This is a genomic window from Ascidiaceihabitans sp., from assembly GCF_039986515.1.
Taxonomy (GTDB): Bacteria; Pseudomonadota; Alphaproteobacteria; order Rhodobacterales; family Rhodobacteraceae; genus Ascidiaceihabitans.
Genome location: NZ_JBDWQO010000003.1, coordinates 55,862 through 113,532, shown reverse-complemented (window position 1 = coordinate 113,532; position 57,671 = coordinate 55,862). Strand labels below are relative to the sequence as shown.

Here is a 57,671-nt window from a genome sequence, read left to right as displayed (position 1 = left end):
GTGCGCACTGTGGTGGAAGACGAGGAATTGGAAAACTACCAGTCCGAATTCACCGTTGAGCAAGCCAAGCAGTACATGGCCGATCCTGAAGTGGGCCAAGAATTCATCGAAGAAGTGCCCCCCGTTGAAATGGGCCGCATCGCCGCGCAATCTGCAAAGCAGGTGATCTTGCAAAAGGTCCGCGAAGCCGAGCGTGACAAGCAGTTCGAAGAATTCAAAGACCGCATCGGCACCATCATCAACTGCGTGGTCAAGCGCGAGGAATACGGCAACGTCATCGTCGACATGAACCCCGGCGAAGGTATCCTGCGCCGCAACGAGAAAATCGGCCGCGAATCCTACCGCCCGAACGATCGTATTCGCGTGTTCATCAAAGACGTGCGTCGCGAACAGCGTGGGCCGCAAATCTTCCTGTCGCGGACGGCACCCGAATTCATGGCCGAACTGTTCAAGATGGAAGTGCCGGAAATCTACGACGGTATCATCGACATCAAGGCCGTTGCCCGTGACCCCGGTTCACGCGCGAAGATTGCTGTGATTTCCTATGACGGGTCCATCGACCCAGTGGGCGCTTGCGTTGGTATGCGCGGCAGCCGCGTGCAGGCCGTTGTGAACGAATTGCAGGGCGAAAAGATCGACATCATTCCTTGGAACGATGATCAGCCTACTTTCTTGGTCAATGCGTTGCAGCCTGCTGAGGTCTCCAAGGTTGTTCTGGACGAAGAAGCTGGCAAGATCGAAGTTGTTGTGCCTGAGGAACAGCTGTCTCTCGCGATTGGGCGTCGTGGCCAGAACGTGCGTCTTGCATCGCAACTGACGGGCCTTGATATCGACATTATGACAGAGGCCGAAGAATCAGCGCGCCGTCAGAAAGAATTCGAACTGCGCACCAAGCTGTTCATGGACAACTTGGATCTGGACGAATTCTTTGCGCAACTGCTGGTCGCGGAAGGCTTTACCAACCTTGAAGAAGTCGCATACGTCGAAGTGGACGAACTTTTGGTCATCGATGGCGTCGACGAAGGTACGGCTGGCGAATTGCAAGCCCGTGCGCGTGACGTGATCGAAGCGCAAAACAAAGCGGCACTTGATGCGGCCCGTGCGCTGGGCGTTGAAGACAGCTTGGTTGAATTCGATGGGCTGACACCCCAGATGATTGAAGCGCTTGCGAAAGACGACGTGAAAACGCTGGAAGATTTCGCGACATGCGCGGACTGGGAACTGGCTGGCGGTTGGACCACCGAAAAAGGCGAACGCATCAAAGACGATGGTGTTCTGGAGCCCTTCGGCGTTGATCTGGAAGAAGCACAGGCGATGATTATGATTGCACGTGTGTCTTTGGGTTGGGTTGATCCGGCTGAATTGGAAGCAATGGCAGAAGACGACGAAGACGGCGAAGCAACCTCTGAGGAAGCTGAGGCCTGATTTCAGGCCTCAGGGTTCACACATGAGTCGCGGTGGCGCCTCCAAGGATCGGTCCGACGGTCCAGATCGCAAGTGCATTGCCACAGGCGAAGTGCAGCCCAAGTACGGGCTGGTCCGCTTTGTCGTGGGGCCTGAAGATATGATTTATCCGGATGTGTCGGGTAAATTACCGGGGCGTGGCATTTATGTGGCTGCGGATCGTGATGCCCTTGAGGTGGCAGTGAAGAAAAAGCTGTTCGCTCGTGGTGCCAAACAGCAGGTGAAGCTGCCGGATGATTTGGTGGCCGAAGTCGAAAAGCAACTTGCACGGCGCGTTGTTGATTTGATCGCGATGTCGCGCAAGGCCGGATCGGCTGTTGCGGGATACGAAAAGGTGAAAGCCTGGCTTCAATCGGAAGAGGCTGAAGTGTTGATCCAAGCCTCTGACGGATCGGGTCGGGGGAAGACAAAGTTAAGTACGCCACACTATGGCAGCTACATCGGATGGCTGACGGCGGACGAATTGGGTTTGGCGTTTGGACGTCAAACTGTGATACATGGGGCGCTCGCCTCTGGTGGACTCACGAAACGTGTAGTAGAGGAAGCCCAGAGATTGCGAGGCGTACGCGCAAAAGAGGATGGCAAGGGCCATTCGGAAGGATAGACGAGCTAGATGAGCGATACTGACGGTAAGAAAACATTGGGTCTACGCGGCGCTGGCGCCGGGCGTCCTGGCAACGTGAAACAAAGTTTCAGCCACGGGCGGACCAAGAACGTCGTTGTCGAGACGAAACGCAAGCGCGTTGTCGTCCCCAAACCGGGTGGTCAAAAGCCAACGGGTCCGGGTGCCGGTCCTGTCGGTGATCCCTCCCGCCGCCCTGCAGGCATTTCGGATGCTGAAATGGACCGTCGCCTGAAGGCGGTTCAGGCTGCCAAGGCCCGCGAAGTCGAAGAGGCCGCGGCCCGTGAAGCCGAAGAAAAGGCGCGTGCGGAAGACCGTGAACGCCGCCGTGCGGAAATCGAGGCCAAAGAGCGTGAAGAAAAAGAACGCGAAGAAAGCCTGAAAGCGAAAGCCGAAGAAGAAGAGCGTAAAAAGCGCGAAGCCGAGGCTGCGGCCCAAGCGGCTGCCGCCCCTGCGCCTTCCGAAGCCCAACCGCAACGCGCAGCGCCCAACCGTGGCGGTCCTGCCCCTGCGGCCACCCCGCGCAAAAATGAACGCGAACAGCAGCAACGCCCCAAAGGCCGCGGCGACGACAACCGTCGCTCTGGCAAGCTGACATTGTCCCAAGCGACAGGCGGCGGCGACAACCGTCACCGTTCCATGGCGGCGATGAAGCGCAAGCAAGAACGTGCCCGTCAAAAAGCCATGGGTGGTTCGGTCGAGCGTGAAAAGGTCTTGCGCAAAGTTGATCTGCCCGAAGCCATCGTGGTGTCCGAACTGGCCGCCCGTATGACGGAACGTGTTGGTGACGTTGTGAAATCCCTTATGCAAATGGGCATGATGGTGACGCAAAACGAAACCATTGATGCCGATACAGCCGAGCTGATCATCGAAGAATTTGGTCACACCGTGAACCGCGTTTCTGACGCGGACGTGGAAGATGTGATCAACGTCATCGAAGACAAAGACGAAGATCTGAAAGCGCGTCCTCCGGTCGTGACGATCATGGGTCACGTTGACCACGGCAAGACGTCCTTGTTGGATGCTATCCGAAAAGCCAAAGTTGTTTCCGGCGAAGCAGGTGGCATCACCCAGCACATCGGCGCCTATCAGGTCACAACCGATGGCGGCCAAGTGCTGTCGTTCCTCGACACGCCGGGTCACGCGGCCTTTACGTCTATGCGTTCGCGCGGTGCTCAGGTCACGGATATCGTGATCCTGGTTGTGGCCGCCGATGACGCCGTGATGCCGCAAACGATTGAGGCGATTAACCACGCCAAAGCGGCCAACGTGCCGATGATCGTGGCCATCAACAAGATCGACAAACACGAAGCCAATCCAAACAAAGTCCGCACGGATTTGTTGCAGCATGAAGTGATCGTGGAAAAAATGTCTGGCGAAGTCCAAGACGTCGAAGTTTCGGCGGCGACGGGCCAAGGCCTGGACGAGTTGTTGGAAGCCATCGCGCTACAGTCCGAATTGCTGGAACTGAAGGCCAACCCTGATCGTGCTGCGCAAGGCGCTGTGATCGAGGCGAAGCTGGACGTGGGCCGTGGCCCTGTTGCCACTGTTCTGATCCAGACCGGTACATTGCGTCAGGGCGACATCTTCGTCGTTGGTGAGCAATACGGTAAGGTTCGTGCGCTGATCAACGACAAAGGCGAACGCATCAAAGAGGCTGGCCCGTCCATGCCTGTTGAGGTGCTTGGCCTGAACGGCACACCCGAAGCGGGCGACGTTTTGAACGTAACCGACACGGATGCGCAAGCGCGTGAAATCGCCGAATACCGCGAAAAAGCGGCCAAAGACAAACGCGCAGCAGCGGGTGCGGCAACGACCCTCGAACAGCTTATGGCAAACGCCAAAGCCGACGAGAACGTCAGTGAATTGCCAATCCTGTTGAAAGCGGATGTTCAGGGGTCTGCCGAAGCGATCGTGCAAGCCATGGAGAAAATCGGCAACGACGAAGTCCGGGTGCGCGTCTTGCACTCAGGCGTTGGCGCGATCACCGAAACCGACGTTGGTTTGGCGGAAGCTTCCGGTGCGCCGATCATGGGCTTCAACGTGCGTGCGAACACCTCTGCGCGGAACACTGCGAACCAAAAAGGCGTCGAAATTCGTTACTATTCGGTCATTTATGACCTTGTGGACGACGTCAAAGCGGCGGCATCGGGCTTGCTCAGCAACGAGATCAAAGAAAACTTCATTGGTTACGCAACCATCAAAGAGGTCTTCAAGGTCACGGGTGTTGGCAAGGTCGCAGGCTGCTTGGTCACCGAAGGTACGGCCCGCCGTTCCGCAGGTGTGCGTTTGCTGCGCGACAACGTGGTTATCCACGAAGGTACGCTGAAAACGCTCAAGCGCTTCAAAGACGAAGTGGCCGATGTGCCATCGGGTCAGGAATGCGGTATGGCGTTTGAGAAATACGAAGATATTCGCCCTGACGATGTCATCGAAATCTTCGAGCGCGAAGAGATCACGCGCACGTTGGACTAACAGTCCAACACAAAGAATTGAGAAAGGGGAGGGTGTTGCACCTTCCCCTTTTTCGTTTTCAGGAGCTTAGATAAATCGAACGTTGCTAAGGTGTGTGCTATTAACTGTATGAGAGTATATCTGAATGAAATCACTGTTAGAGCTTCCTGATATCGAAAGCTTCAAGCGACGCCTGCAATCACTTGCGAGTCTAGATGCGATCGTATGCCCAGAATGGGAATTTAGATATTTTTCCTATGACGCCAACTGGGCGCAAGGAGAAGAAATGGGCTCAATTAGGAATGGTTCGGGAGACGAAGTTTTCGCGCTTTTTTCTATACACGGGTGCTTTATCAAGGAATATTGTCGCGCTAAGTCAATAAAGAGTAATGCCTATGAATCCGTAGCTGTTGAGTTTCTAGAAGCTACTAATGAGACAGCGTTTTCGCCAAATAGAGTTACCAATTGTTATTGGAAAACCAAAGCATCTGATCGTTGGTCTATGAGCGGGAGTAGTGAAACCAGTGACTCAAACCTAGGTGAATTGCTCTCATTGGTGGATGGCAACGCTGAAACCTATCTAATTTTTGCGAAAGATTATTTTGAAAAAACACTACCTCTCGGCGCTGTCTCTCAAGTCTTGAAGTTTGCCAACTTGACTACTCCAATTTTGGATAGCCTAGAGTTTGATGGGCAATTTCATGATCTATCAAAGGAACTTGAACAGATAGGCTACCCGACAGCATTTGATTAGAACGTAGGTGAAATCGAAAAAGGGGAGGGTGTTGCACCTTCTCCTTTTTCGTTGTGGAACAGTAAAAACTGGGAGTTTGGGTGTGAGTGCGAGAAACAAAACGTCTCTGAAGCCAACGCTTGTTGTCACAGCTGTATATCAGTTGTGGGCAGGCGGCACTTCAAGCGCGATGGGATCCGATGGTTACATCGTTTGGCCACCTTTGGCCGCAATCAAAGCCTATTTTGTCCGTTCAATGCTTTGATGGATGCTTAAGTGACCCGTGGGTCAGATGAACCAACACCTGGGGTCAGCAATGCGAAGAGGGGTTCGATCAGGTTCCTGATCCAACAGGCCGCCCTACGAAAACCTGCTGACCGACCCGTACCAAAACACGGCCATTTTCCAAGGTGCGCACGAAAGTGCCTTGTACAGAAACGCAGCTGCCCATTGTGATTGTCCGTAGCATGTCATCATCCCTTGATAAGACTTTACGCCATCACTTTGGGCGGTAATTCGTTAACAAGTGTTAAAGCTTCCGTACGGTTATCATAACCAATCGCGTAAAATTGGAATGAGCGGAATGTCGGCTGCTGGCATCGGATAATTCCGCAAATCCTTTGCACGGACCCATTTTAGAGCCTGATTTTCGCGGCTTTGTGGTGTGCCTTCCCATTTTCGGCAAGCAAACAGAGGCATCAAAAGATGAAAATTATCGTAAGTGTGGCTGGCAAAAGTTAATGGCGCCAAACAACTTTCCCAAGTGTTGATGCCCAATTCCTCTTCCAGCTCTCGTATCAACGCAACTTCGGGTGTTTCGCCTGCTTCGACCTTGCCACCGGGGAACTCCCACAGCCCTGCCATCGATTTGCCCTCGGGCCGTTGCGCAAGCAAAACGCGTCCATCGACGTCGATCAAAGCAACAGCAGATACCAAAACTGTTTTGATGCTCATGATCGGTAGTCCGCGTTGATTTCGATATAGCCATGCGTCAGATCACACGTCCAGACCGTTGCCGATCCGTCGCCCATGCCGATGTCCACAGTTACCTTGATGTCTTGTTCTTTCATCAAAGCCGCAGCATCTGCTTCAACGTAGTCAGGGCTGACCCACCCTTTGTCAGCCACCAAAATATCACCGAACCAGATTGATAGGGTGTCGCGATCCGCTGGTGCACCTGATTTGCCAACGGCCATGACAACACGGCCCCAATTGGGATCTTCGCCTGCAATTGCAGTTTTCACCAAAGGCGAATTGGCGATGGCCATGGCATGTGTGTGTGCGTCTTTGTCAGAAGTTGCCCCTGTGACTGCGATCTCGACGAACTTGGTTGCCCCTTCGCCGTCTTTCACGACTTGATGCGCAAGGTCTTGCATCACGGCGTGCAGGGCTTCGGCAAAGTCGCCGTTCCCCGTGGCGTCCACCCTTGACGCGCCAGTCGCGGCCATCAGCAAGCTGTCAGAGGTTGAGGTGTCACTGTCTACGGTGATGCAGTTGAAGGTCTTGTCCGACAGGCCAGCCACCAGCGTTTGCAGCTTTCCCTGATCATAAGCGGCATCGGTGAAGACGTAGACCAGCATCGTCGCCATGTCGGGCGCGATCATACCAGAGCCTTTGGCGATGCCGGCGATATTCACTGTTTCCCCGTCAATCGTAACAGAGGCTTTTGCCCCTTTGGCAAACGTATCAGTTGTCATGATCGCCTGCGCCGCAGCTTCGATAGCTGTTTCGCTCAGAGATGAATTCAGTGCATCCAGCTTGGCGACAACGCGGTCATGCGGCAACGCCTCGCCGATCACGCCTGTAGAAGATGTGAACACGCGGCCTTCGGGGGTGCCTGTGGCATGCGCAACGGCCTGTGTGATCGCTTGTACCGACGCGACCCCGTGTTTGCCCGTGAACGCATTTGCATTGCCAGAGTTCACTAAAATCGCAGCGCTTTGATCCGGTGCGCCGCCCAGCTTGGCTTGGCAATCCAGCACAGGTGCTGCGCGGGTGGAAGACCGTGTGAAGACCCCGGCAATCGTGGTGCCGGGATCAAGCACAGCAAGCATCACATCGGTCCGGCCTGCGTATCGCACGCCTGCTTCAACAGTCGCAAAGCGTGCGCCCTTGATGGCGTGCAGGTCGGGAAAGGATACAGGCGCCAGCGGGGAGGTTTTGGTGATGTTTGCCATGGTTACGGGTTAAGAAGCTCTAGGTCTTTCAAGATTGTGGGGTCAATGCCGTCCGCGCCAGAGCGGTCAACGTCTGCGGCTTTTTCCATTTCGGCAATGACGTTTTCCAGCTTGGTGCGGCGCACTTCGGCCAGCAGCTCTTCGCGAACGTCCTTGAATTTCGGGGCATCTTTGGTGCGGGTTTCGTTCAACTGAATAACGTGCCAGCCAAACTGCGTTTCGACGGGATCCGAAATCGCGCCGGATTCCAATCCGACTACGGCTGCTTCAAAGGATGGCACCATAGCGCCTTTTCCAAACCAGCCCAACGACCCACCATTCGGACCGGACGGGCCTGTGGATTTTTCGCGCGCCGTTGATGCAAAATCAGCGCCGCCTTCAAGATCAGCCTTGATAGTGTCTGCTTCTTCCTTGGTTTCGACCAGAATATGCGAGGCATTGTATTCGGTTTCGGGCGCATCTGAGCTGTAGGTGCTGTCGTACAACGCCTGAATGTCTTCGACAGGAATATCTTCCGCCAAAATCTGTTCAACCTTCTCACCTGCGATCAGTGAACGGGTTTCGTTTTCGATAGATTTGGTGACGCGGGCGGGCAGTGTGCCGTCAAATGAATCCTTCAATACGGTTTGCTGCACAAGCTGGTCCAGAATGCCCTGAAACAAAACCGCGTCCGGCAATTGCTGGTATTGCTCGGGCAGGGAATTGCGGGCAACGATCATGTGCCCCACGGTGATGTCGGTGCCATTTACGGTTGCAACAACGGTGTCGGCGTCCTGGGCCTGAGCAGGCAAAGCTAGGGTCCAAGCGACCCCCAAAGCGGCGACAAATTTGAGACGGTTCTGCATGTTTCAGTCCTTGGGCTTTTGTCGCGGCGTTGCGCAACATTGACACTGTATAATACGGCCCTTACATCGCCATATGGGCTTTGTCCGGGACGTTTCTCTCAACTAGTATCTATGGGTTGCGTGCGGGTCGGGCAAGCCGTTGCAGGCAAACGTAACAAACTGGTCGCTGGAGAACGCATGCTGGGTTTCGGAACACTCACGAAAAAGATCTTTGGCACGCCCAATGATCGCAAAGTCAAAGCTGTGCGTCCCTTGGTCGAAAAGATCAACGCCCTTGAGCCTGAATACGAAAAACTGAGCGACCAAGGGCTGAAGGATAAAACCGAAAGCCTGGCAAAACGCGCCATGGGCGGTGAAAGCCTGGACGATTTGTTGCCCGAAGCATTTGCGAACTGTCGTGAGGGCGCGCGTCGCGCATTGGGTCTGCGGGCTTTTGATGTGCAGTTGATGGGTGGCATCTTTTTGCACCAAGGCAACGTCGCCGAAATGAAGACGGGTGAAGGCAAGACCCTTGTGGCGACGTTCCCTGCCTATCTGAATGCATTGACCGGCAAGGGCGTGCACGTTGTTACCGTGAACGATTATCTGGTGAAACGTGACGCAGAATGGATGGCCAAAGTCTACAATGCCTTGGGTCTGACCTGTGGTTTTGTGTACTCTGATCAACCCGACGACGAAAAACGTGCAGCCTATGCGTGCGACGTAACCTATGCGACCAACAACGAGTTGGGCTTTGATTACCTGCGCGACAACATGAAGTCCGAACTGGATCAGATTTTCCAAAAGCAGCACAACTTTGCCATCGTCGATGAAGTTGACAGTATTTTGATCGATGAAGCGCGAACACCGCTGATTATTTCCGGTCCTGCCGACGATCGGTCCGAGCTGTACAAAACCATCGACGCGGTGATCCCTTCGCTGACCGAAGAACACTACACCCTTGATGAAAAAACCCGCAATGTGACCTTTACAGACGAAGGCAACGAGTTCCTTGAAGAACAATTGCGTGTGCGTGGTTTGTTGGAAGAAGGGGCGACCTTGTATGACCCCGAAAGCACCACAATCGTGCACCACGTCAACCAAGGCTTGCGAGCCCATGTTTTGTTCACGCGCGACAAAGACTACATCGTGCGCGATGGCGATGTGGTTTTGATTGATGAATTTACAGGCCGCATGATGGCGGGGCGCCGCTTGTCTGACGGTTTGCATCAAGCGATCGAAGCCAAAGAAGATTTGGACATCAAGCCCGAAAACGTGACGCTGGCGTCTGTGACATTCCAAAACTACTTCCGCCTGTACAATACCCTGTCTGGCATGACGGGCACGGCGGCGACCGAAGCCGCTGAATTCGCGGAAATCTACGGCCTTGGTGTTGTCGAAGTGCCCACAAACCGCGAAATCGCACGTGTTGACGAAGACGATCAGGTCTTTCGCACAGGCGCGGAAAAGTATGAGGCAATGGTCAAAGAGATCAAAAAGGCCCATGAAAACAAGCAGCCCGTTCTGGTCGGGACCACATCCATCGAAAAGTCGGAAATGTTCAGCCAGGCGCTGACGGCAGAAGGCATTGCACATAACGTCTTGAACGCGCGCCAGCATGAACAAGAAGCGCAAATTATCGGGGATGCGGGCAAGTTGGGTGCCGTAACGATCGCCACGAACATGGCGGGCCGCGGCACCGATATTCAACTTGGCGGCAACGTCGAAATGAAAGTGATGGAAGCGCTGGCGGCGGACCCTGAAGGTGATCCCGAAGCGCTACGTGCAAAAATCGAAGCTGAACACGAAGATGAAAAGAAGGCCGTTCTGGCTGCGGGTGGTTTGTTCGTTCTGGCCTCAGAACGTCACGAAAGCCGCCGCATCGACAACCAGTTACGGGGTCGTGCCGGGCGTCAGGGTGATCCGGGCCGCACGTCCTTCTATCTGTCTTTGGAAGACGATTTGATGCGTATTTTCGGGTCCGAGCGTTTGGACAAGGTTCTTAAAACGCTGGGTCTGGAAGAGGGCGAAGCGATTGTGCACCCGTGGGTCAACAAGTCGCTGGAACGTGCGCAAGCCAAGGTCGAAGGCCGTAACTTTGACATCCGCAAACAACTTTTGAAGTTTGACGATGTGATGAACGACCAGCGTAAAGTCGTCTTTGCGCAACGTCGCGACATCATGGAATCCCAAGATTTGTCTGAAATCACCGGCGATATGCGCGAGCAGGTTATCGATGATCTGATCGACATTCACATGCCAGCAGGTTCTTACGCTGACCAATGGAACGCACAGGGCTTTTATGCAGACGCCTTGGAACAGCTGGGCCTTGATGTGTCGCTGATTGAATGGATGGAAGAAGAGGGCGTAGACGACGAACAAATCCGCGAACGCCTGATCGAAGCCGCGGACGCATTGATGGCCGAAAAAGTCGCACAGTTCGGTGAAGACAATATGCGATCCATCGAGAAGCAATTGTTGCTCCAATCTATCGACGGAAAATGGCGTGAACACTTGTTGACGTTGGAACATTTGCGATCCGTTGTTGGGTTCCGCAGCTACGCGCAGCGCGACCCTTTGAACGAATACAAAAACGAATCGTTCCAATTGTTTGAAACGATGCTGGATGGGTTGCGGTCTGACGTGACACAGAAGCTTTCGAAAATTCGTTTGATGACGGAAGATGAACAGCGTGCGATGGCGGAAGAAATGGCGGCCCAACAAGCCGCCTCTGCGGCTTTGGCCACGCCAAATGCAGATGTGCTGCCAACACCGACAGCCGAAGCTGTTGCGGCTGGGTTTGATGAGAATGACCCAACCACTTGGGGCAATCCGGGGCGCAATGAACCATGCCCCTGTGGGTCGGGCCTGAAATTCAAACACTGCCACGGCCGTCTGACCTAAATCTGGCCTGCCTTTATCTTGCCTAAATGAGTCCTTGGATCGGTCATAACCCGGTCCAAGTTTGATGTGATGTTGCTTCTGACCCAATCCGCCAGAAGGGATAGAACGATGTTAAAAGCAAGAGGAATTGCGACTGCCGCCGGTACACTGGCCTGCGCCGTTGGCATTGGCTTTATCATGCAAAATGGTGACACCGCGAAAGAACGCTACGGCGCACAAACGCCGATTTTGGACACAGAAACGGTTCAAGCAGATGTTATTTCTGCCGTCGTGAATGCGGATCTCGTCTTGGAAGTGCAAGATATCACGCTGACGTCTGCCCAAACGGCGCCGTTGCCAGAAACCGGCGATGTGACGTCCATTGGAACTGACACAGGTCTTCAATTGGCGGCGGCAAATGATGCTTTGGAAGCCCCTGCGCAACCCGATGTGGTGCCTTTGCCCAGCTGCGATATTGTTGCATCCGCCCAAGCGGCACCGGGGGCCATGATTGAACTATCTTTAAACGCGCCGTGTTTGCCAAATGAACGTGTGAACGTTCACCATCAGGGTTTGGTGTTTACACAAACAACCAGAAACGACGGCAGTTTGACCTTTAGTCTGCCTGCGTTAGCCCAAGACGCCACAGTTATTTTTGCATTTTCAGACGGGGACGGTGCCGTGACATCGGCATTGGTAGATGATCTGGATATGTACAATCGCACGGCGTTGCAGTGGCGCGGCGATGCTGGTTTCCAAATCCATGCCCGTGAATTCGGGGCAGCTTATGGCGAAGACGGCCATGTTTGGGTCGGTGCACCCACCGCACAGGGGGATTTGACGCGATTGGGCGATGCCACGGTTGCGGAGCCTTTCATGGCAGAGATTTACAGTTTCCCGCGCATGTCCAGCACGTCTGAAGGGACAGTTGACCTTAGCGTTGAAGCGGAAGTGACACGCGCCAATTGCGGTTTAGAAATCGAAGCGCAGTCGCTGGAAGTTTCGTCGACCGGGATCAAAACTCAGGATTTGACCCTTGCAGTGCCAGATTGTGACGCCTTAGGTGACTTTCTGGTGTTGAATAATCTGGTCCAAGACCTGAAAGTCGCCAGCAACTAAAGCTGTGCAACTCTAGGAGCCGAAATGGCCTTGAAACGTGCGGCGATCTTCGCCGCGCTTTTCTTTTTGCTGGGTCAGACGATCGCCTTTGCCCAAGATGTGACCCTGACATCGCCTGATGGAAGCGTTGAAATCAGCGGTACTTTGCTTGGTTTTGACGGGGAATTTTATCGCGTCGATTCCGTCTATGGCGAATTGACGGTCGACGGATCCGGGGTGCTATGTGACGGCCCCGCGTGCCCGAACTTGCAAGATTTTGTCGCACAGGTTTCGATTTCTGGATCAGCGACGATGGGATCTGTTCTGATGCCTGCGCTGCTGGAAGGGTTCGCTTTGCGTGGAGGCTATGTCACCCAGCGCGAGACGTTGAATTCCGAACAATACGTGTACCGCTTGATATCCGAAGACAGCGACAAGCTTGTCGCAGAGTTTCACTTTCGCCTGACAACAACGGATGACGGTTTCTTTGACCTGTTGGGCAACGAGGCGGACATCGTCATGGCGTTGCGCGAAATCCGTCCCGAAGAACGCAAGTTGGCCCGCGAGGCCGGTATGGGTGACATGACACGGGCCAATCGCAGCCGTGTTTTGGCTTTGGATGCCATGGTGCCTGTTGTGTCGCCCAGCAATCCGGTGCGCAGTGTTTCCCCGCTGGATTTGGCGCGTATATTGGCGGGCCGTATCGACAATTGGAAAGATCTGGGCGGCCCGGACGCGCCGATTGATTTGCACTTGCCTGCCTTTGAAACCGGTTTGGGGCAGGCCATCGAAGACGAAATCATGGGGCCAGCAAAGCTTGAATTTGCCGAAAATATTGTGCGTCATGACCGTGGTGCCGATCTGGCGCTGGCTGTGCAGAACAGTCCGTTTGCCATAGGCGTTGCCAGCTATGCGGAGGTCGGAAATACGCAACCAGTGACTTTGACAGGTGCGTGTGGTTTCGCGTTGCGTGCGGCGCGGCGCACGATAAAGACCGAAGATTACCCTTTGACCGCCCCGATGTTTTTGTATCTGCCGGCGCGTCGGTTGCCCAAAATTGGTCGTGATTTTTTGGCTTTCACGCGTGGTCCATCTGCTCAGATTATGATCCGCCGCGCGGGTTTTGTAGATCAGGCCCCCGAAGAAATTGCGATTAATGATCAAGGCAGCCGTTTTGCCAATGCGATTTCTGTGGCAGGACCGGAGACGTCATTAGAAGAACTTCAACGCATGACGCGCACTTTGGATGGGATGGCGCGTCTTACCACGTCTTTCCGTTTTGAATCTGGGTCTATCCGTTTGGATGCGCAATCAAGGTCCAATGTGCAACAATTGGCCCGTGCGTTGGAAGTTGGGCGCTATGATGCGCGACAGGTTACATTTGTCGGTTTCAGTGACGGGGACGGCCCTGCGTCCGCCAATCGCGATATTGCGTTAAAGCGGGCCGATGCGGTGCGCAGAGCAGTGAAGCAGGCGGCGGAAACGGCCAACTTTGACCGGGTGGTACTGGATGTGGATGCATTTGGTGAAGCATTGCCCATGGCGTGCGATGACAGCGCGTGGGGCCGTCAGGCCAACAGACGTGTTGAGGTCTGGGTGCGTTAAGTGTGATGTTTCGGAATTCGACTTTTTAGGGGGCGCTGTGCGCCTCCCGCGGGGTTACTTTGGAAAAAGACGCTTAAAGGTAGCCCTCTGATTTGAAGCTGATTTCTGCTGATTTCCCGATGATCAGATGGTCGTGCAAAGTTATGCTTAAGGCGGTGCACGCTGTTTGAATCTTTTCCGTCATAATCAAATCTGAATCTGACGGCGTTGGGTCCCCCGAGGGATGATTGTGGACCAGGATGAGTGCACTCGCGTTAAGTTCCAACGCGCGTTTGGCAATTTCCCGAGGGTAGACGGGCACATGATCAACGGTGCCTTTTGCTTGGGCTTCATCGGCGATCAACGTGTTTTTGCGGTCCAGATAGAGCACCCGAAACTGTTCAGTCTCGCGGTGTGCCATAGCCGTATGACAATAGTCCAACAAAGCATCCCAAGAGGACAACACCGGCCGGTTCATGATTTTTGCGCGGGCCATCCGTTGTGCAGCGGCTTCTATGATTTTAAGCTCTGTGACCACGATGTCTGTGACGCCTGCGATCCGCAGCAGGCGTTCTGGCGAGGCGGTGATCACGCGGTTGAAGTCGCCAAAGGTTTTCATCAGCTCTTTGGTCAGTGGTTTGATATCGGCGCGCGGTATCGCGCGAAATAGCACCAGTTCCAGCATTTCATGGTCTTGCACTGCTTTATTGCCCGCTGAAGCAAACCTGTCGCGCAGTGCTTTGCGTTCTTCGGATACCAAAACCGCAGGCCGCATGCAGGGCCATTGCACCGGTGTGGCTTCATCAAGGTCAAAAATATTGCTGGCCTCGTGAAAGGCATGAATTGATTCTGTCATAGGGGTAGCGTTGCAAATTGCCCTTACCGGACTGTTAACGGCAATAAAAAAGGCGGGACAAAGCCCGCCTTTTGATACTGCTGCTGGTTTCCAGATCAGCCCTTCATGCTGTCCCAAAAACTTTTGACCGACGAAAAGAAGCTGCTGCTTTCGGGGTTATTTTCCGACGATAGCTCATCGAATTCTTTCAGCAGTTCTTTCTGTTTCGCCGTCAGGTTCACGGGTGTCTCAACGGCGAGTTCGATGAACATGTCGCCTGCTGCGCCGCCGCGTAGGGCGGGCATGCCTTTGGACCGCAGGCGCATTTGGCGCCCGGATTGCGATCCTGCAGGGATTTGCACACGTCCACGGCCACCGTCGATGGTGGGCACTTCGATGCTACCGCCCAAGGCAGCTGTGCTCATGGAGACGGGCACACGACAGAACAGGCTGTTGCCGTCACGTTCAAACAACTCGTGCGTTTTGACGTCGATGAAGATGTAGAGATCACCGGACGGCCCGCCGCGCATGCCGGCTTCGCCTTCGCCCGCAAGACGAATGCGTGTACCGGTTTCGACGCCTGCAGGGATGTTCACAGACAAGGAACGATCTTTTTCGACGCGCCCTGCGCCGGAACAGCTTTTGCAGGGGTTGTTGATGATCTGACCCAAACCGGAACAGGTTGGGCATGTGCGTTCAACGGTAAAGAACCCCTGTTGGGCACGGACTTTGCCCATTCCCGAACATGTGGGGCAGGTTGAGGGTTCCGCGCCGCCTTCTGCGCCGGACCCGTTGCATGGTTCACACGCCACCGACGTTGGAACATTTAGCGTTTTTTGCATGCCTGCAAAGGCGTCTTCCAACGATATGGTTAGGTTGTAGCGCAAGTCAGAGCCGCGTGCCGCGCGACGTCCGCCGCCTTGCCCGCCACGTCCGCCTGCGAAATCGCCAAACAAGTCGTCGAAAATATCCGAGAACGCGCTGCCAAAGTCGCCTTGCCCCTGACCGCCGCCAAAGCCGCCGCCGGGTCGTCCGCCACCGCCCATTCCACCTTCAAAGGCGGCGTGGCCATAGCGGTCGTAGGCGGCTTTTTTGTCGCCGTCTTTCAGAACTTCGTAAGCTTCATTTGCTTCTTTGAACTGGTCTTCTGCTTTGGGATTGTCCGCGTTGCGGTCGGGGTGCAGTTCTTTGGCTTTCTTGCGATAGCCTTTTTTGATTTCGTCGGCTGAGGCGCCTTTGGCGACGCCAAGCACTTCATAATAGTCACGTTTTGCCATGGATCTGGTTCCTCTCTGGAACGAACAAGCCGGCCCGGTGAACGGACCGGCTTGAAATTGGGGTCACGACGGGGCGCTTACGCGCGTTTGTCGTCGTCCAGATCTTCGAATTCCGCGTCGAGGATGTCGTCGTCTCCGTCGCGTGGTTCGTCGGCGGCTGCCGGCTCTTCTTCGCCAGCTTCCGCTGCAGAAGCTTTGTAGATCGCTTCGCCCAGTTTCATGGCCGATTCGGTCACGTTCTGGATGCCAGATTTGATCTTGTCGGCGTTGTCCGTTTCCAGATCGTCATTAAGCGCAGCAATGGCCAATTCGATCGCTTCGATCGTCGTTGGGTCCACCTTGTCTTTGTGCTCTTCCATGGATTTCTCCGTGGAGTGGATCAGGCTTTCGGCTTGGTTCTTCGCCTCGATCAGTTCCTTACGCTCTTTGTCCGCATCCGCGTTCTCTTCCGCGTCTTTGACCATGGCTTCGATGTCCGCATCGGACAAACCGCCAGAGGCCTGGATCGTGATCTTCTGTTCCTTCATCGTGCCTTTGTCCATCGCGCCCACGGACACGATGCCGTTTGCGTCGATATCAAACGTCACTTCGATCTGCGGCATTCCACGTGGGGCAGGTGGGATCGATTCAAGGTTGAAAGCACCGAGGATCTTGTTGTCGGACGCCATTTCGCGCTCACCTTGGAACACCCGGATCGTCACAGCATTCTGGTTGTCTTCTGCGGTTGAGAAGATTTGCGATTTCTTCGTCGGGATCGTTGTGTTGCGGTCGATCAAGCGTGTGAACACGCCGCCGAGGGTTTCGATGCCCAAGGACAGAGGTGTCACGTCCAACAGAACCACGTCTTTCACGTCGCCTTGCAGAACACCGGCTTGGATCGCGGCACCCATGGCCACAACTTCGTCGGGGTTCACGCCTTTGTGGGGCTCTTTGCCGAAGAACTTTGTCACTTCATCGATCACTTTAGGCATACGTGTCATACCGCCGACCAAGACCACTTCGTCGATGTCGGATGCGGACAGGCCTGCATCTTTCAACGCTGCGGCGCAGGGTTTCATGGACGCTTTGATCAGATCGTTCACAAGGCTTTCCAGCTTCGCACGCGTCAGTTTCATGACCATGTGCAACGGCTGGCCTGTGGAGCCCATGGAGATAAACGGCTGGTTGATTTCGGTCTGGTTGGCGGAAGACAATTCGATCTTCGCCTTTTCAGCCGCTTCTTTCAAACGCTGCAACGCCATCTTGTCTTGTGTCAGATCAACAGAATGCTCTTTTTTGAACTCGTCCGCGAGGTAGTTGACGATGCGCATGTCAAAGTCTTCACCGCCCAAGAACGTGTCGCCGTTGGTGGATTTCACTTCAAACAGGCCATCGTCGATTTCAAGGATGGTCACGTCGAATGTACCGCCGCCAAGGTCATAGACCGCGATGGTTTGTGTGTTCTCTTTGTCGAGGCCGTAAGCCAGCGCCGCTGCTGTTGGTTCGTTGATAATCCGCAGCACTTCGAGGCCCGCGATTTTGCCGGCGTCTTTTGTCGCTTGGCGCTGCGCGTCGTTGAAGTAGGCAGGAACCGTGATCACGGCTTGGGTCACGTCTTCGCCAAGGTAGCTTTCCGCTGTCTCTTTCATCTTACCCAAGATGAAGGCAGAGATTTGCGACGGCGAATACTTTTCACCCTTCGCTTCGACCCATGCGTCGCCGTTGCCGCCATCAATCACGTTGAAGGGCAGGTTCTTTTTGTCTTTCGCCAGATGCGCGTCATCGTTGCGGCGACCGATCAGGCGTTTGACGCCGAAGATTGTGTTGTCTGGGTTTGTCACCGCCTGGCGTTTTGCGGGCTGGCCCACAAGACGTTCGTTGTCGGTGAAAGCCACGATGGATGGTGTTGTGCGCGCGCCTTCTGCGTTTTCAACAACGCGAGGCTGGCTGCCGTCCATGATGGCGATGCAGGAGTTAGTTGTTCCGAGGTCAATACCAATAACTTTGGCCATGTTTTTCGATCCCTTATTTAGCGTTCAAGGCGATGACACGAGACGCAGGCCCGTTACGGCACCCTTGTCCCGAATGATAAGCATGAAACAGGTCGTCTCATGCGGTTCGGAGCGTATATAAGGAGCGTACACTAGCCCTGCAAGCGTTGCGGACAGGTGAATCTGGGGAATTTTGCAATTTGAGGCGGATATGACGGTTCTTAGGCTGCGCGGCTTTGACATCCGTAAACAGTACCTTAACACACAGGCACAAAATGAGGTCTTGCAGGCCGTGCGCGCCGTTGCCGAAACGGCACCTGTTTTCTCGCCCATGACCCCTTATGGAAAACCGATGACTGTGCGCATGACGTCGGCAGGCAAATACGGTTGGTTTTCGGATGCGTCCGGGTATCGCTATGTTCGGACACATCCTTCGGGTACGCCTTGGCCGGACATTCCACCTAAAATTTTAGATATTTGGCGGGCGGTGTCTGGTGTGGACCGGATGCCTGACTGCTGCTTGGTCAACTTCTATGGCGAAGGTGCCCGCATGGGTCTGCATCAAGATAAGGACGAGGCCGACTTTCGCTGGCCGGTTGTGTCTGTGTCTTTGGGGGACGACGGACTGTTCCGCATCGGCAACCAAACCCGGGGCGGCAAAACGGAATCGGTCTGGTTGCAATCGGGGGACGTGGTGGTCATGGGCGGCGCCGCGCGATTGACCTATCACGGCGTCGACCGGATCAAATTTGGCACATCCACGTTACTTCCCAAAGGAGGGCGCATCAATCTGACACTGCGTGTGGTTGATTGAGAGACCGTTGTCCTTTAATCTTTCCCCAGAACATGGAGATTTTATGTCCCGGTAAAGTGGGAAAGTCTTTGCGCTTTCCGATGCACACCTTCAAAGCGATTTGCATACCTTGCTTGATGCGGCGTTTGTTGTGTGCGTTCGACCATTCCAGACACCACTGAAAGATCAAACCGATGACACGGGACTATTCCCAATTCATGCCTCAAGCCAAACAAACAGAGGTAGCACTTTCCACGCTGGACACCCTTGGGTGGCAGCCGTTCTTTTCGCAGCAATTGTCCATTGACAATATGACCAACACCCCGCCTGTGCGCGTGACCGAGGTGCACCGCACAGTGATGCGTGTGATCGGGCAGGGGATCGACAAGACGATTCCGTCCGTGGCCGACGCAACTGTGGGGGATTGGCTGCTTTTAAGTGCAGATGGCACGTATTCCGACACTGTTTTGAACCGCAAAAGCCTGATGAAACGGCGTGCACCGGGATCAGATCGCGCTGTGCAATACATTGCGGCCAACATCGATACCGCGTTTATTGTGACCTCGTGCAATCAGGACTTCAATGTCGCGCGATTGGAACGCTACATCGCCGTTGCGTTTGAGGCCGAGATTGATCCGGTGATCGTTCTGACAAAGCGTGATCTGGTTGCGGACACCACGGATTTCGAAGCCCAGGCACGGTCCATTTCCGATCTGGTGCCTGTCATTGCAATTGATGCCCGATCCGATGAGCCAAAAGCAAAGCTTGCGGAGTGGTGTAAACCGCGGCGGACCGTTGCCTTTTTGGGATCATCTGGCGTCGGCAAGTCGACCTTGGCGAATACGATGGCGGATCGCGATATCATTGCCACGCAAGGGATTCGTGCGGCTGATGATAAAGGACGCCACACAACAACGTCCCGCCAATTGCATCTGGTGCCGGGGGGCTTTGCCGTTCTTGACACGCCGGGCATGCGCGAATTGCAAATGACGGATGTTACGGCAGGGATCGAAGATCTGTTTTCGGATCTGCAAGAGCTTTCCACGCAGTGCAAGTTTCGCGACTGTGCACATGAAACGGAACCGGGATGCGCGGTGCGTGCGGCCATGGACGCAGGCGACATCGATGAGGCGCGGATGCGACGGTGGAAAAAGCTTGTGGCTGAAGACGCCTACAACTCGGCCACACTGATCCAGCGCCGCGCCCGCGACAAAGCCTTCGGCAAGCTGGTGCGTGGGGTTGTGAAAGAGAAAAAGCGCTAAGCCGTTTTAAAACAAACCTCGTATCGCCCCATTTGGTGGCGGTACGGTGGTTCATGGTTTTTGCCGCTTAGGGTCTTAATGAGCAACAGCCTGAAACAGTTTCATCCCCTTCAGGGCTTGCGAAACCTGTATAGCCTTTCAGCAATATTTCGATTTTTAGGCCAAATGCGTTTTCCGTGTTGGGGTAGGTACATGCAGCAGGCGTCAGCTTGGCGTTGAAGTCGACTTGAAGTCCCGGACGCGCCGAGGTTTCCGTCATTGTGATCTTGCCGTCATACCCAAGTTTGTCGTCGCTTTTGGTAAATTGCACATCACCACGGGTTTCGGGTGTGTTCCATGCGCTTGACTTGTCGTCGCTTAGATCAATGTTCCAGCTTGGCTCTGCGCCGAAGCAGGCCAGCGTTAGGGGCATGTCGTCTTCTACTTTAAGCATGCTGCTCATGGTGACCCAGCCTGTCGTGTCGCGCACATTGACCTGACCCCAAATGCCATCTGCACTGACGGAAACAACTTCGATGGATTTTGCATCAAACACATATCCCGCCAAGATATCCGAAGTGTCATCTTGGGCTGCAAAGATTGGCAGCAAATCACCATCCGGTATCCCGATCACAGAATACCGGGCTGGAAAATCATAGGCACTTACGACGGTTGCCCAAAAGCCAAGCAGCAAAACGGATATAAATTTCATCGGCGTGATCCCCAACTGATAGACGCGTGGCGACGTGTGTAAAATTCGCCCATGAGGCCGAGCATAACCAGAACGACTCCGACCCAAAACCCATATTCCCATGTGCTGTAGCGCGGATTGTAGTTGATAAACGTAAAGCCGCGCGATTGATCGATGGCATGAAACAGCGGGTTCCAGTCAAACATCGCCAGCATGAAGCCCGGAAGGGTGTTTGCAACGAACATCTTGCCAGACGCAATCATGTTCGCCCTTTGGTAAATGGTTGAAAAAATGGACACGGCCGTGGGAAACCATGGCTTGACAGCAAGCAAGACCAGCCCCAAAGCCACCCCTGTAAACCATGCCAGCAACAGCATCCCGAAGGCGCTAGCCGGGTCTTCAATAACCACTGGTGTGAAGGCCACATGGTACACAAACAAAATGCAAAACAGCGAAAGCACTTGCACGTAAAGCGCGCCAAGGGCGGCAGACAGAATGGCGATGATGGTGTTCATGGGGGCGTGTTGCATCATCGGGCTTGCGGGCCCTTCTGATCCAACCACAGCACCAAGGGACTTAGAGTGCGTCAGATACAGGAAAATTCCCGTCATGATATACAGTAGAAAGTCGCCGCGAATGGCCGCACCGCGCAACCCCAAAATCGAAAACATCACGTAAAAAGCAAGAACAAAAACAATAACTTGAAGCATGTTCATCAAAATTGCCAAAAACGCATTGTTATGGGTTTTCCGCACGCTTCGTACAATCGAATGATAGACCAGTTCGGCCATCGATAGGGCGATGCCTATCCCGCTTTGCGGTTTCCGCGTCGGTTGAAACATGTGTCGTTGCCTCAGGGTTGTTGCGAAAGTCGCATGGAATTCTTGCCGTTCCGTTGTCGTCGCACCATAAGTGATCCGAGTTTTGAATTCAACAAAACCCCGCGGGGCAGGAGAATAGACGTGAATTATGAAGATTTGGTGCCGGTCATTCGCACCCTTGCGTTGGAAGCTGGCGACAAGATTATGGAAATCTACGGCGCTGACGACTTTGATGTGAAAACGAAGTCGGACGACAGCCCTGTCACTGCTGCGGACGAAGCGGCAGATGCTATTATTTCGGCTGGACTGCGTGCCGCGTTTCCTGATGTGATGCTTGTCACAGAAGAACAGTCCGCCACGCATACCGCATCAGGCGATACGTTTTTGATCGTTGATCCGCTAGATGGCACTAAAGAATTCATTCACCGTCGTGGCGATTTCACTGTCAACATCGCGCTTGTCGAAGGTGGCACACCCACGCGTGGTGTCGTCTATGCCCCAGCCAAAGGGCGCATGTTTTTTACGCAAGCCGATGGTCAGACGGTTGAGGAAACCGGCGATTTCGCCAAGGATAAAATCGGCGCGGTTACACCCATTTCTGTCTCTAATGCTGACAATTCCGCCCTTATGGTGGTTGCATCGAAATCGCACCGCGATCAGGCGACGGATGATTACATCAATAAGTACGCTGTCAAAGACATGAAAAGCGCAGGGTCATCTTTGAAGTTCTGCCTGATCGCGACGGGCGAAGCGGATGTTTATCCGCGCCTTGGCCGCACGATGGAATGGGACACAGCTGCAGGGCACGCGGTCTTGTTGGGTGCAGGGGGCGATGTGGTGCGGTTTGATGACCAAACGCCTTTGAAATACGGCAAGGCGGATTTTGCCAATCCGTTTTTCATCGCTTATGCGCCGTCGGTCGATTTGAAGCCTGCGTAATGTCTGTTTTGATCGTCATACCCGCCCGCTATGCGTCCACGCGCTATCCTGCGAAACCCTTGGCAATGCTGACCGGTGCGCAAGGCGATCAACGGTCTTTGATCGAACGTAGTTGGCGGGCCGCATGTGAGGTGCAAGGCGTGGACCGTGTTGTTGTGGCCACAGATGATGTCCGTATTCAGACCGCCGCTGAGGCCTTCGGGGCCGAAGTTGTCATGACATCCGAAGACTGCGCCAACGGCACAGAGCGTTGCGCAGAAGCGCATGCTGCGCTGGGCGGCAGTTATGAGATCGTGGTGAACCTGCAAGGCGATGCACCGCTGACACCGCATTGGTTTGTGGAAGATCTTGTGACGGGTTTGCGCGCTGCGCCGGATGCGGAAATCGCAACGCCTGTGTTGCGGTGCGATGGGGCGACGCTGAACAGCTTTCTGAGCGACCGAAAGGCAGGGCGCGTTGGCGGCACAACAAGCGTTTTCGACGCGCAACGCCACGCGATGTACTTTTCAAAGGAAGTGGTGCCATTTACTTCCGAAACCTATGCCGATGAAGACGAAACTCCCGTGTTTCATCACGTGGGCGTCTACGCTTATCGCCCCGATGCTTTGGCGGCATATCCGTCGTGGCCCGTCGGTCCGTTAGAGCAGCTTGAAGGGTTGGAGCAATTGCGCTTCATGGAAAATGGCCGTTCCGTTTTATGTGTCGAGGTCGAAGCAAAAGGACGTCAGTTCTGGGAGCTGAACAACCCCGAAGATGTGCCCAAGATTGAAGCGATGATGGCGCAGATGGGGCTGGCATGACACGCCCTTCGGTCAGCGTTGTGGTGGTAAGCCGTGACCGACCGGACGCGTTGACGCGGTGCATTATGGGGCTGTCGCAGGTCCAGTACGATCCGTTTGAAATTGTGGTTGTGGCTGATCCCGCCGGGATCGAAGCGGTCAAGAAAATGGCGTGTGCTGACGACGTGAAGATGGTTGCGTTTGATCAGGCGAATATCTCGGCGGCGCGCAACGCAGGTGTTGTTGCGGCAGCTGGTGATGTGGTGGCTTTCATTGATGATGATGCTGTGCCAGAGCCAACGTGGCTGCACTATTTGATCGCACCTTTTGAGCAATCGGATGTGGCAGCGTCCGGTGGGTTTGTAATTGGGCGCAACGGCATCAGCTTTCAATGGAAGGCGCGGTTGATCAACGCTTTGGGGCATAGCGAGCCGATCGAAGTGGCCGAGGACAAAGCCACAGTGTTGCGGGCCCCGACAGGGTATGCTGTGAAAACCGAAGGCACAAACATGGCACTACGCCGTGATGTTTTGGTCGAGCTGGGTGGATTTGATCCGGCCTACCATTTTTACCTGGACGAAACGGACCTGAACATGCGGCTGGCGCGGGCAGGGCATGCGACGGCGATTTGCCCCCGTGCGCAGGTACACCACGGGTTTGCGGCCAGCGTGAGGCGCCGCCCGGACAGGGCGCCATCGGATTTGTTCGACATTGGCGCAAGCTGGGCGGTGTTCGCGCGAAAGTTCATCGAGGATGCCGCGCAAGACGCGCATTGGAAAGATGTGCAATCCAGTGAACGCAAACGGCTTTTGTCGCATATGGTGGCAGGTCGGCTTGAGCCGCGGCAGGTGCGATATCTGATGAAACGCCTTCGGGCGGGGCATGCCAAAGGGGGTGTGCGTCCTGTCGGGGCAAATCAAGTGACCCGACATGCCAGCGATGGGTTTAAACGGTTTCCGGTGGTGGCGCGGCATACACATTTTGAACAATCGACCCTGCGCGGCGCTGCGGCGGCAAGGGAGGCCGCGAAAGTCAGGGTGAAAAACGCACAGATAGTCACCTTGATCATTCTCTCGCGCACGGCAATGTACCACCACGTGCAGTTCAATCCCGCCGGCTTTTGGGAACAAAAAGGTGGGCAGTTCGGCAAGTCTTTGCGCAACGAAAGGATTTTTCAGTGGGCAACGGCTAAAGCACGTACAAAGAAAGAAATGGAACGTGTCGCTATCGTGCGTCAGGTGTGAGTAAAAATTGGCGTGATGATGCAACATTTGCTGGCAATTCCAACGTTTTGAGACGTTTGCGTGTATTTTGTTCGGAAAATTACGTTTAGATAACCAAAAATGCTCTAAAACAGAGCGCACGAAATGAGGATCAGGAATGCGTAAAAAGGTGACCAAGGCTATCTTTCCCGTGGCCGGACTTGGAACGCGGTTTTTGCCAGCGACAAAATCAGTCCCGAAAGAAATCATGACTTTGGTGGATCGCCCTTTGATCCAATACGCCATTGATGAAGCCCGTGCCGCCGGCATCAAGGAATTCATCTTTGTGACGTCCCGCGGCAAAGGCGCATTGGAAGATTACTTCGACCATGCCCCGAACCTTGAACAAGAGCTGCGCAAAAAAGGTAAAACCGAGGCGCTTGAAGCCCTTAAAGACACCAACATGGATAGTGGCGCCATTGCCTACATTCGCCAGCACAAGGCGCTTGGTTTGGGTCACGCTGTTTGGTGCGCACGGCGCTTGATTGCAAACGAACCCTTTGCGGTAATTTTGCCTGATGATGTGATCGCGGCTGAAAAGCCATGTTTGCAGCAAATGGTAGAAGCTTATGAAGAAACAGGTGGCAACATGGTTGCGGCCATGGAGGTTGCTCCTGAAAAGGCATCTTCATACGGTGTGTTGGATGTGTCGGAAGACATGGGATCCATGGTGCGCGTCAAAGGTATGGTTGAAAAGCCCCCGGCCGATGAAGCGCCATCCAATCTGGCCGTAATTGGCCGCTACATTCTGTCGCCCAACGTGCTTGGCAATTTGAACAAGATCAAATCCGGTGCCGGTGGTGAAATTCAGCTGACAGATGCGATTGCAGCCGAGATTGAGCAAGACAATCCAGTCTATGGGTACCGCTTCAAAGGCCAGCGTTTCGATTGTGGATCAAAGTCCGGCTTCTTGCAGGCGACTGTATCCTTTGGTCTGGCGCGTGAAGAACTGCGTGATGATCTGCGTGGGTACATCCACGACATCGTCGCAATGGACAAAGCGGCGGAGTAACGTCTTTGACGGATCATGTACTTGTTACAGGCGGCGCGGGCTACATCGGTTCGCACGCCTGCAAAGCTCTGGCAGCGGCCGGTTTCATTCCAGTCACCTTCGACAATTTGGTCACTGGCTGGGAAGAAGCGGTAAAGTTCGGGCCGTTCGCCCAAGGGGATCTGTTGGATCGCGCCCGCCTGGACGCCGTATTCGCCGAATACCAGCCGATAGCCGTTATGCATTTTGCCGCGCTTTCGCAGGTTGGCGAAAGCATGTCAGAGCCCGGAAAATACTGGCGCAACAATGTGTCGGGGTCTTTGAACCTGATCGAAGCAGCCGTTGACGCAGGCTGCATGAACTTTGTATTTTCAAGCACTTGCGCCACCTATGGTGATCAGGACAACGTGGTTCTTGATGAAAACAGCGCCCAATATCCGATCAATGCATATGGCGCGTCCAAACGCGCAATCGAGGACATTCTGCGCGACTTCGAGGCGTCGAACGGACTGCGTCATGTGATCTTTCGGTACTTCAACGTGGCAGGCGCTGACCCTGAGGGCGAAGTGGGCGAATTCCACCAACCCGAGACGCATTTGGTTCCGCTTATGTTGGATGCCATCGACGGCAAACGTGATGCGCTGACCATCTTTGGCACCGACTACGATACGCCTGACGGCACTTGTATCCGCGATTACGTGCATGTGTGTGATCTTGTGGATGCCCACGTTCTAGGTCTGAAATGGCTACAAGACGACAAAGCGAGCCGCGTGTTCAACCTTGGCACCGGTTCCGGATTTTCGGTGCGTGAAGTCATTGATCATTCGCGCAGTGTCACAAACCGCGAAGTGCCCTATAACGAAGGGGACCGTCGCGCGGGGGATTGTACGAAACTGGTGTCTGGTTCGTCGCGCGCTGTGTCTGAATTGGGGTGGTCGCCAACGCGGTCTACCCTGCAACAGATGATCGCAGACGCGTGGAGATGGCATCAAACTGGCCACTATTCCAAATAAACCGCCGCCCGCCCGGCTTTTAGACATAACCCGTTTGGTGCGCCGCGCAGGGCGTGTTTTGACCGGCGTGGACCGTGTCGAGATGGCGTATTTGAAAGCGTTTCTGGCGGACGATGTGCCCGGCTTTGGTTTGGTGCGCACGCCATTTGGATATGTGTTGCTGGATGACATGGGGTTGCGGGCGATGTGTGGGCGGCTGAGCCATCCTTCAAAGATGGCCTCTCCGGATGTCCTTTCATTGCTATCGCGCGGCTTGACCCGAACGGAACGCAAGGCGCAAACCGAAGTGCGCCGCAACGCTTTTGCCCGTGCCCTTCCCCCAAAACTGGATCAGATGTTGGCGAAACATCTGCCGCAGGGGACACACTATTTTAACGTTGGTCATAGCAACTTGACCGATCGCGTTTTGCAAGCCGTACGTGGATTGGGTGGTGTGACGGCTGTAATGGTTCATGATGTTATCCCGCTGAATTTCCCACAATATCAAAGGGTTGGAACAGTCGAGGTATTTCGCGAAAAGCTGATGCGTGTGCGCCAGTTCGCGGACGTGGTAATTTATAACTCAGCGGACACCCAAACTCGTACCGAAGCGCAAATGGCAGTTTGGGGGGATGTGCCACGCGGCATTGTTTCCCATTTGGGAACAGAACAACCCTATCCCAATCCGGATTTTATCTGCCCGAAGACCCCCTACTTTGTGACAATCGGGACAATCGAGCCCCGTAAAAATCACGCTTTTTTGCTGGATTTGTGGGAAGAACTAGGACCCGCAGCGCCTGAATTACATATCGTCGGATCGCGTGGTTGGAACAACGATGCCGTATTTTCCCGTTTGGATGCCTTGGATGAACACGGCCCTGTGCGAGAGCGAAGCGGGCTTTGCGACGCCGACATGTTGGCCCTTTTGCAAGGTGCATCAGGGTTTCTGTTTCCGTCTTTTGCGGAAGGGTTCGGTCTACCTCCAGTTGAGGCGGCAATGTTGGGGGTTCCTATTTTATCCAATGAATTAGGTGTGATCCGGGAAATCCTTGACGATATTCCAGTTTACGCAAGCGTTTCAGACCGTTATCTGTGGTTAACGACAATAAAACAGATGGCCGGAGACGACCCCAAACGTAGAAAATTTGATCGATTTTCGCCTCCAGATTGGACGGCACATTTCAACACCGTGTTAAGTTTGATCTGATAGCGCAACGGGGCCGGAAGAACTCTGGCAGGTAAAGGGCAAAAGTTTGGGCGCTTGGCAGTCATATCGCAATAGGCTTCAGCGGAAGCGGTGGCGCATTCGTGCGTTTCGCAAGCGCCGTGAGCTGTCGCGTGTGGCGGACCGGACGACCAATATCAAATCTGACGATCTACTGTTGTTCTCGACCTTGCGGAATGAACGTGTGCGATTGCCGTACTTCCTTGATTACTATCGTGAACAGGGCATCAACCATTTCCTGATCGTGGACAATGACAGCAATGACGGCAGCACAGACTATTTGGCGCAGCAGCCTGATGTTTCAGTTTGGCACACAAAATTCAGCTACAAGCGTGCGCGGTTTGGTGTTGATTGGCTAAATTGGTTGCAGTTGAAATATGCCCATGGGCATTGGGCGCTGGTGGTCGATCCTGATGAATTTCTGGTGTACCCTTTCTGTGACACACGCCCGCTGCGGGCGCTGACGGATTGGCTGGACGCGTCCAGCATCAAATCATTCAGCGCCATGTTGCTTGATATGTATCCAAAGGGGCGTCTGGACGCGCAACCTTACACCGAAGGTCAGGATCCGATGGAAATTGCCAGCTGGTTCGACAGCGGCAACTATACGATGTCACGCAACAAGCGCTTTGGTAATTTGTGGATACAAGGTGGGCCGCGCGCACGGGTATTTTTTCACAATGCTCCTGAAAAAGCCCCTGCGCTAAATAAGATTCCGTTGGTGAAATGGGACCGCCGTTACACCTACGTCAGCTCAACCCATATGCTTTTGCCGCGGGGGTTGAACCAAGTTTACGACGAATGGGGTGGCGAAAAAGCCAGCGGCGTGCTGTTGCATGCCAAGTTCCTGGACACCTTCACCTCCAAAGCCGCCGAAGAACTGACCCGCAAACAGCACTATGCGGCTTCGGTAGAATACAAGGCTTATGCAGATAGCCTGAAAGACGATCCAGAGCTGTGGTGCAAGTGGTCTGAAAAGTACATAAATTGGCGCCAGCTTGAAATTTTAGGGCTGATGTCCAAAGGAAACTGGGCATGAGCGTCGGCATCGTCATGCTGGTTCACACCGCATTGAACCGCGCTGAACAGGCTGCGCGGCATTGGGCTGCGGGGGGGTGCCCTGTTGTGATCCATGTCGATAAAATGGTGGATCGCAAAACATACGATGCCTTCGCAAATGCCCTGTCAGGCGTTCCGAATGTTGAATTTTCGACACGGTTCAAATGTGAATGGGGCACGTGGGGCATCGTCGCGGCGTCCCAAGCTGCATCTGAACTGATGCTGTCCAAGTTCTCTTTCGTGCGGCACGTCTATCTGGCGTCGGGGTCATGTTTGCCTTTGCGGCCTGTGGATGAGCTGGTCGAGTACCTTGAGGCCCGTCCGCGTACGGATTTTATTGAAAGTGCAACGACGTCGGATGTGCCTTGGACGGTTGGCGGTCTCGATGCAGAACGGTTCACTTTACGGTTCCCGTTTTCCTGGAAACGCCACCGTTTGCTGTTTGACCGCTACGTTCAAATCCAACGCAAGTTAAAGTTGAAGCGACGTGTGCCGAACGGGTTGGTGCCCCATATGGGCAGCCAATGGTGGTGTCTGACACGGCAAACCTTGTCAGCCATCCTGCAAGACCCTGATCGTGCGGTATATGATGCGTATTTCAAGCGGGTGTGGATCCCCGACGAAAGCTATTTCCAAACCCTGTCGCGGCAGTATTCCACCAACATCGAAAGTCGGTCTCTGACGCTAAGCAAGTTTGATTTTCAAGGCAAACCGCATATTTTCTATGATGACCATTTGCAGCTTTTGCGCCGGTCCGACTGCTTTGTGGCCCGCAAAATCTGGCCACATGCAGATCGTCTTTATGAGGCGTTTTTGACTGATACTGCAGGTGCGATGAAGCGGACAGAACCTAATCCTGGTAAAATTGACCGTATTTTTGCCAAAGCGGTTGAGCGGCGGACACGCGGCCGTCCAGGCCTGTATATGCAAAGCCGGTTTCCGAATGAAGATTGGGAAAATGGGGTGACGGCCGCCCCGTATTCTGTGTTTCAGGGGTTTGCCGAGCTTTTCGAAAATTTTGAACCATGGTTGGCGAAAGCCACAGGGGCGCGGGTTCACGGCCACCTATTTGCGCCCGATCGTGTGCGTTTTGCCGATGGCCGGGAAACCATTCATGGCGCGCTCAGCGATAGCGCTTTGGTGCGTGATAACAATCCAAGCGGATTTCTAACGAACTTGATTTGGAACACACGCGGAGAACGGCAGTGTTTTCAATTTGGACCGGCGGATACGCAAATAATCAATTGGCGGATGGCTAAAGATCATAATGCGCAAATCTCTGTGATAAGCGGCGCGTGGTCTGTGCCGTTGTTCAAATCAAATTTGAATTTTATTGATATACGTAAGCAAGCGGCTTTGCTGCAAAAGATCGAAAGCGAACATCTGGATGTTCTGCGGTCGCCATTTTCCAAAGCGCGCGTGCGGATTTGGAGCATGGCAGAGTTTATCGAAGCCCCGATGGAGCCGCTTCAGGGCATTTTGGACGAAATTGGACCGCAGCATGCCAGACGTCTGTCGGAAGTGCCAAAGATGGTCGATCTAAGCGGGTTTGGTCAATTCCTGCAAAACTTGAAGAATCAAGGCATGCATCCGTATTTGATGGGTGATTTTCCCGTGGACCGCGGCCCTGAAGGGGCCAGTAAACCACCTCGCAAACCCTATCTGGTGCAATAAATATGCCTAAGAATTTCGATTATTTTGTAGTTTTTGCTGAGATGCGCACCGGGTCCAATTTTTTGGAGGCAAACCTGAACGCGTTTGACGGGATTGCCTGTCATGGCGAAGCGTTCAACCCGCATTTTTTGGGATACCCGAAGACGCAAGAGATTCTGGGGGTTACGCAGGACACACGGGATGCAGACCCAAAGGTGTTGTTGCGTGAGGTGCGCAAAGACAAGTCTGCGCTGAACGGGTTTCGCTATTTCCACGATCACGACCCGAGGGTTCTGGATGCGATCTTGAACGACGAAAAATGCGCGAAAATTGTGCTAACACGTAATCCTTTGGACAGTTACGTGTCGTGGAAAATCGCACAGGAAACCGGGCAGTGGAAGCTGACGGATGCCAAGTCTCGCAAAGATGGCAAGGCCGAATTTGACGCTGATGAATTTGACGCCCACCTGACCGCGTTGCAGGAATTTCAGGTTATGTTGCTTGGACGGCTTCAAACCAGCGGTCAGACTGCATTTTATGTCGCTTATGAAGACCTGCAAAGCGTAGAAGTCATGAACGGTTTGGCCAAGTTTCTAGGCGTGCAAGAGGCGCTTGATGGCTTGGATAAAAACCTGAAAAAGCAAAACCCGTCCCCTATTTCCGAGAAAGTTAAAAATTTCGACAAAATGGAACAAGCTTTGGCGGGGCTCGACCGGTTCAACCTGACGCGCACACCAAACTTTGAGCCACGCCGCGGTCCGGCGATCCCAACATATGTTACTGCTGCACATGCGCCGCTTTTGTACTTGCCAATGCGGTCCGGTCCCGAGGATCAGGTTTTGGACTGGATGGCAGCCGTTGACGGGGTGTCTGGCGATCAGCTGAACACAAAGCTTAGTCAAAAAGATCTGCGCCAGTGGAAACGCAAACATGGCAAGCACCGCAGTTTTACTGTGCTGCGTCATCCCGTTGCGCGGGCGCACCATGCGTTCTGCACTAGAATTTTGAACACCGGACCGCAGTGTTACGATGCCTTGCGTCAGACTTTGCGCCGGCGTTACGCTTTGCCTATTCCGGAAAGCATGCCAGACGCGTCCTATGACAAAGTCGCACACCGGAAAGCTTTTGCGGCGTTTCTGGGTTTTCTGAAAGGTAATTTGGCAGGACAAACAGCGATTCGTGTAGACCAGTCTTGGTGTACCCAAGCTTTGGCTCTGCAAGGTTTTGGTGAGTTTGCACTACCCGACAGGGTCATCCGTGAAGCTGACATGCAAGAAGAGTTGGCGCAGCTGGCGGCGCATGTCGGGGTCCGTACGCCCCAAGTGCAAGATGCCCCGGTTGAAACGCCTTTTGCTTTGGCAGACATTTACGATGCAGAAATAGAGGCGCTGGTTCAGAACGTGTACCAGCGCGACTATATGATGTTTGGTTTCGAAAGCTGGGCTTAAGCCGCCTGTTGCTGACGGCTTTCAGACAAGATTGCGTACAATGTAGAGGCGTCGGGATTGGCCCGCAGCTTTGCGCAAATCGAAGGTTCGCGCAGTGTTCGCGACACCAATGCCAAGGCTTTCAGATGCTCAACACCTGCATTTTCAGGGGCAAACAACGCGAATGCAATATCCACAGGTTGGCGATCTACCGCCCCGAAATCGATTGGCTTATCCAAAAGCACAAACACCCCAACAACTTCGTTAAGACCTTCAATACGGGCATGAGGCAAGGCGACGCCGTGACCAACACCGGTTGGTCCCAACGCTTCACGCGCCAAAAGACATTCCAAAACAATGCCTGGGTTCAGATCATAAGCAAAAGCCGCCAAATCACCGACATCCGCCAGTAAGCGCTTTTTGCTAGAGGCCGACGTCAATACTTTGACGGCCTCCGGCTTTAGAAGTTTTGCAAATTCCATGTCGCTCGCACCTATCGACGCATTGCCCGTCGCGTTTATTTTATGGGTCGATCCAGCCGATGTTTCCGTCCTCACGACGGTACACGACATTCACCCCATCTTTGCCTTCATTCCGGAACACCAAAACAGGGGCGCCGGCCAATTCCATTTGCATCACAGCTTCGCCAACGGACAATGATGGGATGTTGGTTTCCATCTCGGCCACGATAATTGGCTGTAGCGATTCCGGTTCAGGGTCCTGTGCCCCTTCTGCTGAAGCGAGGATATAGGAGGAAGCGCCGAAAAGTTCAACAGGTTCCACCCGATCCTTGTGGTGATCTTTCAATCGACGTTTGTAGCGCCGCAATTGTTTTTCCATTTTGGCGCAGCAACTGTCAAAGGCCGCGTAGATTTCTGTTTCTTTGGCTTTGGCCGAGGCGGTCAGCCCCGTCGATAGATGCACGGTTGCCTCACAGGCATATTCATGGGCAGATTTTGAGAATATGACGTTCGCGTCGGTCGGTCGTTCAGCGTACTTTTGGACCACTTCGCCCAGTTCGGTTTTCACATGCGTTTGCAGTGCATTTCCAATGTCGATTTGTTTTCCGCTGATTTGATACCGCATTCTATCTCCTTCAAAGTGGTTGAAACGGGTCTGGGATCGCACCGTACAAAGGTGCGGGCCAAAGATCAGTTTCGCGGGAAAGGCTGTGTTCGCATGTGTCTGAACGTTGGCCGTTGGACCAAGAAAGTTTTGTAGTCAGACAGTAACATGCGTTTTGCCATATCTGTATTGAGCCAGATCAAACGTGGTTCTGTCAATCAAAACTGCCCGCTTGCCGGGTAAAATTATCTCGCATTTTCTTGAATGGATCAGGAAATGCGGAAATTTTCACCAAGATAAACGCGGCGCACATTTTCGTTGTCCACGACCTGTTCCGGCGTGCCTGACATCAAAACTTTACCGTCATGCAAAATATAAGCGCGGTCTACAATTTCTAATGTTTCCCGTACGTTGTGGTCTGTGATCAACACGCCAATGCCGCGTGTTTTCAAATCGGCAACAAGCTGGCGAATGTCGCCTACGGAAATCGGATCGACACCTGCAAAGGGCTCATCCAGCAATAGATACTTGGGATTTGCGGCCAAACACCGCGCAATTTCCACGCGGCGTCTTTCACCGCCTGACAACGCCAACGCAGGTGCGCGACGCAGGTGTTCGATTGAAAATTCAGACAACAAATCTTCTAGGCGCGCACGCCGTTTTGTACGGTCTGTTTCGGTTATATCCAAAATCGCGCTGATGTTGTCTTGGACAGACAGCCCACGAAAAATGCTCATTTCCTGTGGCAGGTATCCGATCCCAAGCTGGGCGCGGCGGTACATCGGCAAAGTGGTCACGTCGTGCCCGTCAACCTTCACAGACCCGCCTTCGGGCGTGACCAACCCGGCAACCGAATAAAAGGTTGTTGTTTTCCCAGAACCGTTCGGACCCAAAAGCGCCACGACTTCTCCGCGGTTCAATTGCATCGAAAAGTCGCGGATCACCAGCTTTTTACGATAGGATTTGCGCAGGTTTTCAATTTGCAGGCCCGTGGCACCACCTGCAACTGTCAGCTTTGGTTTCGCCATCAGTTGTTACCGGTGTTCAAAATCGTTTTGACCCGGCCTGACATTTTTGCAGTTCCGTCTTTCAAATCAACAGACATCCGCTCGGCCGTCAGTGCACTTGCGCCCTGGGTCATCAACACGTTGCCTGTCATGACGATTGTACCCGAATCAATATTATAGTCGGCGCGTTCCGCTTCGGCTGCATCCTGCCCAGACACCAGAGTGACGCCGCCCGTGGCTTCCAGCGATGCAATGCCTTCATTCTGGGCTTTGTAGACCACTTTTACACGCGCGGCAGACAAGCGCATTTCGCCTTGTCCAATAAGCACGTTACCCACAAAAACAGCTGTTCCAGAGGCCTGATCCACCGACAAGTTGTCAGCGGTCACTTCGACGGGCTGGCTGGTGTCTTGCCGGATTGTTCCAAAGGCAACGTTGGTGCCTTGCGCAAATGCAGGCTGAACGTTGGGGGCAATCGCGGTCAGAGCGATTGTAAAGGCAAAGGCACGCAATAAGGTCACAGCAATCATTCTCGTTTCTTTTGCGGGTCGTATATCAGTTTTACGGCGTTTGTGAAAATCAATTGGGCGGGGCCGCCGTCTTTCACTGCAGAAATTTGTAGCGATCCCGCCGTGATCTGTCCAATCGGTCCTGACCCCTGTACTTCGTCGGGCGATTTGATGTCCAACTGGCCCAGTGATGACGTGAGGCGGTTCGTGGTCACTTTGTATAAGGTGGATGTGGTGATCTTGACGTCGCCCGTCAATGTCACAACTTGTTCCGACATGCTTAGGTCTGCTTGATTTGCGGTGATGTTCACCTTGGTGCCACCCGCAAGATCCAGTTTTGCCACGACATTTTCGGCTGTGGTTTTGCCTGCGCCCCGTCCGACTTTGTCGGCAGAAAACGAAATAAGATCACCGCTGCTGGTTGCGCCGGAAAAGAACGGGCCTGTGATTTGCTGGTCACGCAAACGGTCCTGCACATCTTTTTCAGCAAAAGGAATAGAGGCCGTTGGATCGATGTTGCGCGATAATAGAAACAGCGTCGACAAAAGCCCCAGCGCCATAAGCGGCAACAGCACCTTTAGCCATGCCACCATGCGCGAATACCAGTCCATTTGCCGTTATCCCAGTCCGACGCGCAGGCAGTCATGGATATGCAAAAGCCCGGCGGGTTGCGTTGGATGGGCGGGATCAACGACCAGCAGGCAGGTGATTTTGCGATCTTGCATAATGCCCACAGCCTTCTCGGCCAGCGCATCGGGCGGGATCGTTGCGGGATCGTGCGTCATCACGTCCTGGGCCGTCAGCGTGGCCAGCCCGTCCATGTGGCGGCTTATGTCCCCGTTCGTGATGATGCCTTTCAATGCGCCGGACGTGTCGGTGACACATGTCACCCCAAAACCCTTTTGTCCGATTTGCCCCAGAACCTGAGACATATTCGCGTCCATCCCCACAAAAGGAATCGCATCGCCCGAATGCATCAGGTCTTTGACCAGACTTAATTGTGCGCCAAGTTTGCCGCCGGGGTGGAAATCGCGGAAATGTTCGGGTGTGAATGCGCGGTGTTCCATCATGGCCACAGCCACCGCATCGCCCATCGCCAGCGTCAACGTGGTCGAGGTCGTGGGCACAACGCCCGTGCCGCAAGCCTCGCCCAAGGCAGGCAGTTGCAGAACGATGTCTGATTGTTTGCCCAAGCTGCTGTCGGGGCGGCTGGTGATTCCGATCAGCGGAATGTCAAAGCGGCGCGTGAAGGCCACCAGATTTGCCAGCTCGGGTGCTTCGCCGGAATTGGAAATGGCAATCACCGTATCGCTGCGCGTGATCATGCCCAAATCGCCATGGCTGGCTTCGGCGGGATGCACGAATTGCGCAGGTGTGCCCGTGCTTGCCAGTGTGGCTGCAATCTTGCGGGCGATATGCCCTGATTTGCCAATGCCCGTGACGATCACGCGCCCCTTGGTGTCCAGCAATTTGACCACGGCCTGCGCAAAGCGTTCATCCAGGCCATCTGCCATCACGCGCAGCGCGTCAGCTTCAGCTTCGATCACGCGGCGGGCGGTGTCACGGAAAGGGGTTTGTTCGCTCATGAGTGGGCAAATATGTCTGTATCTGGCCAGCCGATCAGGTCTAGATTGGCCCGCATTGGCAAGAAATCGAAACAGGCTTGTGCGACCTCCATACGGTCCTCGCGCACCAGTCTTTTGTTCAATTCATCGCGCAGCCGGTGCAGGTACAACACATCCGACGCCGCATAGTCCATTTGCGCAGTGGTCAATGTGTCCGCGCCCCAGTCGCTGGATTGCTGCTGCTTGGAGACGTCAACGCCCAACAGTTCATGCAGCAGGTTCTTCAACCCGTGACGGTCTGTGTAGGTGCGGATCAGACGGCTGGCGATCTTTGTGCAGTACACAGGCGCCGTGACCGCACCAAAGGCGTTTTGCATCGCGGCAATGTCAAATCGTCCAAAGTGAAACAGCTTCAGCACGTCGGGGTTTGTCAGCATTTTGCACAGGTTCGGGGCCTCTGTCTGGCCCTTTTTGATTTGAACGATATGTGCGTTCCCGTCGCCAGACGACAGCTGCACCACGCACAGCCGGTCACGGTGTGGATGCAAGCCCATGGTTTCACAATCGATGGCAACCATTGGACCCAGGTCCAAATCATCGGGCAAGTCGGAGATATGAAGAAAATTTGTCATGCCCCGCTATAGCGTGGCTTTGCCGAAGGGAAAAGGCACCGCTTCAATTGTAAGCAAGAACAGGTGTTTTCAAATGCCGGGTTCAAATGCCCAGGAATTTTTGGGTGATGGCGTCTGTGACCTCATCCATGCGTCCGGTCCATACGGAAGTGCCGCGTTCCAGAATGGTGGCGTGATCTGCGATCTGGGCCAGTTCCTTTAGCGATTTATCAACAACCAGAAGGGCCATGCCGGTGTCGCGTTTCAAGGTCGCAATGGCGTCCCAGATTTCTTGACGGACCAGCGGGGCCAGCCCTTCGGTGGCCTCGTCCAGAACCAAAAGGCGCGGGTTTGTCATCAGGGCGCGTCCAATGGCCAGCATCTGTTGTTCGCCCCCCGAAAGCGATCCGGCCAATTGCATGCGTCGTTCGGTCAGGCGGGGAAACAATTTCCCGACTTTTGTCGTGTCCCAAGCCCCTTTGCGTGCGGCGGCTATCAGATTTTCCTCAACGCTTAAGTTGGTGAAACATCTGCGTCCTTCCGGCACTAGGCCAATGCCCAATCGCGCAGCCTTATGGGATGGCACCGCCCCAAGATCGTGCCCGTCGAAAACCACGCGCCCTGATCGTGCGGCCAGCATCCTGCAAATCGTTTTGACGGTTGTTGATTTGCCCATGCCATTGCGTCCCATCAAGGCCAGCACTTCGCCCTCTGCGATATCCAGCGAAACATCGAACAAGGCTTGGGATGCGCCATAAAAGGTCGCAATGCTTTGGACGCTTAGTAGGGTCATGCCTCTTCCCCCAGATAAGCTTCGCGCACTTTCGGATTTTGCCGGATGTCGTCGACTGTACCTGTGGCAATGACTTCGCCGTAGACCAGAACGCTGATGCGGTCGGCCAGTGCAAACACCGCATCCATGTCGTGTTCAACCAGCAGGATCGGTGCCTCATGGCGCAGGGTGTCAAGGAAAGTGGTCAAGGTCTGTGACCCTTCGGCACCCAACCCCGCCATGGGTTCATCCATCACAAAGGCTGTCGGTGACAACGTCAATGCAACGGCAACCTCTAATTGGCGACGTTGCCCATGGGATAATTCGGATGTGCGCGTGTTGGCGTGCGTACTTAGACCCACGCGATCCAGCGCTTGTTCCGCGCGGTCGCGCAGGTCCTTTTGCGACAGTGCTTTTGTGAAAAACCGAAACGGTGATGCATGTGCGCCCAAAGCCCCGAGCACGGCGTTTTGCAGCACTGAATCCTCCATTGCCAGCGCCGAGATCTGGAACGTGCGCCCCAACCCTTTGCGGGCCCGCAACGGCGTAGGCAAGGGCGTGACGTCTTCGCCGTTCAGCCATACGCTGCCTGCGTCGGGGCGCAATCCCCCCGAAATTTGCTTTATTAGGGTCGATTTTCCTGCGCCATTTGGACCGATAAGCGCATGTATTTCACCGGGTCGCAGGTCCAACGTGATGTTTTTGCTGGCGTGCACGGCGCCAAAGGACTTGGTGATGCCGCGTACTTCCAAAACAGGGTCAGTCATGGGATGCCTCCCGACCTGCCAGTGTGCCAATCACCCCACCGCGCGCAAACAGCACGATCAAAAGCAGAAGCACCCCAAGATAGATATGCCAGTAGTCGGACAGCCCGCCCAGGATGTGTTCTAGCAAAATAAACAGCACCGCGCCGACGACCGGACCAAACAACCGTCCGACACCACCAATGATGATAAAGACCATGATTTCACCGCTGATTTGCCAGCTGAACATCGTCGGGCTGACAAAGCGGTTGAGGTCGGCAAACAGCGCCCCGGCCAGTCCGGTGATCATGCCTGAAATGACAAAGGCCATCAGGCGCAATCTGTAGGGATTGATGCCAACGGTTTCTACGCGTTCGGAGGATTGACGGGCGGCGTTCAAGGCAAGGCCGAAGGGTGATTTTATCAAGCGCGCGGTAAAGAACAGGGCCGCCATAAGGATTACGAACACCACGCCGTAGAATTGGATGGGATCCAGTGTGTTCACCCCGGGAAAGCCGTTGCGCACGTAAATCGGCAAGCCGTCTTCGCCGCCATACGCGGGCCAACTGATGGTGAAGAAATACAACATTTGCCCGAAGGCCAATGTGATCATGATGAAGTATACGCCTGTCGTCCGCAGGCTTAGTGCGCCGATAGCCAGCGCCGCCAAACCGGATGTGATGATGGCCGCCAACCAGATCACGGGCATGGATTTTGTGCCTTCGATCAGAAACGGGCTTTCCATGATCGGCGCATAGCTTTGGGCGTGGCTGGCGAGAATACCCATGGCATAGCCGCCCAATCCAAAGAATGCTGCGTGTCCGAAGCTGACCAATCCACCAATGCCCAGCGCGATGTTCAGCCCAACGCCGGCCAAAGCAAGAATGGCGGCTTTGGTGGTGAGGGTGATAATGAAGGGTTCGTCTGCGATCCACGCCCAAAGCGGCACAACAAACAGACCCAGAACCATGACTGCGTTTAAGATGGTTTCACGCTTCATGTGCGCGCCCCAAACAGACCGGTGGGTTTTACGATTAAAACGCAAGCCATGAGAATGTAGATCAGCATTGATGCCAACGCCGATCCGATGGATGAGGCGGCGGCATTGTCCATAAAGGTTTTGAACAGTTCAGGCAGCAAGACGCCCCCCAATGTGTCGGTGAGCCCAACCAGAATTGCGCCGATTAGTGCCCCTTTGATTGACCCGATGCCGCCGATGACAATCACCACAAAAGCAAGGATCAGAACCGGTTCGCCCATGCCGACCTGTACCGACTGAATTGCGCCCACAAGCGCACCCGCAAGTCCGGCAAGGGCTGCGCCCAAGGCAAAAACGACGGTGTAAAGCTTTGAGATATCGACGCCCAGCGCGGCAATCATCTCGCGATCATTTTCGCCGGCACGGATTTGGATGCCAAGCCGCGTACGCGAAATCAACAAGAACAGACCGCCCGCAATGGCCAAGCCAATGGCAATCAATGTCAGGCGGTACAGCGGATACTGGATGCCCCCGGGCAAGGTGACAGGTCCGGACAGATAGTCGGGAATGTTCAGGAACAGGGGAAACGACCCAAAAATCCAGCGTGTGCCTTCGGAAAAGATCAAGATCAGTGCGAAGGTGGCAAGGACCTGATCAAGGTGGTCACGGGTGTAAAGGCGGCGGATCACCAGCATTTCCACCAAAGCCCCAGCCGCGGCAGCAGCCGCAAGGGCCGCGACCAGCGCAAGCACAAAGGATCCGGTCAATCCGGCAACAGCCGCCGCCGCGAACGCGCCGACCATGTATAGCGACCCATGTGCCAGATTTATTAACCCCATGACACCAAACACAAGCGTCAAACCAGCGGCCATAACAAACAGCATCACACCCAGTTGCAAGCCGTTCAGCACCTGTTCGGCGAAAAGGATAAAAGACATGTGGGACAGGTCCTAAAGTGGCCCCCGGGCGCTGTGAGTGCGCCCGGGGGATGCCATTAGTTCGCGCAGTCGGCTGCGTAAACGTCTTGGTGGCTTTCCAATGCGGTGCCGATGATTTTGTTGGTAAACACGTCACCCTCCTGGATCACTTCACGCACGTAGATGTTTTGGATCGGGTGGTTGTTGTTCCCGAATGCAAAATCCCCGCGTGTGCTGGCAAAGTCGGCGGCCTTCAGCGCTGCGCGAAACGCGTCTGCGTCTTTCACATCGGCTTTTGCTGCGGCAGAAATCAGCAGGTTTGCCGTGTCAAATCCTTGGCTGGCGTAAAGCGATGGCAGACGACCGTATTCTGCGGAAAACGTCTCTACGAAGGCCTTGTTGGCAGCGTTATCGATGTCTTTGTTCCACTGGGAAGTGTTTACAACACCCAAAGCGGCGGCGCCTACAGCTTGCAAAATACCTTGGTCAAAGCTGAAGGCGGGGCCCACAACAGGTAAGTCGATGCCGCTGTCTGCGTATTGCTTCAGGAAAGAAATACCCATGCCGCCGGGCAGGAAGAAAAACACAGAATCAGCACCTGAGGCACGGATTTGCGCGATTTCAGCGGCGTAATCTGTTTGACCCAGCTTGGTAAACAGCTCGCCCGTCAGTTCCCCGCCATACTGGCGTTTGTAACCGGTCAGCGCGTCTTTGCCCGCGGGATAGTTTGGCGCAAGAATAAAGGATTTTCTGTAGCCTGCCGTGTTGGCATAGGCACCCGCAGCTTCGTGCAGGTTGTCGTTTTGCCATGCGACGTTGAAATAGTTCGGATGGCACCCTTTGCCCGCCAGTGCGGATGGGCCGGCATTTGGTGACAGGTAGAATTTACCCTGTGCGGTGGTTGATGGCACAACAGCCATAGCAAGGTTGGACCAGATGATGCCTGTCATAACATCAACTTTTTCAGACTGGATCATTTTGTCAGCCAGTTGGACAGCAATGTCGGGCTTGCGCTGGTCGTCTTCGATGACAACTTCGATGCCTGTGTCGCCTGCTTGTTTCATTGCCAGCATAAAGCCGTCACGGACATCGATGCCCAGACCTGCGCCGCCGCCAGACAAGGTCGTGATCATGCCGACCTTCAGTTTTGCGTGACCGTCGGCCAAGCCCGCAGACGCCGTCGCTGCCATGCACGCAGCCAATGCGAGGGATTTCAGTTTCATGGTGTTTCTCCTTGTTGGATCCTGCCGTCATGACGTGTTCACGCAGCGGGTTGGTGTCGCCTTTTTGTGCAGCGATTCATAATTGTTCACAAACTTAGGCATAATTTACTTTAGGATTAAAGAATTCTTTGTGTGATCCTCCCAAACCATCATCGCACGACTTCCATCACCGCAAAGGAATTGGTCTGTAAAATTCCGGGCAGCTTGTTGATTTTGTCGCCCAAAACTTCCCGAAAATGCACGATGTCACGCGTGCGTACAGTCAGCAGGTAATCAAACGATCCGGCCAACATCAGACAGCTTTCGATCTCGGGAACCACTCCGACAGCCGCGTTGAACGCATCAAGCGAATTGTCACCCCCGGTGGCGGTCAGCGACACCTGAACGACGGTCAGATGTCCAAGCCCCAGCTTCTCCATGTTCAGGGACGCGCGGTAGCCCTTGATGTAGCCGGACCGTTCCAGCCGTTTGACCCGTTCCGAACACGGTGTGTTGGTCAGGTTTACACGTGTGGAAAGCTCGACAATGGACAGCCGCCCATCCTTTTCAAGCTCTTTCAAAATTCGATGATCGATCGCATCTATTTCCCTACTCAATAGTAAAATTCCCTACAAATAGCGTCTCGTTTGACAAAGACACCCGCCATTTTTCCAAAAAAAGCGCCAATGGCTAGTGATAATCCCTAAAATTGAAGGCAAGACTTAGAGACAACGTCAAGTTGATTCTCATGGGTCCGCAAGGGGGAAGGACGTGCTTTCCACTTTGTAAATTCAACCAACACGGAGGAAAAAATGTCAGTCAAAATAGTCATTGGACTTGACGGGACAGACACCGGAGAACGTGCACTCGCGTTTGCGAAAGACCTGGCGTCAAAGATCGACAAATGTGAACTGATTGCCGTTTACGTCATCGAATGGTCCCCATTCACATTCCAAACAGCCGAAGAAAACGAAAAACGCCACCAGCGCCGCGAAGAAGAGGTCGCAATGGCGACATCCCGTATCGTGGATCCTGCTGTTACGGCGCTTTCGGATGCGGGTTTTGTCGCGACGGGCCTTGTGCGTCATGGCGACGTTGCCGAAACGTTGAACCGGCTGACCGTTGAACATGGCGGATCGCAAATCATCGTGGGTCGCGCGTCATCTGACGGCTTTGCCAAGCGTATCTTCGGCAGCTCAACCCAGAACCTTGTTATGCACGCCGACGTGCCTGTCACAGTTGTCGGATAGGGATTGGATATGAATAACATTTCGAAAACTTGACTGGCCGCTGCGGCCACCGCCATGATGTCGAGCCCGGTTGCTGCACAAGAAGCGATGGGTATCGATGAGAAGGTCAATGAGGTCTTCGCAAACCTTACGGGCCCATTTGTAAGTTTGATCTTCGCGCCGTTTCCAGGGACCGATTTCCCATGGATCGTGATGTGGTTGGTGATTGCGGCTACTATTTTCACAGTTTATTTTGGTTTTGTTTAATTTCGCTTCTTCAAACATTCGATCCAATTGGTCAAAGGGGACTTTTCGGATCCCAATGACGCAGGCGAGGTGAGCCATTTCTAAGCGCTGGCCACGGCTTTGTCGGGCACCGTTGGTCTTGGCAACATTGCAGGCGTTGCTGTTGCCGTGGGCATCGGTGGGCCAGAGGCTACGTTCTGGATGATCCTTGCGGCTCTGTTGGGTATGGCGTCGAAATTCACCGAATGCACCTTGGGCGTGAAATACAGAAATGAGTATGACTACGGCACCGTTTCTGGTGGTCCGATGTACTACATCTCGAAGGGTTTCAACGAGTTGGGCCTGCCGGGCGGCAAAATCCTTGCGGTCTTGTTCTCTGTCTTCTGTATCCTTTGGTATCAGCTGGTTCCCGTATGTCTTGGCCATCGCCGTGGTGCTCTTTGCATTCTCGACGATGATTTCATGGAGCTACTACGGCCTGAAAGCTTGGACCTACCTATTTGGTGAGGGCAAAACGTCGGAGCTGGTGTTCAAGATCATCTTCTGCATCTTCATCGTCATCGGTGCACGGCGTGTGCAATAGGGACCGATGCGGGATGGCAAAAGCGCGTTTCCACACATCAGGGATTTCGCGCAAACGACCCTTAAGTCACCCTAAGGGAATGTTGCACTTGCCTAATGATTTCGGAAAATATCAGGAGATACCACATGGGCGGATATGGCTCGGGACGCACAGGTTACAAACAAAAAGCAGAGCATTGCCGCTCTTTGGATGTGAACCGCCTACACCGTGACGGGTGTTTGCAAGCTGGCAAACAAGGGCATTGGATCTGGTCCAGAGACGGCGAAGAAATTGCGCGTATTGGATACAAGGCGGAGCGGGGCCGCTTTGTCTTGGACTACAAAGTCCGTCTAAATGGGGGCGATTGGGAGCCTATCAAGCAACCTATCCCGTTGACCTACACAGACTGCCACTATGGCAACCAGCGGCCCTATTTTCGATGCCCCGGCGTGGTGAACGGTCGGCATTGTGGGCGGCGGGTTGGCAAATTGTTTTCTGGTGGGTGCTATTTTCTCTGCCGCCATTGCTACAACGTCAACTATGCCAGTCAGTCAGAGACGCGATATGACCGGATGTTGCGTCGCGAAAACAAGCTACGCATGGCGCTGGGCGGCGAACCCGGCACCGCGCATTGGATTGCACCAAAGCCAAGGGGCATGTGGCAACGGACGTATCAGCGCAAACGGTTAGAGATCGAGTGGCGCGAGAACCAAGCAGACCAACTTTTCATAGCAAGTTTTTCGCACCTTCTCAGCGGAGAGGAACTGGAGATGTATTTCTAAGAGTGACCGGCTGAAAAATGACGAAACGCTCAACACCTCTCAGCGAGATTTGGGAAACAAGTTTCACTATCTACCACTTTATTCGTACGTACGGCTAACTCACGGAAAAATTTATGAATCTTTTACAAGGACTTAACGAATCCGCTCTAAACAAGTTGTTGCGTTTATTTCGAATAGGCACTATATCGGGTTCAAAGGGAGAGCAAACATGGCAAAGAGCATGGCGTTCGCAGACCACATTCCAAGCGAAATTGACGTTGAAGCAGCCTCACAATTGAGGAAGGTTTTGGCGTCTATCGTTGACGACCCAAACACCGATAACAGCTTGTCGCTTGTGGACAATGAAGGCAAGCCAGCCCAAGTTGTCCTGACACATGCCATTGCAGAAACCTTTTTGAATGTCCTGCGGTTAATTCAAAACGGCCAAGGGTTTCACTTGATACCTCACGACGCTGAACTTTCTACACAACAATCAGCAGATTTATTGAACGTATCAAGACCACATCTGATCAAGATGTTGGAGGCGGGTAATCTAAATTTTCATCTGGTTGGAACGCACAGAAAGATAAAGGCGAAAGACCTTTTTGAGTATATGAAGGCGCGAGATGACGACCGCGAAAAGGCGCTAAAAGAGTTGGCTATGAATGACGTTGAGCTGGGACTAATTTAAGATTGTGATGCCAAACCGCTTCACAGCGGTTCTTGATGCGAATGTGCTCTACGGCGGATTGCATCGGCATATTGCTCTAAGCTTGGCGGAGGCTGACCTGTACAGGCCTGCGTGGTCGTCTGAAATTCTTGATGAGTTTGAGCGCAATCTAGCGACAAGGATCGATCCGAAGAAAGCAAAAAGACAGCTACAGTTGATAAGGTTAAGTTTCCCAGACTCAGAAGTGGTCGTGAGGTCGGCCTTAGTCAAACAAATTGACTTGACTGATGTCGATGACAGGCATGTTGTCGCCGCAGCAATCCAAACTCAAGCCGCTTTGATTGTTACGGACAATCTAAAGCACTTTCCAAATAAATCGCTTGAAGCATATGACGTCGTTGCAGTGTCAGCCGACAAGTTTTTTTCCGACTGCATAACCGTGTCTGAACTCACTGCCGTTAAGCAGATTAAAAAAATGAGACAATGATTCAACTCGCCAAAATATGACGCGTATGGATTGCTGTTGAGAATGGAGCAAGTTGGTTTGCCTCAAACTGCGGATGTTTTGTCAAAATACGCAGATTTTATTTAGAGGGTGGGCGTCGAAGGTGGACCCTAGGGTGGACTGATCCACAGGAAATTCGCGTATGCTTATGATATAAAACGAAAAATCACAAATTTTTGGTGCCCAGAAGAGGACTCGAACCTCCACGTCCATACAGACACTAGCACCTGAAGCTAGCGCGTCTACCATTCCGCCACCTGGGCACAGGTGTGGTGCAGCAATTAAGGGCGCGGGCGATAGGTGTCAAATGGAATCTTAAGGATTCTCGCATCAGATGATGGCAAACAATACCACGTACCGCTAAACAGGTTCGAAACACAGACAAAGCGACGATTTAGCGCCTTGTTTGGGAGCACTGCCTTGGGTACATCCCTATATAACAATGCGCACAGTCAGGAGCACACAATGTCCAAGCTGGTTACAATCTACGGCGGATCCGGTTTTGTCGGGCGGTACATCGCCCGTCGCATGGCGAAAGCGGGATGGCGTGTGCGCGTGGCCGTGCGCAGGCCGAACGAAGCGATCTTTGTGAAGCCTTACGGCGTTGTCGGTCAGGTTGAACCAGTTTTGTGCAACATCCGCGATGACGCGTCAGTGGCTCAGGTGATGCAGGGTGCAGATGCGGTTGTGAACTGTGTGGGTATTCTGGCGGAAGCGGGCAAGAACCGTTTTGACGCCGTGCAAGCCGAAGGCGCGGAACGTGTCGCGCGGATTGCGGCGCAGCAGGGTGTGGGCAAAATGGTTCATATCTCGGCCATTGGCGCGGACGTGACGGCAGACAGCGATTATGCGCGCACCAAAGGTGAAGGCGAGGCAGGCGTTTTGAAACACATGCCAAATGCTGTGATCTTGCGTCCTTCCATTGTCTTTGGCCCCGAAGATGACTTCTTTAACCGTTTTGCTGGTATGACCCGCATGGGTCCGGTTTTGCCCGTCGTGGGTGCCGACACAAAATTCCAGCCTGTCTTTGTTGATGATGTGGCGCAGGCGGCGGAACTGTCTTTGACAAGCAACGCCGCGCCGGGCGTCTATGAATTGGGCGGCCCTGATGTCGCAACATTACGGTCCTTGATGGAAACCATGTTGGGTGTGATCCGCCGCCGTCGCATGATTGCGAATATCCCGTTCTTTGCGGCCCGCATCATGGCCTTTGGCTTTGGTTTGGCCAGCACTCTGTCGTTGGGTATCATTCCTGCGATGATCACAAGCGATCAGGTCAAAAACCTGGCCAACGACAATGTTGTGTCTGAAGGCGCAAAAGGGTTGGCAGATTTCGGAATTGAACCCGTCGCTTTGGAAGCGGTTTTGCCAGAGTATCTGTGGCGCTTCCGTCCATCTGGTCAGTATGCAGCGATCAAGGAAAGCGCAAAGAACCTGCGCACCTGACCCTTAGCTGTAGGCCCAGATCAACAGACCTGCACCAAAGATGATGCGGTAAATGACGTAAGGCGTAAAGCTAACGCTGCGCAACAAACGCATCATCAAAGCCAATGCAATCAAAGCCGCAACAAAGGCAAAGAAAGCCCCGATCGCAGCATCCCGCGCTTGGGGCAGATCGATGTTGCCGATAGAGTGCAGACCCAACAACACTCCGGACGCGATGATTGTTGGAATAGACATCAGCATGGATAGTTTCGCAGCACCCTCGCGCCCGTACCCAAGGCGCCGCGCAGCAGTGATGGTAATGCCAGAGCGCGACGTGCCGGGGATCAATGCCAACGCCTGCGCCAATCCCATGATCCAAGCGTCTTTCAAAGACCAATCAGTGTCGGTTTTTTCACAGGTGCCGGTCATGTCGGCCCAATACAGCAAAACGCCGAACCCCAAGATGGCCCAGCCAATCATAGCGACAGACCGCATGACATAAGCCAGCCCAGTCATTTCCAGAATAAAGCCAACAACGATGACGGGAATTGTTCCGATCACAAGGCACAAAGCCAAAAACGCACCTTGTGTATCCACTTTTCCGCGCAGCAATCGCCCGAAGCCAATGGTGGCTGTCACGACATCAGAACGGAAATATAAGATCACCGCAAACAATGTGCCCACATGTACAGCCACATCCAGAACATGGCCTTGATCGGCGGCGCCGGTCAGGCTTGGCAGTAAAATCAGGTGACCAGATGAGCTGATGGGAAGAAATTCAGTGACGCCTTGGATCACAGCCAGAATGAAAAGGTGAAAGAGTGACATTGTGGTCCTAAAGGCTATCGGTGCAGCCCGAACTGACTATTCGCTATGCAAAACAATGTAAAACCAGCATTTAGGTCCGGTTCGGTGTTATTATTGGCGACTATTGGTTGTGAAAATACAATTTTGCGCGAAAGCATCAAAAAATAGGTAATAACACGTTACCTATATTGCAATTTTCCCTTCCAAACCTGGCAATATTGCCCTAATGACCGCGTATCACACGCAGAATCTGAGGGTATCATGGCCAAACAACCTATGTTGAAGTTCGTTAATATTGAACGGGATATGCCTCAGAAGCGTGAAGCGGGCGAGCGTCGGGAGGATTTCAATGAAATCTATGCGGAATATGCAGACGCGAAAGCCAAAGAGCAGTCCAGCCGTTGCAGCCAATGCGGCGTGCCATATTGCCAGCAGCATTGCCCATTGCACAACAACATCCCCGACTGGCTGCGTTTGACTGCAGAGGGCCGCTTGCAAGAAGCCTACGAATTATCCCAAGCGACAAACACCTTCCCCGAAATCTGCGGCCGCATCTGCCCACAAGACCGCTTGTGTGAAGGCAATTGCGTGATCGAAGGATCAGGTCACGGCACAGTCACCATCGGTTCGGTCGAAAAATACATCACAGATACCGCGTGGGACCAAGGTTGGGTCTTGCCCATTTCCCCCAGCGTGGAACGCGCCGAATCCGTGGGCATCATCGGTGCAGGTCCCGGCGGTTTGGCGGCAGCGGACGTGCTGCGACGCGCAGGCATTAAAGTCACCGTTTATGACCGCTACGACCGCGCAGGGGGTTTGCTGACGTACGGAATTCCCGGTTTCAAACTGGAAAAAGACGTGGTTGTGCGCCGCAATGATCAACTGGCGCAGGGCGGGGTCAAGTTTGAGCTGAACACAGATGTCGGCACCGATGTTTCCTTTGCTGATTTGCGGGCAAAACACGACGCGATCATCATTGCCACGGGCGTCTACAAAAGCCGCGATTTGCAGGCCGAAGGGTCGGAAGCGGGCGGCGTTTTGCGTGCGATTGATTTCCTGACGGCCAGCAACCGCAAAAGCTTTGGGGATGCAGTGCCTGAATTTGACAGCGGCGCGTTGAACGCCGAGGGCAAGAAGATCGTGGTCATTGGCGGCGGCGACACGGCAATGGATTGTGTGCGAACGTCGATCCGCCAGGGTGCGACATCGGTGAAATGTCTTTATCGGCGTGACCGTGCGAATATGCCGGGATCGCAACGCGAAGTCCAAAACGCCGAGGAAGAAGGTGTCGTGTTTGAATGGCTGTCTGCCCCTAAAGGGTTCGTCGTCGAAGGCGATGCGGTCAGCGGCGTGATGGTGCAAAAGATGCGTCTGGGTGCGCCCGATGCAACCGGTCGCCAAGCCCCTGAAGTGATTGAGGGCGCGGATTATGTTGAAGATGCAGACATTGTCATCATGGCGCTGGGCTTTGAACCTGAAGCGCTGCCAACCTTGTGGAACGAGCCGGAATTGCCGGTCAGCCGCTGGGGCACGATTCTGACAGAATACACCAGCGGCGCCACACAAATGGACGGCGTTTATGCCGTTGGTGACATTGTGCGCGGTGCGTCTTTGGTGGTTTGGGCAATCAAAGACGGACGCGATTGTGCAGAAGCCATTTTGGAAAAGATGAACGCGAATGCGGTCATAGCCGCCGAATAGCCGTTCACGTTTGGCGCAGCCACAAGCGCGCCGCGTTCACCCGATGCGATGAAGGACAAGCAAAATGACATCTCAACGACACATCGAAGGACGCTGCCTGTGCGGTGCGGTCACGGTTAAAGCAACCGTAACCAACCCTATCGTACGCGCGTGCCACTGCGATATGTGTCGACGTCATACCAGTTCGATGTTCATGTCGCTGGCGACGGATGGTGAAATTGACGTGCAGGGTCCGTTTCAGACCTATCAATCGTCTGAATGGGCAGAACGTGGTTTTTGTAGCCAATGTGGATCAACGCTTTGGTATGGCACGACACATGATGGCGTACGGAACCTGTCTGCTGGGTTGTTTGCCGACGCAGCAGGCGCACCGCTCAAGCTGGAATTCTTTACTGATGCCGCCCCCAAGGGCTATGCTTTGGCGGGCGATCATCGCAAAATGACCACCGTTGAAACGCTTGCGCTGTTTGCGCCGGGTGACGACGCATGAAGGTGTGCGTCGTCATATTCGCTGTATGTGCGTCACCGGCTTTGGCGGGTGATCCTGTGTTCACGCCGCCCGCCGGCTGCACCGGCTTTCTGACCGTACAGCAGGCCAACTGCAAAGTTGCGCAATATTGGACCTGCGAAAAAGACCCGGACGGCATTCACTGGCGCGCCGACATCGGTCAAACATCCGTGACGTATCTGGGAAAGATCGACGCTGAAGCGCAGTGGCTTGAAAGCTACGATTTTTCACCGTCCCGCCAGACAAACCTACAGCAACCCGCAACTGATCCGGCCAATTTGACCGAACTTTTGGCCACGGGTGTGGACAGCTACGATTTCATTATCGTCGATACGAAGACACAGCAACGCACACGCGTCGTGGGGTATGATCGTATTGTGGAATACAACGTAACCGTTGACGGCGAACCGCTGCACCGCACTGAATTCAGCGCGCGATTTGTGAATCCCGGATCGAATACCGCGCTGTTGAAAGTGTCAGGCCGTGAATATGTGTCGGCCAAGCATCGCCGCTTTTTTGGTGGCACACGCACGCGTGAAATGGGCGACCGTAAGGTCGTTGTCGACAGTTCTCCGATTGAATTTATCTATCCAGGCGAAGACGGTTTTTTCGCCTCAACGCCACTTTACGGATGTTCGCTTGAAATGGCGTCACTGTCCGCTGCACTGAAAGGGCCAATGCCATGACCAAATACGATGAAAACTGGGTGAAAGCTGAAGAAGCGAAGCGCACGTTTATGACCGAAAATGGTCTCTATTCCGAGGAAGAAGAACATTCTTCCTGCGGCGTTGGCCTTGTGGTGTCCATCGATGGCACCCCCACACGCTCCGTTGTTGAAAACGGCATTCAGGCGTTGAAAGCGATTTGGCACCGTGGCGCTGTGGATGCAGATGGCAAGACCGGTGACGGTGCAGGCATTCACGTACAAATCCCTGTCAAATTTTTCTACGACCAGATCGAGCGCACAGGCCACACCCCCAACATGGATGAACTGATCGCCGTCGGTCAGGTGTTCTTGCCGCGCACAGATTTTGGGGCGCAGGAAACCTGCCGTACCATCGTGGAAACCGAAGTTCTGCGCATGGGCTACTACATTTACGGCTGGCGTCACGTTCCGGTTGAAATCGCTTGTCTGGGCGAAAAGGCCAACGCGACGCGCCCCGAGATCGAACAGATCTTGATTTCTAATTCCAAGGGCGTTGACGAAGACACCTTTGAACGTGAATTGTACGTGATCCGCCGCCGCATCGAAAAGGCGGCTTTGGCTGCCGGTGTGGGTGCGCTTTACATCGCCTCTTTGTCCTGCCGGTCTATCATCTACAAAGGTATGATGCTGGCCGAACAGGTTGCCGAATTCTACCCTGACCTCATGGATGAGCGGTTCAAATCCGCCTTCGCCATTTATCACCAGCGCTATTCTACCAACACCTTCCCGCAGTGGTGGTTGGCGCAACCGTTCCGCATGTTGGCGCACAACGGCGAGATCAACACGCTGAAAGGCAATCTCAACTGGATGAAGTCCCACGAGATCCGCATGGCATCCGGTGCCTTTGGCGATATGGCGGAAGACATCAAGCCAATTGTGGCGTCTGGATCGTCTGATTCAGCTGCATTAGACTCTGTTTTTGAGGTTCTTGTACGCGCTGGCCGTAATGCGCCAATGGCGAAAACCATGCTGGTGCCTGAGTCATGGTCTAAGCAAGCGGTTGAACTGCCGCAGGCATGGCGTGACATGTATTCTTATTGCAATTCCGTGATGGAGCCTTGGGATGGTCCCGCCGCTTTGGCGATGACCGATGGTCGTTGGGTTTGCGCTGGTCTGGACCGGAACGGCCTGCGCCCGATGCGCTATGTCGTGACCAACGACGGGCTGGTGATTGCTGGTTCTGAAACCGGAATGGTGCCGTTGGACGAAGCGCGCGTTCAGGAAAAAGGTGCGCTTGGGCCGGGGCAGATTTTGGCCGTCGATATGAAAGAGGGCAAGCTGTACCACGACACAGAAATCAAGGATGAACTGGCCGCCAGCCAGCCGTTTGGCGAGTGGGCTAGCAAGATCAAAGAACTTGATGGACCCTTGGCCGCAGTCACCGAAGTACCATTGTTTGAAGGTGCAGAATTACGTCGCCGTCAGATCGCGGCGGGTTACACGATTGAAGAACTTGAGCAGATCTTGGCCCCGATGGCCGAGGATGGCAAAGAAACCCTGGCGTCGATGGGTGACGATACACCGTCTGCGGTTCTGTCGAAAAAATACCGGCCTCTAAGCCATTTCTTCCGCCAAAACTTTAGCCAAGTCACCAATCCGCCCATCGACAGCTTGCGTGAATTCCGCGTCATGTCGCTGAAAACGCGGTTCGGGAACCTGAAAAACGTGTTGGACGAAGACAGTTCGCAAACGGAAATCCTAACGCTGGACAGTCCTTTTGTTGGCAATGCACAGTGGGATCAGTTGGTGCAGGAATTCAACGCTGATCTGGCGACCATCGACTGCACATTTGAAGCAGGCAACGGCACCCTGAACGCAGGTTTGGCCCGTATTAGAGCCGAAGCGGAAGACGCTGTGCGGTCTGGAGCCGGTCACATTGTGCTGACCGATCAAGGCAGCAGTGAAGGCCGTGTGGCAATGCCGATGATCTTGGCGACAAGTGCGGTGCATTCGCATCTGACGCGTAAAGGCCTGCGCACATTCTGTTCGCTCAACGTGCGCGCGGCCGAATGTGTCGATCCGCATTATTTCGCCGTGTTGATCGGCTGTGGTGCGACCGTGGTAAACGCCTATCTGGCTGAAGATTCACTGGCGGACCGGATCGAGCGCAACTTGCTGGATTGCAGCCTGACCGTGGCCGTGCAGCGGTACCGCGATGCGATTGACCAAGGGCTTTTGAAGATCATGGCGAAGATGGGGATTTCCGTGATTTCCAGCTATCGCGGCGGTCTGAACTTTGAGGCCGTGGGCCTGTCCCGCGCCATGTGTGCTGAATTTTTCCCCGGCATGACCAGCCGGATTTCCGGCATCGGGGTCAGCGGCATCCAACGCAAAGCTGAAGAAGTACATGCGCAGGGCTGGCAAGGCACCAACGTGCTGCCCATCGGTGGTTTCTACAAATCCCGCAAGTCCGGCGAGACCCACGCGTGGGAAGCCACGTCCATGCATATGATGCAAATGGCCTGTAATAGAGCCTCATATGCGATGTGGCAGCAGTATTCTGCGAAGATGCAAAGCAACCCACCGATCCACCTGCGCGACTTGCTGGACTTCAAACCCTTGGGTGACGCGATCCCCCTGGAAGAGGTGGAAAGCATCACATCCATCCGCAAGCGTTTCGTGACGCCGGGCATGTCTTTGGGCGCGTTGTCGCCCGAGGCGCACAAGACCTTGAACGTTGCGATGAACCGCATTGGCGCGAAATCTGACAGCGGAGAGGGCGGCGAAGATCCGGCGCATTTCCACCCTGAACCCAACGGCGACAACCCCTCTGCGAAGATCAAGCAAGTGGCGTCTGGCCGCTTTGGCGTGACGGCGGAATACCTGAACCAATGCGAAGAGCTTGAGATCAAGGTCGCCCAAGGCGCTAAGCCCGGCGAAGGCGGGCAATTGCCGGGGATGAAAGTCACCGATCTGATTGCGCGTCTGCGTCATTCCACCAAAGGTGTGACGTTGATTTCACCGCCGCCGCACCACGATATCTATTCCATCGAAGACCTTGCGCAGCTGATCTATGATCTGAAACAGATCAACCCGCGCTGTAAGGTGACTGTGAAATTGGTGGCGTCCTCTGGTGTTGGCACGATTGCGGCGGGTGTGGCCAAAGCCAAGGCTGATGTGATCCTGATTTCTGGCCACAATGGGGGCACCGGTGCCTCCCCTGCGACCTCAATCAAATACGCGGGTCTGCCATGGGAAATGGGCCTCACTGAGGCGCATCAGGTTTTGTCGATGAACAACTTGCGCGAACGTGTGACGCTGCGCACCGACGGTGGTTTGCGCACAGGGCGTGACATCGTGATGGCGGCGATGCTGGGGGCCGAGGAATACGGCATCGGCACCGCAGCCCTGATCGCGATGGGCTGTATCATGGTGCGTCAGTGCCAATCGAACACCTGCCCTGTGGGCGTGTGTACGCAGGACGAAGCGTTGCGCGACAAGTTCACCGGCAATGCCGATAAGGTTGTGAACCTGATCACGTTCTATGCGCAAGAAGTGCGCGAATTGCTGGCGTCTTTGGGTGCGCGCAGCATTGATGATGTGATTGGGCGGGCTGATTTGCTTGCGCAGGTGTCCCGAGGGTCGGCGCATCTGGATGATCTGGATTTGAACCCGCTTTTGATTACCGTTGATGGGGCGTCTTCGATCAAATATGATCTGAAAAAGCCACGCAACGCTGTGCCTGACACGCTGGACGCGGAAATCGTGCGCGACGCGGCGCGGTTCCTTGAAGATGGCGAAAAGATGCAATTGTCTTATGCGGTGCAGAACACGCACCGCACCGTGGGCACGCGCACATCCAGCCACATCGTCAAGAATTTCGGGATGCGCAACACGCTACAGCCTGACCATTTGACGGTGAAGCTACAAGGATCGGCTGGACAATCGCTGGGTGCTTTTGCGGCACCCGGATTGAAACTGGAAGTGTCGGGTGACGCGAATGACTATGTGGGTAAGGGCTTGTCGGGGGGCACGATTGTGGTGCGTCCACCGATGGCCTCGCCTGTGGTCGCATCTGACAACACCATCATCGGCAACACTGTTTTGTACGGGGCCACGGATGGTTATCTGTTTGCGGCGGGTCGTGCTGGTGAACGGTTTGCGGTGCGCAATTCAGGCGCGAAGGTCGTCATTGAAGGCTGCGGTAGCAACGGTTGCGAATATATGACCGGTGGCCTTGCTGTGATTCTGGGTGAGATCGGCGCGAACTTTGGGGCCGGTATGACGGGGGGCATGGCGTATCTGTATGACCCCGATGGCAAAGCGGCCGAGATGATGAACATGGAAACCTTGGTGACGTGCCCGGTGACAGTTGATCATTGGAAAGCGCAATTAGAGACGCTTTTGGAGCGGCATCTGGAAGAAACAGGCAGCCGCAAGGCTGCTGACATCATGCAGCATTGGGATCTTGAACAAGCGCATTTCGTGCAGGTTTGTCCCAAGGAAATGCTGGTGCATTTGCCGGCACCCTTGTCCCACGAGGAAACGGCTATTCCAGCAGAATAAAGTGTTTCGTTACCTGATCTTGATGATTGTGATGGCTTTGCCTTTGAGGGCAGAGCCATTGCGCATTCTTGCTATGGGCGACAGCGTGATGGCGTGGAACGCGTGGAGCGGTAAAGACATTCCCAGTGTAATGGGTGAGGCTTTAGGCGCAGAGATCACAAGCGTTGCTGTATCAGGCGCAAATTTTGCAACACGGTCCGGTAATGGCGATATCCGGTCCCAATATGTGGCGGGCGATTGGGATTTGGTTGTTGTGAACGGCGGGGCCAATGACTTTGCCAATGGCTGCGGGTGCGGCGCGTGTTTTCCGTATCTGGATTTGCTTATTGATACTGATTTGCAAGGGATGATGCCTGCGTTTTTACGGCAATTAGAGACTGATATATTGTGGGTTGGGTACTACGCCACCGGGTTCACAGGTCCGTTTTCCGGCTGTCGGGATGCGTTGGTCGAAATGGAGACACGTCTGTCCCGTCTGGCGAAAGAGATGCCCAATTTGCGGTTTGTGGATGCAGAAGACGTGATAGAGCCGCGCAATCGTGCGCATTTCTTTTACGATCGTGTGCATCCATCGCGCCTTGGGTCGCGCTTGATTGGAGCGTATTTGGCACAGCAGATCGTGCGATAGGCGTTCACAAACCAGCAGGCGCTGCCTATAGCTGAACCATGGCGAAGCGCACCAAAAAACCAACAAGGCCAAAAGGCACCCCACGCCGTCCGTTGCGGTGGTTGATGTGGCAGTCTGTACGCGTTTTCAGCGTTGCGTTTCTGATCGCGGTTTTGTTGGTTGTTTTGGGCACTGTCGTGAACCCGTTCACCACCATTTACATGTCTCAGGAAAATAACCGCTTGGGCGGCGTTGATTACCAATGGGTGTCGTTAGAAGAAGTGGCCCCCGTTATGGCCCGATCCGTTGTGGCGGCTGAGGATGCAAATTTCTGCCGCCATTGGGGGTTCGATGTTGAGGCCATTAAAGATGCTATCGAAGAAGGATCAAACCGCGGGGCTTCTACGTTAAGCCAGCAAACGGTCAAGAACGTCTATTTGTGGCATGGCCGGAGTTATACACGCAAAGCGATGGAAGCTTTTGGAACGCTTTTGGTCGAAGCGGTTTGGTCGAAGCGTCGCATCGTTGAAGTGTATCTGAATGTCGCGGAATTTGACGAAGGTGTGTTTGGGGTCGAGGCGGCGGCGCGGCATTACTTTGGGGTCGGTCCCGAAGACCTAAGTGGTGTGCAGGCCGCCCGGTTGGCAGCGATTTTGCCGGGCCCCAAGACCCGGTCAGCGTCGAAACCGTCCGCATCTGTGCGCAAACGGGCCGCCCAAATCATGGATGGGGCGGCTACAATTCGCGCTGATGGCCGTGCTGGTTGTTTCGAGAGTTGAAAAACCCTGCGCGTGCAGGCATTGAAGGCAGATACCTCAAATTGTCCATGGATTGCTGATGGCCCGCCTATTTCACGTTCCCTTGTCCCCGTTCTGCCGCAAGGTGCGCCTAAGCCTTGCCGAAAAGAAGATCGAGGTTGAACTGGTTGAAGAGAAATACTGGGAACAAGATCCCGATTTCATGCGTCGTAATCCTGCAGGCAAAGTGCCTGTTTTGCGGTTGGACGGCATCATGATGTCTGAAAGCGCTGCAATTTGTGAGTATATCGAGGAAACGCGCCCCGAGCCTTCTTTGATGCCGACTGACATTGCGGCAAAGCTGGAAGTACGTCGTTTGGTGACGTGGTTTGATGATAAGTTTCATCACGAAGTCACGTCCAACCTGTTGTACGAACGCGTCAACAAGAAGGTGATGAAGCAAGGCTATCCTGATAGTAAGAACGTCAAAGCCGGCGCCAAGGCGATCAAGTACCATCTGGATTACATGACTTGGTTGCTGGATCACCGTCGTTGGTTGGCAGGAGATGCCATGACGTTGGCTGATTTCGCTGCAGCGGCCCATCTGTCGTCATTGGATTACATTTCCGATGTCGATTGGAACCGGTCTGATATTGTGAAGGACTGGTATGCCAAGATCAAATCGCGCCCGGCGTTCCGTTCCATTCTGGCTGATCAGGTGTCCGGATTTCCGCCACCACGCCACTACAATGATCTGGATTTTTAAAACCTGCGTTGGACCGGGGCGCTGCCCCGGACCCCGGGATATTTTTAGCGAAAAGAAGATATGGACGATTTGAAAGACCGTCTTGTCGCCCGTGCCCTTGAAGAAGGGTTTGTGATGGCGCGTGTCTGTCGGCCTGATGCTGTACCAGACGTTCCTGCCCGTTTGTCAGCTTTTGTCGAAGCGGGGTTTCACGGCCAGATGGGCTGGATGGCCGACCGTATCGCGTGGCGCGGTGATCCGTCTGCATTGTGGCCTGACGCGCGGTCTGTTTTGATGTTGGCCGAAAGCTATGCCCCTGAGTTTGATCCCCGCGACGTTTTGGCCATGTCTGAAAAGGGTGCGATTTCGGTCTACGCCCAGAACCGCGATTATCATGACATTGTGAAAAAGCGCCTGAAGCGATTGGCCCGTTGGTTGATTGATCAGGCTGGTGGCGAAGTTAAGGTGTTTGTTGATACGGCCCCGGTTCCTGAAAAAGCCCTTGGTATGGCTGCGGGTTTGGGTTGGCAGGGCAAGCACACAAATCTGGTCAGTCGTGATTGGGGCAATTGGGCCTTTCTAGGCTCTGTTTTTACAACGCTGGAGTTGACCCCAGACACCCCCGAGATCGATCATTGCGGGTCGTGTCGTGCCTGTCTGGATGCCTGTCCCACAGATGCGTTTCCCGCGCCTTATCAGTTAGACGCACGCCGTTGCATTTCCTATTTGACCATCGAGCATAAAGGGCCGGTTGCCGAGGATTTGCGGTCTTTGATGGGCAACCACATCTAC

General features: G+C 54.2%; 53 protein-coding genes, 1 tRNA gene and 1 pseudogene (2 of these 55 running past the window's edge). 32 read left to right on the top strand and 23 right to left on the bottom strand.

Going from position 1 to position 57,671, the window contains the following annotated elements; translation table 11 throughout:
- The 4 genes from nusA to ABJL60_RS00900 form a co-directional block, all read left to right on the top strand.
- Positions 1–1,425 carry the 3' portion of a transcription termination factor NusA gene (gene nusA / locus ABJL60_RS00915; protein ID WP_348291719.1) on the top strand. It extends 198 nt beyond the left edge of the window, so 1,425 of the gene's 1,623 nt are visible here — the last part of the coding sequence; its start codon lies off the left edge, out of view; the stop codon is at positions 1,423–1,425.
- Positions 1,426–1,447: 22 nt separating this feature from the next.
- Positions 1,448–2,068 (top strand): RNA-binding protein, encoded by a 621-nt coding sequence (locus tag ABJL60_RS00910; protein WP_348291717.1) that lies wholly within the window; start codon positions 1,448–1,450, stop codon positions 2,066–2,068.
- A gap of 9 nt (positions 2,069–2,077) precedes the next feature.
- Complete coding sequence (gene infB, locus ABJL60_RS00905) at positions 2,078–4,561, top strand: translation initiation factor IF-2 (RefSeq protein WP_348291715.1); 2,484 nt, start codon at positions 2,078–2,080, stop codon at positions 4,559–4,561.
- 124 nt (positions 4,562–4,685) lie between these two features.
- Positions 4,686–5,294 (top strand): hypothetical protein, encoded by a 609-nt coding sequence (locus tag ABJL60_RS00900; RefSeq protein WP_348373411.1) that lies wholly within the window; start codon positions 4,686–4,688, stop codon positions 5,292–5,294.
- Positions 5,295–5,822: 528 nt separating this feature from the next.
- Here ABJL60_RS00900 and ABJL60_RS00895 read toward each other — a convergent pair.
- From ABJL60_RS00895 to ABJL60_RS00885, 3 genes are read right to left on the bottom strand one after another with little or no spacing between them, the layout of a single operon-like run.
- A complete protein-coding gene (locus ABJL60_RS00895) occupies positions 5,823–6,221 on the bottom strand; it encodes a (deoxy)nucleoside triphosphate pyrophosphohydrolase (RefSeq protein WP_348373526.1) in 399 nt (132 codons plus the stop codon).
- A gap of 2 nt (positions 6,222–6,223) precedes the next feature.
- A complete protein-coding gene (argJ, locus tag ABJL60_RS00890) occupies positions 6,224–7,450 on the bottom strand; it encodes a bifunctional glutamate N-acetyltransferase/amino-acid acetyltransferase ArgJ (protein ID WP_348373410.1) in 1,227 nt (408 codons plus the stop codon).
- A 2-nt stretch (positions 7,451–7,452) separates the two neighbouring features.
- Positions 7,453–8,295: a peptidylprolyl isomerase gene (locus ABJL60_RS00885; protein ID WP_348373409.1), complete on the bottom strand. Its 843-nt coding sequence runs from the start codon at positions 8,293–8,295 to the stop codon at positions 7,453–7,455.
- 177 nt (positions 8,296–8,472) lie between these two features.
- Between ABJL60_RS00885 and secA the strand changes: the two genes are divergently transcribed.
- The 3 genes from secA (at position 8,473) to ABJL60_RS00870 (ending at position 13,860) form a co-directional block, all read left to right on the top strand.
- On the top strand, positions 8,473–11,178 hold the full coding sequence (gene secA, locus ABJL60_RS00880) for a preprotein translocase subunit SecA (RefSeq protein WP_348373408.1): 2,706 nt from the start codon (positions 8,473–8,475) through the stop codon (positions 11,176–11,178).
- Positions 11,179–11,286: 108 nt separating this feature from the next.
- Positions 11,287–12,276 (top strand): hypothetical protein, encoded by a 990-nt coding sequence (locus ABJL60_RS00875; protein ID WP_348373407.1) that lies wholly within the window; start codon positions 11,287–11,289, stop codon positions 12,274–12,276.
- A gap of 24 nt (positions 12,277–12,300) precedes the next feature.
- Complete coding sequence (locus ABJL60_RS00870) at positions 12,301–13,860, top strand: phosphate ABC transporter substrate-binding/OmpA family protein (protein WP_348373406.1); 1,560 nt, start codon at positions 12,301–12,303, stop codon at positions 13,858–13,860.
- Positions 13,861–13,933: 73 nt separating this feature from the next.
- On the opposite strand, the gene radC is transcribed toward ABJL60_RS00870, so the two are convergent.
- From radC to dnaK, 3 genes are all read right to left on the bottom strand, one after another.
- Entirely contained in the window at positions 13,934–14,695 is a 762-nt protein-coding gene (gene radC / locus ABJL60_RS00865) for a DNA repair protein RadC (protein ID WP_348373405.1), read from the bottom strand.
- 95 nt (positions 14,696–14,790) lie between these two features.
- Positions 14,791–15,951 carry a molecular chaperone DnaJ gene (dnaJ, locus tag ABJL60_RS00860; RefSeq protein ID WP_108826797.1) on the bottom strand — a complete coding sequence of 387 codons (1,161 nt, stop codon included), beginning with the start codon at positions 15,949–15,951 and terminating at the stop codon, positions 14,791–14,793.
- A gap of 77 nt (positions 15,952–16,028) precedes the next feature.
- On the bottom strand, positions 16,029–17,942 hold the full coding sequence (dnaK, locus tag ABJL60_RS00855; RefSeq protein ID WP_348291698.1) for a molecular chaperone DnaK: 1,914 nt from the start codon (positions 17,940–17,942) through the stop codon (positions 16,029–16,031).
- Positions 17,943–18,132: 190 nt separating this feature from the next.
- Here dnaK and ABJL60_RS00850 point away from each other — a divergent pair, with 190 nt between their 5' ends.
- Both ABJL60_RS00850 and rsgA read left to right on the top strand, forming a co-directional pair.
- Positions 18,133–18,735, top strand: a complete 603-nt coding sequence (locus tag ABJL60_RS00850; protein WP_348373404.1) for an alpha-ketoglutarate-dependent dioxygenase AlkB — start codon at positions 18,133–18,135, stop codon at positions 18,733–18,735.
- A gap of 173 nt (positions 18,736–18,908) precedes the next feature.
- A complete protein-coding gene (gene rsgA, locus ABJL60_RS00845) occupies positions 18,909–19,976 on the top strand; it encodes a ribosome small subunit-dependent GTPase A (RefSeq protein WP_348373403.1) in 1,068 nt (355 codons plus the stop codon).
- Between the two features lie 67 nt (positions 19,977–20,043).
- Here rsgA and ABJL60_RS00840 read toward each other — a convergent pair whose 3' ends face one another.
- Together ABJL60_RS00840 and ABJL60_RS00835 are read right to left on the bottom strand one after the other, a co-directional pair.
- Positions 20,044–20,667: a hypothetical protein gene (locus tag ABJL60_RS00840; RefSeq protein ID WP_348291692.1), complete on the bottom strand. Its 624-nt coding sequence runs from the start codon at positions 20,665–20,667 to the stop codon at positions 20,044–20,046.
- Complete coding sequence (locus tag ABJL60_RS00835; protein WP_348291691.1) at positions 20,664–21,488, bottom strand: ABC transporter permease; 825 nt, start codon at positions 21,486–21,488, stop codon at positions 20,664–20,666. The genes ABJL60_RS00840 and ABJL60_RS00835 overlap by 4 nt, the downstream gene beginning before the upstream one ends.
- A 120-nt stretch (positions 21,489–21,608) precedes the next feature.
- Between ABJL60_RS00835 and cysQ the strand changes: the two genes are divergently transcribed.
- The 9 genes from cysQ to ABJL60_RS00790 all read left to right on the top strand — a co-directional run bounded on the left by cysQ (position 21,609) and on the right by ABJL60_RS00790 (position 31,815).
- A complete protein-coding gene (cysQ, locus tag ABJL60_RS00830; protein WP_348291689.1) occupies positions 21,609–22,406 on the top strand; it encodes a 3'(2'),5'-bisphosphate nucleotidase CysQ in 798 nt (265 codons plus the stop codon).
- Positions 22,406–23,206, top strand: coding sequence for a manno-octulosonate cytidylyltransferase (locus ABJL60_RS00825; protein WP_348373402.1), 801 nt, complete (start codon positions 22,406–22,408; stop codon positions 23,204–23,206). Before cysQ ends, ABJL60_RS00825 begins: the two co-directional genes overlap by 1 nt.
- A complete protein-coding gene (locus tag ABJL60_RS00820; RefSeq protein WP_348291685.1) occupies positions 23,203–24,429 on the top strand; it encodes a glycosyltransferase in 1,227 nt (408 codons plus the stop codon). Before ABJL60_RS00825 ends, ABJL60_RS00820 begins: the two co-directional genes overlap by 4 nt.
- Positions 24,430–24,565: 136 nt before the next feature.
- Positions 24,566–25,459: a UTP--glucose-1-phosphate uridylyltransferase GalU gene (galU, locus tag ABJL60_RS00815; RefSeq protein WP_108826806.1), complete on the top strand. Its 894-nt coding sequence runs from the start codon at positions 24,566–24,568 to the stop codon at positions 25,457–25,459.
- A gap of 5 nt (positions 25,460–25,464) precedes the next feature.
- Complete coding sequence (gene galE, locus ABJL60_RS00810; protein ID WP_348373401.1) at positions 25,465–26,451, top strand: UDP-glucose 4-epimerase GalE; 987 nt, start codon at positions 25,465–25,467, stop codon at positions 26,449–26,451.
- 67 nt (positions 26,452–26,518) lie between these two features.
- Positions 26,519–27,637, top strand: coding sequence for a glycosyltransferase (locus tag ABJL60_RS00805; protein WP_348373525.1), 1,119 nt, complete (start codon positions 26,519–26,521; stop codon positions 27,635–27,637).
- Between the two features lie 46 nt (positions 27,638–27,683).
- The gene (locus ABJL60_RS00800; RefSeq protein WP_348373400.1) at positions 27,684–28,694 is read left to right on the top strand and encodes a glycosyltransferase family 2 protein; all 1,011 of its coding nucleotides are present in this window, start codon (positions 27,684–27,686) and stop codon (positions 28,692–28,694) included.
- The gene (locus ABJL60_RS00795) at positions 28,691–30,388 is read left to right on the top strand and encodes a beta-1,6-N-acetylglucosaminyltransferase (protein WP_348291679.1); all 1,698 of its coding nucleotides are present in this window, start codon (positions 28,691–28,693) and stop codon (positions 30,386–30,388) included. The genes ABJL60_RS00800 and ABJL60_RS00795 overlap by 4 nt, the downstream gene beginning before the upstream one ends.
- A 2-nt stretch (positions 30,389–30,390) precedes the next feature.
- Positions 30,391–31,815: a sulfotransferase domain-containing protein gene (locus tag ABJL60_RS00790; protein ID WP_348373399.1), complete on the top strand. Its 1,425-nt coding sequence runs from the start codon at positions 30,391–30,393 to the stop codon at positions 31,813–31,815.
- Here the strand turns inward: ABJL60_RS00790 and ABJL60_RS00785 are convergent.
- The 13 genes from ABJL60_RS00785 to ABJL60_RS00725 all read right to left on the bottom strand — a co-directional run bounded on the left by ABJL60_RS00785 (position 31,812) and on the right by ABJL60_RS00725 (position 41,781).
- Positions 31,812–32,276 carry a PTS sugar transporter subunit IIA gene (locus ABJL60_RS00785; protein ID WP_348373398.1) on the bottom strand — a complete coding sequence of 155 codons (465 nt, stop codon included), beginning with the start codon at positions 32,274–32,276 and terminating at the stop codon, positions 31,812–31,814. The two genes, ABJL60_RS00790 and ABJL60_RS00785, sit on opposite strands and share 4 nt — an antisense overlap.
- Positions 32,277–32,316: 40 nt before the next feature.
- On the bottom strand, positions 32,317–32,880 hold the full coding sequence (raiA, locus tag ABJL60_RS00780) for a ribosome-associated translation inhibitor RaiA (RefSeq protein WP_108826812.1): 564 nt from the start codon (positions 32,878–32,880) through the stop codon (positions 32,317–32,319).
- Between the two features lie 248 nt (positions 32,881–33,128).
- Positions 33,129–33,887, bottom strand: coding sequence for an LPS export ABC transporter ATP-binding protein (gene lptB / locus ABJL60_RS00775; RefSeq protein ID WP_108826813.1), 759 nt, complete (start codon positions 33,885–33,887; stop codon positions 33,129–33,131).
- On the bottom strand, positions 33,887–34,387 hold the full coding sequence (lptA, locus tag ABJL60_RS00770; protein ID WP_348291752.1) for a lipopolysaccharide transport periplasmic protein LptA: 501 nt from the start codon (positions 34,385–34,387) through the stop codon (positions 33,887–33,889). The genes lptB and lptA overlap by 1 nt, the downstream gene beginning before the upstream one ends.
- A gap of 5 nt (positions 34,388–34,392) precedes the next feature.
- On the bottom strand, positions 34,393–34,986 hold the full coding sequence (lptC, locus tag ABJL60_RS00765; RefSeq protein WP_348373397.1) for an LPS export ABC transporter periplasmic protein LptC: 594 nt from the start codon (positions 34,984–34,986) through the stop codon (positions 34,393–34,395).
- Between the two features lie 6 nt (positions 34,987–34,992).
- Positions 34,993–35,961: a KpsF/GutQ family sugar-phosphate isomerase gene (locus ABJL60_RS00760; RefSeq protein WP_348373396.1), complete on the bottom strand. Its 969-nt coding sequence runs from the start codon at positions 35,959–35,961 to the stop codon at positions 34,993–34,995.
- A complete protein-coding gene (locus tag ABJL60_RS00755; RefSeq protein ID WP_348291669.1) occupies positions 35,958–36,572 on the bottom strand; it encodes a ribonuclease H-like domain-containing protein in 615 nt (204 codons plus the stop codon). Before ABJL60_RS00755 ends, ABJL60_RS00760 begins: the two co-directional genes overlap by 4 nt.
- Positions 36,573–36,654: 82 nt before the next feature.
- The gene (locus ABJL60_RS00750; RefSeq protein WP_348291667.1) at positions 36,655–37,344 is read right to left on the bottom strand and encodes an ABC transporter ATP-binding protein; all 690 of its coding nucleotides are present in this window, start codon (positions 37,342–37,344) and stop codon (positions 36,655–36,657) included.
- Positions 37,341–38,090: an ABC transporter ATP-binding protein gene (locus ABJL60_RS00745; RefSeq protein ID WP_348373395.1), complete on the bottom strand. Its 750-nt coding sequence runs from the start codon at positions 38,088–38,090 to the stop codon at positions 37,341–37,343. Before ABJL60_RS00745 ends, ABJL60_RS00750 begins: the two co-directional genes overlap by 4 nt.
- Entirely contained in the window at positions 38,083–39,066 is a 984-nt protein-coding gene (locus ABJL60_RS00740; protein ID WP_348373394.1) for a branched-chain amino acid ABC transporter permease, read from the bottom strand. The genes ABJL60_RS00745 and ABJL60_RS00740 overlap by 8 nt, the downstream gene beginning before the upstream one ends.
- On the bottom strand, positions 39,063–39,983 hold the full coding sequence (locus ABJL60_RS00735) for a branched-chain amino acid ABC transporter permease (protein ID WP_348373393.1): 921 nt from the start codon (positions 39,981–39,983) through the stop codon (positions 39,063–39,065). The genes ABJL60_RS00740 and ABJL60_RS00735 overlap by 4 nt, the downstream gene beginning before the upstream one ends.
- Before the next feature lie 56 nt (positions 39,984–40,039).
- Entirely contained in the window at positions 40,040–41,185 is a 1,146-nt protein-coding gene (locus tag ABJL60_RS00730; protein WP_348373392.1) for an ABC transporter substrate-binding protein, read from the bottom strand.
- 149 nt (positions 41,186–41,334) lie between these two features.
- On the bottom strand, positions 41,335–41,781 hold the full coding sequence (locus ABJL60_RS00725) for a winged helix-turn-helix transcriptional regulator (protein WP_348373391.1): 447 nt from the start codon (positions 41,779–41,781) through the stop codon (positions 41,335–41,337).
- Positions 41,782–41,976: 195 nt separating this feature from the next.
- On the opposite strand from ABJL60_RS00725, the gene ABJL60_RS00720 reads away from it, so the two are divergent.
- From ABJL60_RS00720 to ABJL60_RS00700, 5 genes and pseudogenes are all read left to right on the top strand, one after another.
- The gene (locus tag ABJL60_RS00720) at positions 41,977–42,414 is read left to right on the top strand and encodes a universal stress protein (RefSeq protein WP_348373390.1); all 438 of its coding nucleotides are present in this window, start codon (positions 41,977–41,979) and stop codon (positions 42,412–42,414) included.
- 54 nt (positions 42,415–42,468) lie between these two features.
- Positions 42,469–43,207 (top strand): annotated as a pseudogene (locus ABJL60_RS00715) (alanine:cation symporter family protein); the annotation flags it as partial.
- A 140-nt stretch (positions 43,208–43,347) separates the two neighbouring features.
- Positions 43,348–43,983, top strand: a complete 636-nt coding sequence (locus tag ABJL60_RS00710; protein WP_348373389.1) for a hypothetical protein — start codon at positions 43,348–43,350, stop codon at positions 43,981–43,983.
- A gap of 208 nt (positions 43,984–44,191) precedes the next feature.
- On the top strand, positions 44,192–44,653 hold the full coding sequence (locus ABJL60_RS00705; RefSeq protein ID WP_348373388.1) for an excisionase family DNA-binding protein: 462 nt from the start codon (positions 44,192–44,194) through the stop codon (positions 44,651–44,653).
- A gap of 7 nt (positions 44,654–44,660) precedes the next feature.
- Positions 44,661–45,119 (top strand): PIN domain-containing protein, encoded by a 459-nt coding sequence (locus ABJL60_RS00700; protein WP_348373387.1) that lies wholly within the window; start codon positions 44,661–44,663, stop codon positions 45,117–45,119.
- Positions 45,120–45,314: 195 nt separating this feature from the next.
- Here the strand turns inward: ABJL60_RS00700 and ABJL60_RS00695 are convergent.
- Positions 45,315–45,400 (bottom strand) — tRNA-Leu (locus ABJL60_RS00695).
- Between the two features lie 202 nt (positions 45,401–45,602).
- Here ABJL60_RS00695 and ABJL60_RS00690 point away from each other — a divergent pair.
- Positions 45,603–46,583 (top strand): complex I NDUFA9 subunit family protein, encoded by a 981-nt coding sequence (locus ABJL60_RS00690; protein WP_348373386.1) that lies wholly within the window; start codon positions 45,603–45,605, stop codon positions 46,581–46,583.
- Between the two features lie 3 nt (positions 46,584–46,586).
- On the opposite strand, the gene ABJL60_RS00685 is transcribed toward ABJL60_RS00690, so the two are convergent.
- On the bottom strand, positions 46,587–47,390 hold the full coding sequence (locus ABJL60_RS00685; protein ID WP_348373385.1) for an undecaprenyl-diphosphate phosphatase: 804 nt from the start codon (positions 47,388–47,390) through the stop codon (positions 46,587–46,589).
- A 240-nt stretch (positions 47,391–47,630) separates the two neighbouring features.
- Here ABJL60_RS00685 and ABJL60_RS00680 point away from each other — a divergent pair, with 240 nt between their 5' ends.
- From ABJL60_RS00680 to queG, 8 genes are all read left to right on the top strand, one after another.
- A complete protein-coding gene (locus ABJL60_RS00680; protein ID WP_348373384.1) occupies positions 47,631–49,070 on the top strand; it encodes an NAD(P)-dependent oxidoreductase in 1,440 nt (479 codons plus the stop codon).
- 64 nt (positions 49,071–49,134) lie between these two features.
- Positions 49,135–49,560: a GFA family protein gene (locus tag ABJL60_RS00675; RefSeq protein WP_348373383.1), complete on the top strand. Its 426-nt coding sequence runs from the start codon at positions 49,135–49,137 to the stop codon at positions 49,558–49,560.
- Positions 49,557–50,264 carry a hypothetical protein gene (locus ABJL60_RS00670; protein WP_348373382.1) on the top strand — a complete coding sequence of 236 codons (708 nt, stop codon included), beginning with the start codon at positions 49,557–49,559 and terminating at the stop codon, positions 50,262–50,264. The genes ABJL60_RS00675 and ABJL60_RS00670 overlap by 4 nt, the downstream gene beginning before the upstream one ends.
- On the top strand, positions 50,261–54,790 hold the full coding sequence (gene gltB, locus ABJL60_RS00665; protein WP_348373381.1) for a glutamate synthase large subunit: 4,530 nt from the start codon (positions 50,261–50,263) through the stop codon (positions 54,788–54,790). Before ABJL60_RS00670 ends, gltB begins: the two co-directional genes overlap by 4 nt.
- 1 nt (position 54,791) lies before the next feature.
- The gene (locus tag ABJL60_RS00660; protein WP_348373380.1) at positions 54,792–55,418 is read left to right on the top strand and encodes an SGNH/GDSL hydrolase family protein; all 627 of its coding nucleotides are present in this window, start codon (positions 54,792–54,794) and stop codon (positions 55,416–55,418) included.
- Positions 55,419–55,456: 38 nt separating this feature from the next.
- Complete coding sequence (gene mtgA / locus ABJL60_RS00655) at positions 55,457–56,176, top strand: monofunctional biosynthetic peptidoglycan transglycosylase (protein WP_348373379.1); 720 nt, start codon at positions 55,457–55,459, stop codon at positions 56,174–56,176.
- Between the two features lie 58 nt (positions 56,177–56,234).
- Positions 56,235–56,900, top strand: coding sequence for a glutathione S-transferase family protein (locus ABJL60_RS00650; protein WP_348291633.1), 666 nt, complete (start codon positions 56,235–56,237; stop codon positions 56,898–56,900).
- Positions 56,901–56,960: 60 nt separating this feature from the next.
- Positions 56,961–57,671 carry the 5' portion of a tRNA epoxyqueuosine(34) reductase QueG gene (gene queG / locus ABJL60_RS00645; RefSeq protein ID WP_348373378.1) on the top strand. The gene runs 333 nt beyond the window's last position, so the window shows 711 of its 1,044 coding nt (coding positions 1–711); its start codon is at positions 56,961–56,963; its stop codon lies beyond the right edge, outside the window.

Coding starts and splice junctions, on each gene's coding strand:
- ABJL60_RS00910 (WP_348291717.1), top strand. CDS start 1,448: ATGAGTCGCGGTGGCGCCTCCAAGGATCGGTCCGACGGTCCAGATCGC.
- infB (WP_348291715.1), top strand. CDS start 2,078: ATGAGCGATACTGACGGTAAGAAAACATTGGGTCTACGCGGCGCTGGC.
- ABJL60_RS00900 (WP_348373411.1), top strand. CDS start 4,686: ATGAAATCACTGTTAGAGCTTCCTGATATCGAAAGCTTCAAGCGACGC.
- argJ (WP_348373410.1), bottom strand. CDS start 7,450: ATGGCAAACATCACCAAAACCTCCCCGCTGGCGCCTGTATCCTTTCCC.
- ABJL60_RS00885 (WP_348373409.1), bottom strand. CDS start 8,295: ATGCAGAACCGTCTCAAATTTGTCGCCGCTTTGGGGGTCGCTTGGACC.
- secA (WP_348373408.1), top strand. CDS start 8,473: ATGCTGGGTTTCGGAACACTCACGAAAAAGATCTTTGGCACGCCCAAT.
- ABJL60_RS00875 (WP_348373407.1), top strand. CDS start 11,287: ATGTTAAAAGCAAGAGGAATTGCGACTGCCGCCGGTACACTGGCCTGC.
- ABJL60_RS00870 (WP_348373406.1), top strand. CDS start 12,301: ATGGCCTTGAAACGTGCGGCGATCTTCGCCGCGCTTTTCTTTTTGCTG.
- radC (WP_348373405.1), bottom strand. CDS start 14,695: ATGACAGAATCAATTCATGCCTTTCACGAGGCCAGCAATATTTTTGAC.
- dnaJ (WP_108826797.1), bottom strand. CDS start 15,951: ATGGCAAAACGTGACTATTATGAAGTGCTTGGCGTCGCCAAAGGCGCC.
- dnaK (WP_348291698.1), bottom strand. CDS start 17,942: ATGGCCAAAGTTATTGGTATTGACCTCGGAACAACTAACTCCTGCATC.
- ABJL60_RS00850 (WP_348373404.1), top strand. CDS start 18,133: ATGACGGTTCTTAGGCTGCGCGGCTTTGACATCCGTAAACAGTACCTT.
- rsgA (WP_348373403.1), top strand. CDS start 18,909: ATGACACGGGACTATTCCCAATTCATGCCTCAAGCCAAACAAACAGAG.
- ABJL60_RS00840 (WP_348291692.1), bottom strand. CDS start 20,667: ATGAAATTTATATCCGTTTTGCTGCTTGGCTTTTGGGCAACCGTCGTA.
- ABJL60_RS00835 (WP_348291691.1), bottom strand. CDS start 21,488: ATGTTTCAACCGACGCGGAAACCGCAAAGCGGGATAGGCATCGCCCTA.
- ABJL60_RS00825 (WP_348373402.1), top strand. CDS start 22,406: ATGTCTGTTTTGATCGTCATACCCGCCCGCTATGCGTCCACGCGCTAT.
- ABJL60_RS00820 (WP_348291685.1), top strand. CDS start 23,203: ATGACACGCCCTTCGGTCAGCGTTGTGGTGGTAAGCCGTGACCGACCG.
- galU (WP_108826806.1), top strand. CDS start 24,566: ATGCGTAAAAAGGTGACCAAGGCTATCTTTCCCGTGGCCGGACTTGGA.
- ABJL60_RS00795 (WP_348291679.1), top strand. CDS start 28,691: ATGAGCGTCGGCATCGTCATGCTGGTTCACACCGCATTGAACCGCGCT.
- ABJL60_RS00790 (WP_348373399.1), top strand. CDS start 30,391: ATGCCTAAGAATTTCGATTATTTTGTAGTTTTTGCTGAGATGCGCACC.
- ABJL60_RS00785 (WP_348373398.1), bottom strand. CDS start 32,276: ATGGAATTTGCAAAACTTCTAAAGCCGGAGGCCGTCAAAGTATTGACG.
- raiA (WP_108826812.1), bottom strand. CDS start 32,880: ATGCGGTATCAAATCAGCGGAAAACAAATCGACATTGGAAATGCACTG.
- lptB (WP_108826813.1), bottom strand. CDS start 33,887: ATGGCGAAACCAAAGCTGACAGTTGCAGGTGGTGCCACGGGCCTGCAA.
- lptC (WP_348373397.1), bottom strand. CDS start 34,986: ATGGACTGGTATTCGCGCATGGTGGCATGGCTAAAGGTGCTGTTGCCG.
- ABJL60_RS00760 (WP_348373396.1), bottom strand. CDS start 35,961: ATGAGCGAACAAACCCCTTTCCGTGACACCGCCCGCCGCGTGATCGAA.
- ABJL60_RS00755 (WP_348291669.1), bottom strand. CDS start 36,572: ATGACAAATTTTCTTCATATCTCCGACTTGCCCGATGATTTGGACCTG.
- ABJL60_RS00750 (WP_348291667.1), bottom strand. CDS start 37,344: ATGACCCTACTAAGCGTCCAAAGCATTGCGACCTTTTATGGCGCATCC.
- ABJL60_RS00745 (WP_348373395.1), bottom strand. CDS start 38,090: ATGACTGACCCTGTTTTGGAAGTACGCGGCATCACCAAGTCCTTTGGC.
- ABJL60_RS00740 (WP_348373394.1), bottom strand. CDS start 39,066: ATGAAGCGTGAAACCATCTTAAACGCAGTCATGGTTCTGGGTCTGTTT.
- ABJL60_RS00735 (WP_348373393.1), bottom strand. CDS start 39,983: ATGTCTTTTATCCTTTTCGCCGAACAGGTGCTGAACGGCTTGCAACTG.
- ABJL60_RS00730 (WP_348373392.1), bottom strand. CDS start 41,185: ATGAAACTGAAATCCCTCGCATTGGCTGCGTGCATGGCAGCGACGGCG.
- ABJL60_RS00720 (WP_348373390.1), top strand. CDS start 41,977: ATGTCAGTCAAAATAGTCATTGGACTTGACGGGACAGACACCGGAGAA.
- ABJL60_RS00710 (WP_348373389.1), top strand. CDS start 43,348: ATGGGCGGATATGGCTCGGGACGCACAGGTTACAAACAAAAAGCAGAG.
- ABJL60_RS00705 (WP_348373388.1), top strand. CDS start 44,192: ATGGCAAAGAGCATGGCGTTCGCAGACCACATTCCAAGCGAAATTGAC.
- ABJL60_RS00700 (WP_348373387.1), top strand. CDS start 44,661: ATGCCAAACCGCTTCACAGCGGTTCTTGATGCGAATGTGCTCTACGGC.
- ABJL60_RS00690 (WP_348373386.1), top strand. CDS start 45,603: ATGTCCAAGCTGGTTACAATCTACGGCGGATCCGGTTTTGTCGGGCGG.
- ABJL60_RS00685 (WP_348373385.1), bottom strand. CDS start 47,390: ATGTCACTCTTTCACCTTTTCATTCTGGCTGTGATCCAAGGCGTCACT.
- ABJL60_RS00680 (WP_348373384.1), top strand. CDS start 47,631: ATGGCCAAACAACCTATGTTGAAGTTCGTTAATATTGAACGGGATATG.
- ABJL60_RS00675 (WP_348373383.1), top strand. CDS start 49,135: ATGACATCTCAACGACACATCGAAGGACGCTGCCTGTGCGGTGCGGTC.
- ABJL60_RS00670 (WP_348373382.1), top strand. CDS start 49,557: ATGAAGGTGTGCGTCGTCATATTCGCTGTATGTGCGTCACCGGCTTTG.
- gltB (WP_348373381.1), top strand. CDS start 50,261: ATGACCAAATACGATGAAAACTGGGTGAAAGCTGAAGAAGCGAAGCGC.
- mtgA (WP_348373379.1), top strand. CDS start 55,457: ATGGCGAAGCGCACCAAAAAACCAACAAGGCCAAAAGGCACCCCACGC.
- ABJL60_RS00650 (WP_348291633.1), top strand. CDS start 56,235: ATGGCCCGCCTATTTCACGTTCCCTTGTCCCCGTTCTGCCGCAAGGTG.